We start from the raw sequence: 53,575 nt of genomic DNA, 5'->3' as shown, positions 1-53,575 counted from the left end.
TGTCCATTTGAACAAAGTTAACATCCTTGAACCATTTCAAGTTTCTTGCATTTTCCAGATCTCGCGTGACGGCTTGAACTTCATAGCCATTGCTTAGCATAATTGGGACTAAGTTCTGACCAATCGCACCAGATGCACCAGTTATGATTACTTTCTTTGGGGTGGGGGCTTTGGACATCGTCTTCCTGCCTTACGTAAGCTTTTATTTGGGCGTCTCAGTTGTAACTTTTATATCTCGATTGATCATGGGCCCGTTTCCTGTGAGGCTTTAGTTTCACGCGATTCCAGAAACTGATACGCGTCGAAAGGCTCGCAAGCCAAAAGCTGGTTTGTGACCTCTTTCAATGCCATGGTTTGGCCCAGGCGATTGGCGATACTCATTATCGCGATCCTTGCGGGATCTCGTTGATATTCTCACTTCCGGGAGGTTTTCTAGATAGATGATTTCGAAGTCTCTCGCCATTAGTCGGCGTTGATCTGATTGCATTTATGCGCTCTCTCAGCTGACGTGAATTAAATTCGATAATTGCCGTTTTAGCCTTAATTTTCCCGTGCGAATATTCAGCAAATTTGGCATTGGTTATTTTTCCGCCATCGCTTCTGGTCTCTAATGTGCTGCGGCATTCCTCGCCGGGCGCGGCCCGACATTACATCAATTCTATAGTCAACCATCAACTCTGCGCATTCCGAGTTGCATTGTCTCGCATCGAGTTTCGCATATTTATAATGCGCAAGTAACCCCCCCCTTGCGCTCAACACTAAGCTCGCAGCTTGCGCGGTTGCTGCGTCGGACGGACGATTAGGGGCAGGACTTGGGTAACGTGGCCGCCTCAGTCAAGCTGTTTTGCGCACGCGCAGGCGCCCGCGGAAACGGTTTTATCCTCTTGTTCTCGGTAACCGTTCTTTCCGGCCCCTCCGTCTGAGATCACCCCGGGTACATGCTTCGGTCCGTGGTCGGCGCGATGGCCGCCAACATGATGCTGGTTCGATGCAATTCCGATGTGGCCATCTCATTGGCGTGCTCGACGGCGTCGGCATCAGTCCGGACCACGGCATCACCGGAACCACGTCCTTGGTGGGAACCTCGACAGGCAGCAGATTGACGGGATCGAGGGCAAAGCGGGCGCGTTTCTCGGCCGACCAGCTGGCGGCGCCGTGGCCCCACGCATAGCGCAACGGCACGATGTGATCGATGTCGAGATCCCCGGCCTCGGCCACCACCTGGCCGGTATAGGGCGCGATCCAGCGGCCGTGACGCACCGAACAGCCCGAAGGCGCCAACGTCACCGGCACGGTGGAGAGATCCGCCAGCAGCTCGGCGCGGGTATCGAGGCAATCGCCATCTGAATCGGCCCAGCCCGTGCCAAAGGCCGCGCGGGTATAGGGCGCGGCCGGGCTCGCCAGCTCCGGGGCCTGCGCAACCGGGGCGCAGGCCAGGAGCGTCAGGCTCAGGATCAGCAGGGGCAGAAAACGGCGCATGGGGACGGACCTTTGACCGTGCGTCCCCAAGATCCGGTTAAACGCCGACCGGGCCGGGGGACCTCATACCAGCCCCGTCATGACCTCGCGGTTGGCGATGATCAACTCCCGCGCAGCGGTCGCGCCCCTCTTCGAGACCGAGTAATTCAGCCGCACCTCTTCGATCCGGAAGGCCCCGAAGAGCGCGCGGATCTCGGGCCGGTCGTTGATCGACAGCACGAAGGCGCCCTCGATCCTGCGCAGGCGCTCGGCCAGCTCGGCGAACTGGTCGCGGTCGAAGAGCCCCTTGCCGTAATCGTCCTCGCCGCCCCAATAGGGCGGATCGAGATAGAACAGGGTCTGCGGCCCGTCATAACGCGCCAGCACCTCCTGCCAGGGCAGGTTCTCGAAGATCACGCCATCGAGCCGATCATGGGCGGCATCGAGCAGCGGGCCGATCTTGGCCAGGCTGAACCGGGCGCTCTGGTCGGGCGCCACGCCGAAGACCCCGCCGAGCTGGCCGCCGAAGGCGAGCCGCTGCAGATAGAGGAACCGTGCCGCGCGTTCCAGGTCGGTCAGCGTGGCGGGATCGCAGGCGCGGAGCCGCTCGAATTCCCTGCGCGAGGTGATCTGGAAGCGCATGACCTCCATCAGCTGCGGATAATGGCGCTGCAACACGCGGAATAAATTGGTGATCTCGCCGTTCAGATCGTTCGCCACCTCGAGTCGCGGGCGCCAGCTGCGGCGCAGGAAGACCCCGCCCATGCCGAGGAAGGGCTCGACATAGGTCCGGTGCGGGATCGCCTCGATCTTTTCGATGATCCGCCGGTGCAGGGCCTTCTTGCCGCCGAGCCAGGGGGCGACGGGGGTGGCAGGGACGGTTTTTCGCATTTCGTTCATGTCAGGAACCTGTTCTAGGTCCGCCCGCTCTCGCGAGAGTCGGGCGGCAGATTCCCTCTGGGGTGTCGGCGCAGCACATGTTGACGCTTGGCTGCGTGGTGAGGCGGTGTTGACGCACCGCCTTGCCCCCGCCCGAAGGCGGGGGAAGCTCTCAGGCCCGGCGGCGCGTGACCGCCTGGCCGATCCGGCGCCCGATCTCGCCTGGCGAGGGGGCGATCCATCCGATCAGGGCGATCAGGACGATCCAGGCGGGGATTTCGTTGACGATCACCGTTTCCACCCGGTCGGCACGGAGGCGGTTTTCGGATTGTTCCTGTCGGATGTCGCGGGCGCGCGGCCGCACGATGCTGGGGGCATTCTCGACCTTCACCCCTTGCACGTTCTCGGCCCCCGCCTGGACATTGGCGGCGAGGTTGGGGCCAAGGGGCACCGGCAGGCCGCCGCAGCCTGCCAGCAGGAGCGCCGCGAGGATCAGTCGAGGCCGGAGCGGCATAGCGCGCGTTCCGCGGTGCGGCGGTTGACGAGGCCGGGCACGGTCTTCCCGCCCGCCTTGACCCACAACATGAGGGCATCGCAGGCGCCGGGCAGATCGCCCGCCAGCGCCCGGCGGGACATGCTCGACCGGCAGAAGGCGGCGGAGCCGATATTGTAGGCGGCCGAGACGAAGGCGGCCCGGGTCTCGACGGGCAGCGCGGCGGGCAGACAGGGGCGGATCTCGGCCTCGAACTCAGCGGTGCGGGCCGCGAGGCGGCTGCGGCAGGCCTCAGGCGTCGCGGTCTGGCCCGGACCGACGCCCAGGGTCTCGCCGTAGCAGATCGTCCAGACGCCGACGATATCCTTGTAGGACGCGGTGCGGAGGCCCTCCCAGGGGGCGATCAGCGCGACGGCGGCGGCAATCACCGCAGCGGCGGCCCCGCCCTTCGCGGCGGTTCGACGGCGGATCATCGGTCTGCCCCCTCTAGGCCGGTCTGGGCGATCAGGCGCGCGGCGAAAGCGGTCGCGGTGACGAGGGCCGAGATCCCGGCGAAGAGCCCGCGCGGCAGGCCCAGAAGATCGGGCGAGGCGAGCGACAGGCCCGCCTCGATGCCGGAAAGCAGGCCCGCGATCAGGATGAGACGGATCGACCAGGCGCGCCGGATCAGCACGCGCCAGTTGGGCACGAGTTTCATTTGCGATTTCCTGCGGTTGGGAACGGCCCCGGTCTCAGGGCCAGACGATCAGCGCGAGCCAGATGGCGGCGGTGAGGGTGAGGTAGAGGGGCAGGCTCATTTGCCGCCCCGCCAGAGGCGCAGCATTTCCGCCAGATGGGCCGGGTCGCGCTTCAGCCAGAGGAGGGCCGCGGCGGCGGTTTCCAGCGCCAGCGGGCCGAGGACGGTCACGCCGACGATGGTCAGGCGCTCGGGCGTGCCCAGCCAGAGCGCGATCTCGGGGCCCGCGACATAGCCGATGGCGCCCGAGGCCAGCACGATGCCCATGCGGGCGATCACCGCCATGCCATCGGTCCTGAGCCAGACCAGCACCAGCGCGCCGAGGATCGCCAGCAGGGTGCGGATCGCGTGGTCGGTTGCCTCGATCATGGCTCAGTCCGCGATATATTCGCGGCGGCGGTAGAGAGACGCCCGCCCGCCGCCGAAGGTGCCGTAATTGCTGCCGCCAGAGATCAGGACCAGCCGGACCCGCGATGTCCGGCGCGCGGCGCCCCCGAGCGCGATGGTCGCGCTGAGCCCCACCGACCCGGTCTGGTCGTAGATGTAATCGGTGCTGACAATGCCGATGGGCCGCGGGCGCAGCGGGTCGGGGATCCGGATCCGGCCGCCAAGCGGAACCCGGGCCTGGACAGCCGAGGTCAGGTCGAAGCCATTGGTCCAGACGCCGGGCTCGGGCACCCAGAACTGGCCGCGCAGGACGCCGGGGTTGATCGGCAGGAGGCCGTCGAGCCGGATCATGTAGTCATAGCCCGGCTCGAAGGTCGGGGCCTCCAGATATTGCGACGTGCCCTCGGTCGCAAAATCGTAGAAGACCCCGGTCGCGCTGTCGCCCGTTGCGACCATGTCGTAGGGGTGCCAGCCTGCGGGCGGAGAGAAGGCCGCGACGGCCGCCTTCAGCAGCGTGCCCGACAGCGCCCCGAAGGCGGTGCCGGTCGCGTCGGTGGCCTGGGCCTCGCTCAGCCGGGTCACGCCCGCGGGCACGAAGGCACCGGAGGCGAAGCTGCCGATCTCGACCCAGCCGCTGTTCGCGTCATTACGCATCCTGAGCGCCTTCGCGGCGGTATCGACCCAGAGCATGCCGGGCCAGGTCTCGGGGGGCGGGGTCGGCCCGGCATTGGTCGAGGCGGCGGCGGCCAGGGCGCCCTGGAAGAAGGCGAAGGCCTGGGCCTTGGTCTGGGTGACGTTCGGGATATAGGTGGCCTGGGTCATGGGTCCTCGGGGTCTTTTGGGGGGGATTGGGGGCTGGAATCGGCCTCAGGTCGCGCGGAAGGCCGCGACGGACAGGCGGGTGACGCGGAGCGCATAGGCTTCGCTTTCGACGGACAGCGCCGCGCGGATCTGGAAGAGGCGCCCGTCGAACTCGGCCGCGTCGAAGCTCTGCCAGGGGCCCCAGATCGCGGTCGCGTCGTCACGGACCCGGACCTGGGTGTCGAGATCGCCATAGGCATCGGCCCCGCCCTGCCAGAAGAGCCCGTCGGGCGGGGTCCAGAAGGCGCCCGTTTCGGGGCCGAAGATCCGGTCCTGCCGTTCCTCGATCAGGATCCCGACATCGCTGACCAGCCGCACCGGCCCGGCCGTGCCGAGGTTGATGAGCGCCGAGAAGACATAAAGCGCCTCGGTCGCGCCCTCGTCGGTCGACAGAACCCCGCCCGCGGCCGAGCAACCGGCCATGGTCCCGGCAAAGCCCGGGGCCTCGTCGAGCCGGGCGACCTCTGTCATCGGCACCAGCGAGGCGGCGCGCAGCGCGACCGCGCTGACCGGGCCGGGATTGCCCCTGGCGTCATAGGGCCGCGCGAGATAGCTGCCGGTCTTGAGCGGCAGCGAGGCGTCCGTCGCCCCGCCCGGCACCGCCTTGCCGATCACCACCGAGCTTTGCCAGGTCGCGCCGGTCAGCTCGGCCGAATGGCGGAACTCGATCCAGCCGCCCTGGCGCACGTCGAGCGAGGGGTGCCGGTCCCAGCGCAGCATCGCGACCGCACCCCCGGCCGACTGCCCGGCCAGGTTGGTGATGGCAACGGGCGGGGCGTTCTCGCCCTGCACCGCGGCCGCGCCCGCATAGACCCAGTCCGACCACATGCCGCGCGTGTTGCGCCCGCGCGCGCCGAACTCGTAGGTGCCGGGCGCCATGTCGTCGATCAGGTCCTCGGCAACGTCCGTGAGGCCGCGCACCGTCGCCTCGGTCTCGGTGATCGGCCGCCAGGAGAACTGCCAGGCGTCGATGAACGGGTTGTCGCTGCTGGCCGCCAGCCGGACCCGGGTCTTGACCCCGCCGCCGCCCCGGGTCTCGTAAAGCTCCTCGGTCATGGTCGGCGCCGAGACCCGGGGCCTGGCGGTCGGCGACGGAAGCGTGGGAATGCCGCCCGCGGGCTTCGGGGTCTCTTCCGAGGTCCGCCAGTCGAAGATGGCCGGGCCGGTTTCCAGGCAGGTCAGCCGCACCTGGACGCCTTCGGGGCCGACCGTGACCGCGCGGGCCGTGACCTCGAAGGCCTTGTCGGTCCAGCCCCGGCGGGGGATCGTGACACGTATAGTGTCGCCGAGCCGGACGCCCCAGGCCGCCAGCGAACAGGGCAGCACAACCTGTTTCTGCCGCCGCCCCTTCAGCAGCGCCAGCTTCATCAGCCGCTGGCCGCGGGCAAAACCGGTCTCGCCCGGCAGTTCGCCCATATCCATCACCAGCGTCTCGCCATTGTCGGCGGCGCGGTAGGTCTCGCTGTCGAGCACCGGCAGATCTGTGACGACATGTTCGTGCGCGGGATCGGCGAACTGCGCCTTGACGGTGTTGAACTGGTCCTCGAAGGGGCGCCGCGCCGTGACCCTGATCCCGCCCGTCAGCATGTCCTCGGTCACGGTGAAGGCCGGGTCTTCCCAGGCGGCCCCACCCACGGCGAGCTTGCCGCGGTCGTAGGACCACCAGCCGCCCCAGGCGCTGGAGAGATCGTCGAGGTTCTCGGCCGCGGTGGCGGCGGTGTCGAGCACGCCGTTGAAGGCGTAGCGGTCCTCGGTCCCGCCCGAGGCCAGCGGCACCTGCTCTTCGCTGATATTCGCCAGCGCGATCAGCGCCTCGTCGTCGAGATCCTCCTCGGTCCAGCCGGGCCCGCCCCGAAGCTGCGGGGTCAGCATGTAATCGCGCAGGCACAGCGCCGGGTTCGTCGAATAGCGCCGCCCCTTGAACCACAGAGCGACCGCGCCCGCCGCGATGTCGATCTGGACATAAATCGTGCCGCTGCGCCCGGCGAGTTCCGCAACCGGCAGGGTGGCCCGGGCCAGTTCCTCGCCCGCGACCTCGCCCGATCCGGCGCGAAAGACGAGATCGCCGCCGGTCACCCCCAGATAGGCGCCATAGCCCGAGCCGCCCTGTTCCCAGATCACGCCTTCGGGGGCGGCCGGGAAGGCGACATCGAAGGCCGCGAACAGATCCGCGTCGAGCGCCATCCTTGTGTAATCGAGCGTGTCGCCGTCCTGCGCGGTCAGATCCGGGCTGAGCCCGGCCTCGGGGGTGAGCCCGCCGGGATAGCGGCGCCCGAAGAAAAACCGCGCGGCGATGGGGCCGCCGGTCCAGGCGGCGTCGGATTCGCCCTGCGGATAGCTCGCCCCCGAGGTCCGGCCGATGGCCCCGCCGTCATAGCCAGCCCAGAGCGAAGTCGGGCGGACGGCCCTGGCCGAGGCGAGCGGGGTCGAGGTCCACTCGCGCGGGTCGTAAACGCGCTTGCCGCGGGCCCGGACGCGGATCTGCGGCGCGCCGGTCGGGAAGAGGTCGCGGTCGTAATTGGCCGAGAAGTAGACCCAGGCGATGCCGCGGCCGCGGTGATCGGCCGTCCACTCCGAGGCCGCAGCAACGTATTCCGCGTCCGCGACCTGATCGTCGGACCCATTGTAGACCTTGAGATAGAAGCGCCCTTTGTAGTCGCTGTCGATCTGGCCCCAATAGTAGGGGTTTCCCGTGCCTGCGGCTGCGTCTGCGGTGTATTGCGCCTCGGTCCAGACCTTCGTCTCGCCCAGCCAGACCTCGACCGCGCCGTCGATCTCGTGACAGGCAAGCGGCATGGCGCTGTGGTAACGGAAATGCGGCTTCCCGCCGTATGTCGTGGTCGAGCGCGCGATGATGGACCCGCCAAGGGTGCGCTCGCCGTAAAGGATCAGCCCGGTGGTGACCGGCTGGATCTTGTTCAGCGTGATCTCGTCGCGGGTGCTGACCTTGGGCTTTTTCTGCATCGCCATCTGGATGCCGGTCAGCGCGAAGGCCAGGGCGGCCTGACCCATGATCGCGGTCGCGGTCAGGCCCGCCATCCAGCCGCCGGCCGCCGCACCAAGCGCCGCCACGACGGGGGGCATGGCCTGCGCGGGTCCGGCCAGCGCGATCAGCGCGGTCGTGCAGAAGATCAGTCGACGCACCACGCGGCCTCCGCTGTCAGGACCGGACGGCGCACCAGCCCGGCGGCACCCAGGTGCAGGGCATGGCGCCCGGTCACCACGCCCATGGCGCCGGGCATCGCCCCTTCGGCCGCCGTCATCACCCAATCGCCCCGCCGGGCCCGGGCGACGGGCACGCGCGGCAGATGCGCGTCGACCAGATCCTCGAGGGATCGGTGGCCCAGCCCGACGAGCACCTTGGCGGCCGTGTATTCCGACCCGTAGGCTGGCAGATCCGGGATCGGATCGGCGCCCGTCATGGCGCGCGCGACGGCCCGGCAGAACCCGAGGCAATCGGCCGAACCCCATTCGAAGGCCCGGCCGTCCCAGTCCCGGATCTCGGCCGAGAGCCGCCGTTCCCAGCCCTCGCGGCGCATCATCGTCCCCCCGTTCATCTCCCCCATGTGTCCTCCCGGTTCTGGATGGCCTGGACGAGGTCGAAGAAACGGTCGCCGGGAAAGCGGCGCTGCTGATCCTCGGGCAGGTAATAGAAGGGGTACTTGCGCCCCAGCTCCATGCTGCGCGGCTCCATGCCCAGCGTCGTCGTCGCGGCGTCCGGGCTGTCGTCGCTTTCCATGGTGTCGGCGATGCCCTCCCAGAGCACGTCCGCCGTCTCGATCTGGCCCTCGCCGTCGAAGAGCCCGAGCAGGACCGTCACCCGGCGGCGCTGGAACTCTTCCAGCTCGGCCCGCGCGATCACCTCCGGGTCGAGCCCGGACAGCGTGATCGACAGGCCGGGAATGTCATCCTCGCTGGTCGCGCCCGCCTCGCCGATGGACAGCGCCTGCCCGGCCCCGACATAGGTCACACCGTCCCAGGTGACGCTGCCGTAGCCTGTGAACATGGCAACATCGCCGCTGTCGAACCGGCAGCGGACCAGCAGGCCGAGGGTCCGATCTCCGCCGACCTCCATCACAGGGCCTCGATCAACGAAAGCGTGCGGCTGCGGATGCGATCCTGGCTGCAGTCGAACGAGACCTCGGCCGAGGCCCGGCGCCACGTTCCGTAGGGCTCTTGCATCTCGACTGACATGCCAGACGAGACCGGCGCGCGGAGCCGCGGCCAGAGGCTCAGCGTCTGTGCCTGGGCGAGGTCCGGCGTCCCGGCCTCGATTACAAGATGCAGATGCCCGGCGATGGTAAGATAGTCGCCGGGACCGGCCGCGCTGCCGGACGGCACCGTGATCGCCAGCGTGCGTGCCCGCGCATTGGCCGACGCCGCGACGGTCGGGTTGGCGGACATGACGCCATAGGGCCCCTCATAGTCCGGCGGGGCCATCTCGAAGGTCCCGAAGGTGCCGCGCAGGCTGGCAAGCCAGGCTTCGATCCTGGCATTGCCGCGCATGTCGACATGGGTCAGCGTCAGATCGGCTGCCCACATCTCGCCCATGAAGTCATAGGCGGTCTGCGCGAGGCTGTAGGGGCTCTGCACCAGGGCGCCGCTGGTCTTCTGCCTGAGCGTGAAGGCGGCGATCAGGAGGGGGTCCGGGGGATGGGCCATCAGGCTTTCCCCCGGGCCCGGGCCACGCGCTGGCGCCGCGCGAAGACGGCATTGGCCTGGCGTTCGTTCTGCGCGCTGACCGCGGCGGCGATCTCGGCGGCGCTGGCATTGCTGCCCTGCACGCTCACATAGGTATCGCCCATGCGCACCGCGCCGAGCGGGCCGCTGTCGCGGGTATGGTCGATCACGCTTTCATTGGGGTGCAGCATCGCGAGGAACCCGCCCCGGCCGTCGAGCCCGCCCGCGCGCGGGCCGACCGGCGTGCGCCCGCCGCCTTCAAACGACCCGACCCCCATGCCCTGGGCGATCAGCCCGGCAATGGGCTTGGTCGTGCCGGTCCCGCCGCCACCGGTGAAGAGACCCGACAGGAGTCCGTCGAACATCGAGCCGAGCGCGTCCGAGAGCGGTGACATGGCGCGGTCGAGCAGATCGTCGAGCATCCGGTCGGCCAGCGCCGAGATCGCATCGCTCGCATCGCCCGACCCCTTGATCATGTCCTTGAAGAAGGTGTTGAAGCTGCCGCTTGCGCGCTCTCCCGCCGATTCCAGCCCCGCCACCTTCCGCGTCACGGTATCGACACCCGCCCCGCCGCCTTTGCTGTCGGTCCCGGACAGGGCCGCGTTCAGATCGTCGAGCGCGGTCTTGAGGCCCTGCGAGCTGGTGCCGGAATTGTCCATCTCGGCCCGCGCCTCCGCGAGCTTCGCGCGCAGCGCCTCCACCGTGGCGAGCGGCGCCGTGAGGCGGCCAAGCGCCTTGTCGATACTTTCTGCGTAATGCTGGGCGTTCGCTTCCGCCTTGGCCGATTCCGTTCCCAGATCCTGCGCCGCGTCGCCGGTCTCGCGAATGGCCTCCGCGACTTTGCGGAATTGCGGGCCGAAGCCGGGGATCATGCCCCCGATGGCCGCCATGTTGGACACGACACCACCCCATCGGGACTGGATGTCCTCCATCGCCGAGTAGAAATCGGCGCGAATGGACCAGCCCATCTGGCGCACGGCATAGACCACCAGATCGGTGCCATCGGCGATCCGCTCCCAGACCTCGATGGCGATAGCCTTGAGGGCATCGAAGGCCGCGCCGACGCCGCCTGTGGCATCGACCAGACCGCCGAACCGGTAGATCAGCTCGCCCACGCCCACGACCAGCGCCCCGATGCCGGTCCGCATCAGCGCGGCGCGGGTCAACAGCAGCTTGGCATTGAGGGCCACGACCGAGGCGGCGGCCATCGCCATGCCGGACACGAACCGTCCGGCCAGGAAGGTCGCGAAAGTCCCGGCATAGGACAGCGCCCGGCCGATGGAGGCCGAGACGGCCTGAAACGCGGCCTGCATCCCGGTGCCGAGGCCATCGAGCAGACCGCGCAGCGGAGTGCCCGTGCGCAGCAGATCGGTGAAGCCCGTGACCAGCGACGTGATCGCCGGGGCCATGCTGGCCGCAACCTGGTTGCCGACCCCGCGCATCACCACGCCCAGCGTCGACATCGCATCATTGGCCGCCTCGATATTGTCGGCCTGCACCTCCGACAGCGCGACCTTGAACTCGTCGACATCGCGCGCGGCCTGGCGGATGGTCTTCGGGTCGATCCGGCTCATCGCGATGGAGCCTTCCTCGCCGAAGATCTGTCCGGCCACGGCCGCACGTTCGGCCTCGGGCACGAAGTCCTGCATCGCCTGGTTGACGCGGGCGATCCGTTCGTCGAGCGGCAGCTTCAGCAGATCGCCCGCGGTGAGGCGCAGCCGGGTCAGGGCATCGACCGCCGGGCCGCCGCCCGCCGCCGCCTGCGACAGGCGCCGCGTCATGTCCTTCGTGGCCTGTTCGATCCCCGACATCGACACGCCAGCCAGATCGCCCGCCCGGGTCAGGACCTGCACCGAGCGGGTGGTGGTGTCGAGCGACTGCGCGAGCTTCGATTGCGCATCGACCACCTGGAAGCTCGATCTCGCGGCGGCGGCAACGGCCGCGCCGACCGCCGCGGGGGCCGCTGCCGCAGCAATGCGGCCCGCGAACTTGCCAATATCCAGCCGGGCTTTCGCCAGGCCGGATTGCAGCTCGCGGCTGTCCAGCCCGAGCCGGACCCGGAGACGTCCCACATCAATCATCTTTTCCGATCCCCTGCAGGGTTGCGTGCCAGATCCGCGCCATTGTCAGCATTTCCTGGGGAGACTGACGCCGACGTGCGGTCGGCCGGCCGACGAACTTCTCGAAATTCGGCAGCTTGCTTGCGCGCATCAGCGCGGCCAGGTGCCAGACCAGCCAGCGCTGCTGGCTGGCCTCGCGGGTCGCGGCGCGCGCGGCGCCGCGCATCCGCACTGCATATTCGCGCTCTGTCAGGCGCCAGAACCCGTCCGGGTCGAACCCGGCCGCCGTGTAGTCTTCGAGCAGATCCGCCCAGGCTACGCGGCGCCCGTCTCCGGGGGGCGCGGGTCGCGCGCCTCCGAAGCCGGGGCCGCATCCACCATCCGGCTGGCGGCAATGACGCGGGAGAGCAGATCGGGCAGGCGCGCGAGCCCGATCTCGGTGATGAAATCGCCCGCATCGGCCTCGGTCGCGCCGGGGCGCGAGGCCCGCATGAGCTCCAGCACCACCCGGCGCAGGTCGCGGGCGCGCACGCGGCGCTGACCCTTGGCGCTGTCGAGGCGCGCCAGCACGCTGTCGATATCCTCGTCGTAATGTTCCTCAAGCGCACAGATCGCGTTGAAATCCAGCACCAGGGCTATGTCCTCGCCCCGGAACTGCGCCCCGACCTCGCCCCGTTCGCGGTTTGCCATGGTCAGTCCCCCGCGCCAGAGATCGCCGTCGACCCGGCCACCTTGATCGTCACCGTGCCGGTCATCTTGTCGCCGAGCTGCGAGGACGGTTCGAAGCCCTTGATATAGCCGGTGAATGTCCAGGTGATGCCGTTGGGCCAGGTGATCCGCATCTGGCGGCGGGCGCCCGACACCTTGAGCGCCTGGATGGTGATGTCAGTCGGCCCGCCGGGGATCCAGTTGAGCGAGAGCGTCATCTCGCCGGGCTCGATCATTCCGGCGATGTATTCGCGGGTCTTGTTCGGGCTCTTCTGATGGGTGACGTCGATATCGTCGGCCTGCTGGTTCGGCGGCGTGACCTCGTTGACCTCGGCAAGCTCTTCGAACGTGCCGGGATCTTCGCCGTCATGGATCGCGAATCCGATATCATAGGCCATCAAGGCCTGGCTCTCGGGCATGGTCTGTCTCCTGGAACTGTGGGGATTGTCAGAGCGACGGGTCGGAGCGCGGCACCTCGACGCGAACCGACCAGGACAGGCGGCGGGCGCCGAAGATGGCGCTGCCGCGTTCGATATGGATCTCGGCATCAACGGGCCGGATCTCCATCACCAGCCCGCCGAGATTGGCGCTGGCCGCGATGGTGCGCTCGACAGCGAGTTGCATGTCGTCGAGCTGGTCTTCGGCGTCGGCGCCCCGGGCCTCGAGGATCAGGTCCATGGTGATGGTCCGCGCCGAGCGGGTCATGGTCGCCGGGCGGATCTCTTCGCGCCGGAGATACATGTAGATGCCGGGCAGGGCGTCGTCCTTCACCCAGCCCCCGGACGGGGGCGAGCGCAAGATCGTGACCGGCAGACGCCGCGCGGGCGTGTCGACGGCGATGTCCGCCGCCTCCAGCAGGTCGGCAATGGCGTGGCGGATGGCCTTGCTGGCAAACATCACGCCTCCTCCAGCTGGATCGTGACAATGCCGCCCGGATCGGGATTGCCGCCATCCATGGGCGCGAGCGCCACGAAGGCGCGCCCGTCGGCCAGGATCACGCGGCCCCCGGGGCAGAGCCCGGCCACGCGGTCGCGGGCGGCCTGCAGGGTCGGGACCGCGTTCAGCACCTCGACCCCGGCCTCGGTCAGGACCGCGCTGTCCGCGTCCCGGAAGAGCGCCCGGATCTGGCGCGGCGCCTCTCCGGGCGGGGCGACCGTGACGGGCGCGCCAAGCGCGCCGGTCAGCAGCGCGCCCATGCCGTCGAACACGCTGGCCATGGCGCTACCGGATCGTGCCGTCGAGAAGGACGGTCCCGGTCTCGGATGGGTTGGCGGCCGCCGCCGCGGCGGCGCCGATCAGCGTGTTGCCCGAGGCCACGGTGGTGCATTGCGCACCGTCCCAATAGACCTTGGCGCCCGGGGTCCAGGCCTGCGCCGCCGTCTTCGGCAGCGTGAAGAGGCCGCGGCGGACAAGAACCACCGGCGCGCCGCTGGCCGCATCGGCCTGGGCCACGCCGAAGATCGTGCCGACCAGCACGCCCGCACCGGAGACAAGATCGGCCGGGGCGGGAAGCGTGACGGCCTCGCCGTGGGAAAGAAAGTTCTTCATGGGGATCACCTCTGGGATCTGCCGCAAGGCGGCGGGAAGGGTCTGGCGGGCGGGACGATCCGCCCGCGCCGGGAAGGGGCGGTTACTGTCCGGCGTTCCGGTAGGCGCCGCGGTGTTCGGTGGCCGCCACGCCGAAGATGTGGCGGGCGTTCATGGTGACCTTGTCGGGGTTCATGCCCTCCAGGGTCTGGACCGTCGGGGACTCGTAGCCGTCGAGCCAGGCCACGCTCACGGGCGGCAGGTCGGAACTGATCAGATACCAGGCGGTATCCGAGCCCCCGGCCGCCGCCCCGAGGTTCGGGACCACGGCGGGCGTCAGCGTGCCCTTGTAGGGGTTGGTCTCGGCGTCCTTCACCGGGGTCGTGGCGGTCGTGAACTGTAGCGCGACGGTCTCCAGCGCAGGCGGCACGATCAGCCGGTCGGCCACCACCTGCAGGAAGTCCTCGGCATCCTTCGAGCCGAATGCGGTCTGTTCCCACATCGCCTTGCGCCCCGCGCCGATGGTCTCGACCGAGATCGGCCCCGCCGCCGCGGCGAGGTTCTTGTGGTCGGCATGGAAGAGTGCCTTGCCATCCGACTTGGTCTTCGCGTTGGTGCGGATCAGCCCCCAGACCATCGAGCTTTCCATGACCCGCGCGGCCATCGCGAACTCGCGCGGGATCCGCAGGAAAGCGCCCATGTCGTCGTTGATCACCGCCTCGAAGGACAGGGTGATGGTGCGGCCGCGGCGCTCGACCTTCAGCCCCTCGGCCTGGTCCTCGAGCCGCGCCTCCTGATATTCGCCATTCTCCTGGACGTTCTTGAGCTGGAAGTCGCCGCCGAAACGCACCGCGTGGATCTCGCGGAAGTCCGAGGCGGTCAGCGGCGGGCCGGTGACGATGTCCCAGCCCGCGCCGCGCCGGTCATATTCCGCGATCAGCGAGCGGTTCATCACCTCGGTGGTGATATAGGCAAAATCGCTGATCCCGTGGGCCCCGCCCATCATGCGGGTCGAGCGGAAGCCCTGGGCGACGGCGCGGGTGCGGTCGTAATGGGTGCCGGGTCCGGCCAGGTGCATCGCGAGCCCGCTCAGGCGCATGCCCCGGAACTGCTGGCCCGGGCCCGAATAGTCGCGCATCATCGCGGCGACCAGCCCTTCGATCTGGGTGTCGGTCTCGTCGCGGGTGATCCGCGCCGCCCCGGCGCCCCCGGCCGGGATCGGGGGTTCGGCCGCCGCCATCACCGCCATCAGGCGATTGCCAGCCGAGGCCAGCGACACACCCTCGTCGATCACCGCATCGATCTGGGCCTGGCTCAGCTGGCCCGCGCGCATGAAAGGTTCGGCCATGGTGCGGATGCCGCGCGCGCGGTCGCGTTCGGCCAGCACCGCGCGCGCGGCAATGGCCTCGGCATCGGCCTGCATCGTGGTCGGCGGCGTCTGCGTTTGCGCGGGGGGCTGGGCGGGGGCCGGGGATGCGGTCGGTTCGGCCGCGGGGTTGGGCGTGGTCATGGTCTGGATCTCCTCGGTTGCGGCCGGATCGGCCTGGGATAGAGCGGGGGTCGGGGCGGGATGGCCCTCGGCCGCAAAGCTGCGGGCGCACATCTGCAGGCGCGACAGCGCCCCGCGATGGGCGGACATGACGGCAGCAAGTTCGGGGGCGATCTCGGGCGCGGCGCCGCTGACGGCATCGGCAAAGCCTGCCGCGACGGCGTCCTCCGGCCCGAAATACGTCTCTTCGTCCATCATCCGCATGACGTCCTCGACCGCGCGGCCGGAGCGGGCGGCGTAGACCGAGGCATAGACGCGGGCGAGCTTGTCGAGCTCGTCGGCTTCCTTGCGAAGCTCGCTGGCGGTTCCGCAGAGGCAGCGGCTCGGGTTGTGGATCATCAGGAACGATCCGGCCGTCATCTCGATCCGGTCGGCCGACATGATCATCAGCGAGGCGGCCGAGGCCGCGACGCCACCGACGATCACCGTCACCTGCCCGGGATGGGCCTCGATGGCGGCGCGGATCGCCTCGCCCTCATAGGGGCTGCCACCGGCCGAGTTGACCCGGATCGCGACCGCGCCGTCGAACCGGGACAGGGCCTCGCGGACCATCCGGGCGGAAAAGCACCCGCCATCCATGTAGCTGCAGAACTCGTGCGGCAGAACATCCCCCTCCAGGATGATCTCGCCGTTCAGGATCAGGTCAGACCCCTCCATTGGCAGTGTCCTCTTCGTCTGTGGTGTCGGATGCGTCGGGAATGGCGGGCGCCTTCGGCCCGTTTGCAGGAGGCGGCGCAGGGCTGGGCGCCGGGTCGCGCGCGGCGTCCTCGGCGCGTTCGCGGGCGATCACGTCGGGGTCGAGCCCCATCTCGCGCTGCTTGCGCTGGCGGCTGTTGAGACCGGCCTCGATCTCCTTCACCGCCGCCTCGATCTCCTTGCCGGGGTCAATCATCGGGCGCCGGGGCGCGGTCCATTCCAGCGCGCGCGGCACCGGCGGCAGGCCATATGACGCGCGGGCCATCTGCCAGGCCTCCAGCGTCCAGCGCCCGACGCCCTGGCAGAACTGGCCGATCATGATCTGCTGCTGCCAGACCTGGATGAAGCGATCCATCTCGATCCGGCCCATGCGCCCCGAGCTGAAGTTCACCCCGGTCAGATCGCCGAAGGATTCGTAGGTCAGCCCGAGCCCGGTCGCGATGCTGCGCACGCCCTCGCGCATGAAATCCGCATAGCCGTCGACGGCGGGCGGTTCGGAAGGCGTGACCTTCTGGCCCTCCTTCAGCCCGATCACCGCGCCGGGTTCGAGCCGCTCGATCTCTGTACCCGCATAGACCTCGCCATCGGCCGAGGCCTCGACGAAGAAGGCCAGCAGCGAGGCGATCCGCTGCTTGAGGATCTGCGATTCCTGATAGTCCGACAGCTCGCCCACCGTCATCATCACCGGCGCAAGCCAGGGCACGCCGCGCATCTGCCCGGGCCGTTCGGTGCGGCGGATATGCAGGATCTGCCGGGCCAGCACCCGGGTACTCTGGAACCGCCCCGAGGTGATCCTGTGGGTCGCGCCGGGATGCTGGTCGAAGAGGTGATAGGCCTCGACCCGGCCGGTCGGCCCGTATTCGATACCCTCGATCACCTCGTTCCTGCCGTGGCTGGTGATCGAGAGATCGAGGTGGTCGGCCTCCATCACCTGGATCTGGAAGGGCAGGACCAGGTCGGGGTCGAGGTCCAGGTTGCGCGCCCGGCGGCGCACCAGCACCTCGCCGTCCGAGAAGACCGCGTTCATCACCTGCCATTGCAGGCCCGGTAGCGCGTGGATGCCGTAGGCATCGATGGCGGGGGTCAGCAGATGGGCCCGCAGGAGGTCCATCGCCGCCGTGCCGTCCGCGTCGCCCTCCATCCGGACCGAGGGCATGATCCCGGTGCCGACCACGTTGCCGGTGACCACGGCCTGGCCGCGCGCCGCGAGGGACCGGTTGCGGATCATGTCCCGGCTCAGCTGGCGCAGCTGGGCCCGGTTGGCGCCTGCCGCATCCGCCGCCGTCGCCGGGGCCTTCCAGCCATAGGTGCGCCGCCCCTTCGAGGCCGCGTCATAGTTCATCAGGACCTGCGCCCGGGCCTTGGCCTGGATGCGGGCCAGCCCCGCCTGCGGTGCCAGCGACAGGATCGCCCGGTCGAGCCAGCGCATCAGAGGCCTCGCAGGGTGCGGGGATAGCTGACGCTGATCCCGCCCGCGCCATGCCCGGCCAGATCCGCCTCGATGATCCGGATCCGCTTCAGGAGCGCGGTGGCGCTGTCATATTGCACTTCTTCGCCATTGAACCGGACACGGGTGACGCCCCGCGCGAAGGCTGCCTTCAGCGCGTCGAGCTCTTCTTGCGTGTGAGCCATGCTTACCTCTTGAGGAAGTTGATCCGGCGCGGGGCCGTCTGTCTGGGGCGCGGCACGGGCACCTCGGGAGGTGCCTCGGGAGACGGGGCCGCGCCCGGCGTCGGGTCGGTCCCGTCCGCCAGGGCTTGTGCCTTTGCCTGGGCCATCGGCACCGCATTGGGGTTTTCCAGGCCGCCGACCGCCCAATCGGGCAGCGCGCCCGGGGCGAGGCGCAGCAGCCCCTTGTGTTCGGCCAGCGCGCGGGCCTGCACCGACAGGTCCAGCGTCTCGTTGCGCACTTGCCCGGGCTTCTTCTCCCAGCCCTTGGCGAGCCGTTCCTCGGCCACCAGCTCGGCGATCTGTTCCCCGGTCATCCAGTTGCCCGCGAAGAGCGCGCCGGTGCCGGTCTCGACCCGGCCCAGCATGGCGAAAACCGTGTCCTTCAGCCGGTCGGTGGCCATGTTCAGAAGCTTGATGTTCCGCCCCTTGCCGCCGCCCGACTTGCGCTCGGGGCTCGCGTACCAGATCCGGCTGCCATGCTGGAAACCGCCATGGCCGCGGGTGATGAACCAGCGCCCGGCCTCGCCGGTCTTGCGCCGGGCGCGCCAGAAGGCCTCGGCATTGTCCGACACGCCCGGCCGCCCCTGATAGTCGATGGCCAGCGCCAGCGCGCGCAGTCCGTACTCCGCGCCCTCGACCGGCCAGACCCGGCGGCCGAGCGGCAGCAGCACCGACCAGTCGCCCGGAAGCTTCGCCGGGTCGAGCACCCGTTCGGCCCCGTCGGGAGGCGCGGAGAGCTCGAAGCGGTCGACGATCTGCGCGGTGCCGGTCTCGCTCCAAGCGGTTGCCTGCACCGCGAAATACGTGCCCTGCACATCGACCGACACGGTGATGAAGCGGGTCCAGGACGGCGCCACGCCGCGGGGCGTGTCCTGGGCATGGGCGCGCAGGAAATCGGCCCCGATCTCGTCTTCGGCGCCCGCCTTCCGCGGGCAATAGGGCAGCCCGATCTCGGTATAGAAGGTCGTGGCCAGGTCGGTCTCGTCGCCCAGCAGATCCGCCTGGCGCCGCGCGGTCTCGTATTGCATCACGAGGTTGCGCCAGCTGGCGAAGGTCGCCGCCGCCCCGTTCAGCGCATAGCTCGCGATGTCGGTCTTCTTCATCCCGGCATCGCCAAGCGCCAGCAGCTGGCCCTCGGGGCCCTCATGACGCCAGCCGCCGCGATCCTTCAGGATGGCCCGGTTCAGTTCCATCTTGTGGCGGTGCGCGATCAGCGTGCCGCAATGGGGGCATTCCATCTCGGCCCCGGCCCCGGCCGCGCCGGGCTCGAGGCTGTCGTCATAGCGCAGCCGGTCGAAGCGGGGCTCGAACTCCTCGCCGCAATCGGGGCATTCCCAATAGAGCCGCGCGCGCGTCCCGTCATTGTAGAGCCGGGCGATCCCGCCCTTGACCGGCGGCAGGAGATGGGGCGCGGCCGGATCGGGTTGCCAGCTCGGGTCGGTGACCGGGAAGGCGGGCGAGGATTCCGCCAGGACGCACCCCCGCGAGAGGTAGCTCTTGATCCGCTGCACCGCCATCCTGACCGGCGAGCCCTCGGGGTTGTCCTTGCCGCCCAGCACCAGCGGCATGTGATCGAGATCGGTCAGCAGCACGGTCTTGTAGGTGCCGCCCGACAGAACCTGCGGCGTCGGATAGCCGATCAGCAGGCGCATGCCGCGGAACCGTTTGCGGCTGAACGTGTCATCGTCGCGGCCCCGGCCGAGGCGTCCATAGACCTCGGGGCTGTTGTAGATCAGCTGGTTAAGCTTCTCCTCGACCCATTTGTCCCGCTCGGGCCGGGACATGTGAACGATCAGGGTGGGGTTCTGATCGCAGGTCACCGCGTGCAGCGACACGGTCTGCAGCATCATCGTCTTACCGCTTTGCGAGGGCCCCATGAAGGCCACCACCTTGAAGAGCCGCGACTGCGTCACGTCCGAGGGTTCGACCATGTAGGGCGTCACCGTGCGGTCGAAGCCCTGCCAGGCGCCCTGAACCTGGACGTTGATGTAGCGTTCGGCGGCCTCGGTCACCGTCAGGCGGCTTGGCGGGTCGAGCATCGGCAGCGCGTCGGCCAGGATCTCCTCGGGCGTGGTCAGCGGCGGCAGCGGCGCGAAGCGGCGCACCGTGCCCATCCGGCTGTCGGGGATCACCACCATCAGAGGCCCAGATCGTTCTGCTGGGCACCGCGCAGCGGAACGGTCTCTGCCGCCCCGCGTCCAATCGCGATTTCCAGATTGCTCCGCGCCCGCACCAGGGCGCCGTCGCAGCGGGTTTCCAGCTTGGCGGTCTCTTCGGGATCGAGCGAGAACTCCATCTCGCAATAGTCGACCAGGGTCGTGACCGTGCGCCGGAACTCGACCAGCATGTCCTCGAAAAGGTCGCGCACGCGCGCGGTGCGGGTCAGCTCGCCGCGCTGTTCGGCCGCCCGCTGATACTTGTAATCCGCCTCCGCCTCTTCGGCGATCTGCCGGGCCGTCAGCCCGGCCGCGGCATTGGCGTCGTCCTCGTCGAGGTTGCGGAACGCCATGGCAAGCTGGGCCGCCGCGGTGTCGGCCGCCGACTTCGCCGCCCGCGCCTCGGCATCGCGATGCATCCGCCAGGCATAGCAATCGGCCGGCGAAAAGGCGTATTCCCGCCCGTTCCCGCCTTCCTCCAGCACCGGCAGGCCCTGCGCGATCCACTTGGTGATCGTGTTGTCGCTGACATTGAGCGCGCGGGCGATCTGCGCGCGGTTCATCGGGGCGTCTTCCACCCCCTCGGGCAGGGGGTAGCGGCGCCGCAGATCTGCCGTGTCGACCTCTGGCATGACAACAACAACCCTCATCTGCAGTCCGAACGCGCCGGACGCATGCGAAAGGACCGGGGTGCGAATTACCCCCGTGCGATCCCCCTCCGGGAAGGACCCGCGCTCATCTGGCCGTGGACAGGGCCTTCTTCAGCGCGGCGCGCATCCGGCCCGGCAGCTCGCGCACCGCGACCGCCCGGCCATGGCCCTGCATGTCGAAGCGCGGGGCATAGCGGGGCGAGGCGTCGGTGAAGGACAGGAACTTGGAGATCCGGCTGCCCTGCCGTTTCCACACCCCGGGCGAGAGCTGCCCGGGCTTCGGCACGAAATACTGCGCCGCCCCCCGGCTGCGCTTGCGCGAGCGGTCGGTGCTGTTCTGGGCGCGGTCCTGCTGCGCCCCGATATTGGACAGCGCCCGCTGGATCTGACCGGCGGGCAGGTTGCCGAAGGCGTTGAGCTTCGCGCCCCGCGCCGGGACCACCGCCTCGATATGCTGTTCGGTGGCGACGTTGCCGATGATCAGCCGCTCGATCCCGGTCTTCGGGCGCGGCCCGCCCTGTTCCTCGACTTCCAGATAGTGCCGCCCGCGCGGCGCGTCCTTCCTCTCGACCGTCGCCTCAAGGCTCCGCTTGGTCGCGCGCCGCAGGAAGAACGCATTGAGCGTCCAGCGCGTCGGCCGGTCGAAGACCCGCTGCATCAGCGTCTTGTTCTCGTCCAGCACCGCCTCACCGGTGGCGTTCAGCGCCAGCATGGCGGCATAGGGCAGTTGCTTGCGCTCGACATCCCGGAGCGTGGCCGCCAGTTTGCGAAGGTCGGTCGGGACGATCCCGGTCGAACGGTTCATGCCGCCCCTCCCGGCCTGCGCCGCTCAGGCTGCCGTCTGCCGCCAGGCACATGCGGCTTTACGATGATCCGCCATGGGCCGCAGCGGCCACAGGCGCACTCCTCGCGCCATTGGCGGCTGAAAATATGGCGCCTCACCAGAACCATCGGGCCGCCGCATTCGCATGTGCTGGAAGTCATGCGTGAGTCCTGTCACTTGTTTCTATGGTGCAGGTCCGCGATGGCGGCCAAAAGATCGCGCTGCTGCGCGACACTCAAGGGCGGCGTGACGACTATGGTCGCGCGCAGGTCGCCCGCGAAACCGCCGCAGCCGCAGCCACCATTGGCCCATTCATGGTCCATTTCGGCGACGCGCTTGCGATGGGCGCGCGACATGGCCAGCCAAGAACAGACGATCAGCAAAGATATCCCACAGATGGCCGAGAAGATGGCGGCACCAATCATCGGTCGGTTCCATTTTCGATGTGTCAAGCGCGGGCAGGGCACGGCGCGTCGCCGAAAAGCGGCAGGCAATCTTCGCGGGCTGATCGAAGGAAGGATGTTTCAGCAAATGAAAAGCGCCCGGGCATCGTGCCTAGGCGCCATAGCTTCGCCGTTGCGCTCGCCGGGGGCCTATTGGCTGGCGGCGAGGCCATCTCCCACGCTTATCGACCCCTCCGGGCTACTCACGAGGATTAACCAACGCAGATAACACATGGTCCCGCCTCACGCAACCGCCTGCTTGACCAGCGCTTCCACCGGCGCGCTGGCCTCGCGCCCGCCCAAGAGCGGCAGCACGAAATGCGCGATCCCGCGATCCAGTCTCGCCACATCCACCGTCCAACCGGCGAGCGGGCCGGTCGCGATCTCCGCACGGTCGCCGGGACGGATGATCCTCTCCTGGCGGGCGCGCTCGCGAATTTCGGCGATGCGGGCGGGCACGCGCCGCATGCGCGCTAGCGCGGCCTCGGGAACCTCCAGCGGCTCGCCGTCCTGGCAGACCACGCCGCGGATGCGGCCCAGAGACCCGTCGCGGATGACGTGCCAGAGCGGCGCGCGGTCGACGGCGAGGAACACATAGCCCGGCGCGAGGCGGCGAAGATAGGACAGCTTGCGTCGCGGCCCGCGCACCCGGCGCCAGGCCTCCTCGGTCGGCAACCAGCATTCGACAGCGCCCGACCGGGTGAGCCAGGCCGACACGGCGAACTCCTGCTGGGGCGCGGTCACGAGGATATACCATGCCACCGTGCCGAGCGGGGCCGCCACGATCTGCCCGCCATTGTGCGGGACCGTCTGCCCGATCCGATAGTGCCTCATCTCTGTCGCCTCCTGCATTTTGTGTTCCGCGCCGAACATGGCGCAATATCCTGTTTCTTGGATTTCGAGGGCAGGGCCCGAAGGGCCTGACACCGCCCCATCAGGGCCCGAGACTACGGCGGCTCCTTCGCTGCCTTCCGTCTCATAACCCTCTGACTTCGATAGCCTATTTTCTTCTCTCAGGGCTTGAAGGGCCCGAGGGGCTTGAAAATCAAAGGTACGCGCAAGAATGGATTCTCTCATGTCGCTGCCCTCTATCTCGCGCGCACGCGCGAACCCCGCATTTTCCGGCCCCTCAGGCCCTTCAAGCCCCGATTTGCCGCGTAAGCCGTTGATAAGGCGCCATCCCCCGCACCCCTCATGGCGCCCAAACTCGGACCCTCCGCGCTGGTTTCCGGCCCTTCGGGCCCTGATTTGCGCGGGGCGCGCGGGGCCTGCCGACCCGAAGGCATGGACAAGGGGGTGCGGGGGTCAGCCATCGGCGCCGCCTCCGGCCAGTTCCCCGCCGCAGGCGGCATAGCCCGCCATGTCGATCCAGCTGTCGGCATGGCCCGGATTGGTCCAGGCGCGTGCCGTCTTCAGGTCGATCAGCAGGATCGCCACCTGATCGGGCGTGATCTCCACCCCCAGCCGCGCCGACCAGAGCCGTGCGATGGCGCCGAACGTGTCCGTGAGGCGGCCGTGGGTCGCGGCCCGATCCACGACGACGGCCTGGCGAGCGGCTTGCAGGAGGGCGGACCGGTCCATCAGAACGGCTCGTCGACGGGGGCGCCTGCGCCATTCGAGAGGCGTTCGGCCATCCGCGCCCTGAACTCGTCGGTGAGGCGAATGCCGCGATAGCCCGTTGCCCCGCGCTTGCCGGGGATGAAGCTCTTGCCGGTCTGGGGATGGCGCCAGCGGCTGGCCTTCTGCTTGAGCCGGTTCGAGACCGTCCGCCCGCCCCATCGGGTCTCGCCGCGATCCTCCAGCCAGAAGTTGAAGGCCTCGATCAGGTCGCGGGAATGGATGAAATCATCCTCGGCGCCGGTGACGATGGCGCAGTCGGTGAGGAAGGCGCCCACCGGGTCGCTTTCCTCGCGGTATTCGGCCGTGGCCTCCAGCACCCGGTCGGGCGGGCGGAGGCCGCCTTCGAGGAAATCGGTCAGCCCGCCGATCAGCCAGTTCAGGATGCCCGGCGCCTCCTCCCAGAGCTTGTTGGCCAGGTCCGGGTCGCGGCGGTCCTCGGGGATCTGCACGTCGAACGGCACCAGCAGCACCCGGCGCCAGATCCCGTCGTCGGTGCCGCGGATCTCGGGCTTGTGGTTGCCGCTCATGGTCAGCTTGAAATACGGCGAGAATTCCAGGAAATCGCTGTGCAGCGCCCGGATCATCAGGGGCTCGCCGCCGGTCAGTTCCTTGATCAGGCCTTCCTGCAGGCGCTGGCCCTCGTCGGGTTCCGAGGTGCGCACGAAGCGCGCGCCCATCAGCGGGATCAGGTCGGGCGTGGCATCGCCCCCGCCGCGCCGGTTGGTGCCGGTCAGCGACTCGATCCGGGCGGTGGCGGCATAGGGGCCCAGCACCCGGGCGATGGTGTCGACCAGCACCGATTTGCCGTTGGCGCCGCCGCCATAGAAGAAGGCGAGCCGCTGCATCTTGATCCCGGTCATCGAGAGGCCCATCCAGCGCTGGACGAACTCGCGCACGGTGGCGTCGGGCAGGATCTCCTCGAGGAAGGCGTCCCAGCGGGGGGCTTTCGCGGCGCGGTCATAGGCGACCGGCATGATCTTCGACAGCAGGTCCTCGCGCAGGTGGTCGGACTGGACGCGCATCTCGGCCACGGGCGACATGCCCTCGGCCCCGATGGCCGAGAAACGGAGCGTGCCCGAGAGGGTGTTGATGGTCAGCGGATCGGCGTCGAGATCCTCATAGGCGCGGGCGAGCGCGGGCTGGGCCTGGTCGATCATGTTGCCGATGGGGCCGCTGTTCCCGGCGTTCTTGGCATGGGTCAGGCGGCGGCCGATCAGCGATTTGCGGTCCTTCAGGATCGCCTCGATGGATTTCAGTCGGGCGCGGATGGTGCCGAGTTCGTCGTCGTGATCCTCGGCGCGCTCGGCCTCGGGGAGGTTCTCCAGGGCATTCGCGCGCTCGCGCAGGCGGCGCTCCTCGGCGATCACCTTCTTTTCGGCCTTGGTCGGTTCCAGGAACTCGACCTCCTGCTCGATCAGCGCCCAGATCCGCTGGGCCTTGCGCCGCACGGCCAGCTCGTCGGGGTCCTTTTCCCAATGGGTGCCGGTCCAGACGAACCAGCCGACCCGGGGCACGAAGGTCAGATCCTCGCCGAAATGGATGCAGAAGCGCTGGCCGTTGCCATAGTCGTTCAGCGGCTGTTCGGCCGCAGCCCGGACCGGCCCGAGAGGATCGTCGGGAGTGCCACCCTCAGGGGGGTGCGGGGGTTCCGCGCCGCCCCGGTCCTCGGTCTCGGGGGCCTCGGGGGCGTCCGGCTCGGGCATGTCGCCCATGTCGACATCGTCGGCCGCGGCGAAGGCGCCGCGGACCCGGTCGAGCGGATCGTCTGTCATGTGTCGTCCCCCATCAGCACGTCGTTCAGATCGCGGCCCTCGCCCGCATGGACGATGGAGATCCGCTGGACGGACGGCACCCGGGCGCGCGCCCGGCGCAGCCCCGAAAGGAGCTGCGCGCGGGTGCTGCGCGGGTCGGAATCGCCGTCCTGGATGAAGACCAGATGCTCGACGCCCGCGGGCGGCAGCCAGGCCTGAAGATCGTCGAGATCGGGCATGCCGGCATAGCGCATGCCCTTGCCGCGGGTGATCCGGCGGCCCGCCATGTTGCCAAGCGAGATCCCGGCCCAATAGGCGGCCCCCGGCAGCCCGCCCGCGACCAGCGCGGTCAGCGTGGTCTCGATCCCTTCGCCGACCACCATCGCCCGGGTACCTTGCGAGCGCGCCAGCCGGATCGCGCCGCCCTTGACCGAGCCCAGCGTCTTCTTGGCGGCGAGGGTCTCGCCGTCATGGGTGATCACCGCCTTGCCCTTGGGCTGGCCGAGATCGAGCCAGGTGCGGTGAATGCCGCTGCCCCGGCCGCCCGGCGCCTGCACCAGGGCGACCATGGCCGGGCCGCGATGGATCTCGCGCCAGCTGCCCCGGTTGCCCGCGGCGGGCACCATGTAGGGCAGATCGGGGTGGAACCGCAGACAGTCGGGCAGCGCGGGCAACAGCGCCTTGGTGATGCCGCGCCGGGCGAGATAGTCGCGCACCGGGCTGTCCTCGGCCGGGCGGCAGGCCTGCCAGATGGCGCGGGCCTGGGCGATGGCGTTCCGGCGGGCGGCCTCGGCCTGCTTGCTCCGCTCGCGGGCGTCTTTCTCTCGGGCGGCCTTGCGCCGGGCCAGCTCGGCCGGGTCGATCTCGACCTCGCGCGCGCCCATCAGCCAGTCGAGCGCGGCGCGGAAATCGCAGCCCTTGACCAGCTCGACCAGCGCGATGGCATCGCCGCCGCCGCAATGGCGGCAGTTATAGACGTTGCGGGCGGTGTTGATCCCGAAGCGGTCGCGGCCGCCGCAAACGGGGCAGGGGCCGACGCGCTCGATAGCCTGCGGCGGCTTCAACCCGGCGATGCCGAGCCGCTCGGCCACTTCGCCGATGGGCAGCGCGCGCGCCTCGGCCAGTCGGGGGTCTTCGCGCGGGGTCATTCCGCTAGCCTCGGCCGGTCTCGTGGCGCCAGCGCTCATGGGCATGCGCCGCGCGGGTCTCGAAGAAGCGGGCCACGGCCATGCGCAGTCGCCAATGGCTGTCGGAAAAGGCCGAGCCATCCTCGGTCCGGCGGGCGCGGTCCATCGCCTCGATCTCGAAGGCGAGGCCGTAGGTCGGGCCGTTGAGGTCGATATGCGGGATCACGTCGAGCGCCATCGCCATCCGCCGCGCGGTCACATCGCTGTCCATCACCGGCGGCACGGCCAGCGCCGCGGCGGCGGCGATCAGCACCTGATCGGCCCGGGTCAGAGGTGCCTCAGCCATCGAGATCGGCCCGTTCCTGCCAGGCATGGCGCACCGGCACGTCGGCGCAGCGCCCGTGGATCACCGCCAGCAAGGTTTCCCCTGCTTCGGTCGGGTTCCGGTCGTGGGCGTCGAGAAACCGACTGACCGCCGCGCGCAAATCTGCGTCGGGGGTCTTGAGGGCGGCCCGCGCAAGGGTCAGCTGGGCGCGCAGGCCAAGCGCCCCCTGCCGTGCCGACATCGCCGCCGCCGTGATGGCCAGCCCCATCTGCACGAATTCGGATCTGGGCGCGGTCATGTCGTGCCCCCGGCCAAGAGCAAGTCACCGGAAAATCGCGCGCGCAGCGCGGAGACGTAGTCGTTGCGACCTTCAATGAGAATCGCCCTTCGGCCAAGACGGGCGGCGACGGCCCCCGTTGTGCCCGATCCTGCAAATGGATCGAGCACGACCCCGCCAGGCGGGCACGCATTCAGGATGAGAGGCTCGACGATGGCCTCGGGCTTCTGCGTCGGGTGGATCGTGCGGCCATGCTGAGACCGCGCATAGATCACGCTGCGCATGATCCTCGGGCCGCCGTCCTCACTGGTGTATGTCGCACCTTCGATGATACCCATGTGGGCCGGACGGCCCTTCTTTCGCGTGACCGTCCGGCGCTCGGCATCCATCGTGACGACCTTGCCCTTCCAGACAGAGCCCCACTCGCCTCGGTAAAACTGCGCCGCCTGCTCATGCACGCGCCGGAAACGGTCTGAGTGAAAGCTCGAGCCGTTGTGCTTTTCCCACACGATGTCTTGCGCGAACTTCCAGCCGGAGAACTCGTCTCGACGGTCCATGAACATCCGCAGGGTGCCGAAGACCCAAATTGACCCCGTTGGTTTCAGGACACGGGCCATGACCTCTGGCCAGCCATCAACCCATCGGTCCCATTCGAGGCTCGTCTGCCCGTAGGGCGGGTCGGTGATGATCGCGTCAACACTTTCTGGCGGCACGTCATCTAGCAGCGCCAGGCAATTACCATGGTGGATCGCGATGCTCATGCCGCCACCTTCCCGAAAAGGGCCGGGCAGCCCGAGGGGGAGGAGAGGTCGCCCGGCCAGTCGTCAGGGAGGTGCCCGGCGTCCGGCCGGGCTGCGGAGACGGGGCGAAGGCCCCGAATGCTTTGGGCGGGGGTCATGCGGTCCCCCGTTGCTTGCGGATGATGGCGATCACTTCATCAACGGCATTGCGTGCCTCTTCGCACTCCTTCTCGGCCGTCTCGTAGTTCTTGGCGCTCGCACTTTCGGCAGCCCGGATTAGCGCGGCCTGCGCCTCGCCACACTCCTTCGCGACGATGCCGCAATGGGAAAGCAGGCTGGTGATCTTCGGGTCGGTATGGATCAGCTGGAATACGCCTCCAGCCAGCGCCGCGAAGTGGCGCGCGAAGACGGCCGCCGCCTCGGGTCGAGCGTCCGAAAGCGCATGGGCATAGTTTATCCCGAGGCCGCCCGAGCGCTTCCCACTGCCGGGCGGCTCGCTGAACGAGGACAATGTGGACATGGCAAGGTTGAGGATGCCCGAAGTCGCTTTCAGGCCGCCTGCCGCCTCGTAGGCGCGGTAGACCGCATCCTGGATACTGTCGTGGGGATTGTTGCGAGCCATACCGAAAAACCTCGGGTCTATTTCGATTGCTGTTCGCCTGCCCCGCGCTCACCTTGGGCGCATGGAAAAAGGCCATTTTGATCGTGCATTTGAAGGGGAAGGGGAGACCGGGGGCGCGGCATCAGGCGGCGTCCCCGGTCGGCGTGGGGGCGGGATGGGAGCCACAGAACAGCGCGGCCAGGTCGGGCCGCAGTTCTTCGACGGTCACCCCGAGGACCGCAGCGAGCTTCTGCGCTCGCTCAGGGCTGACTTGCCGCTTGCCGGACTCGATCAGGCTCAGCATAGAGCGCGAAACGCCGGAGCGTTCGCAGACCTGCTTGCGGGAGAGCCCGGACTTTTCGATCAGTGCTGTGATGTTCATGCGAAACTTTTACACTATGTGAAAGACGGATGGAAGCCAATTTTCACATAGTGTCACTGGCCTCTACGGTGCCGCAGTGCAATCTGCTCGGGATGAGGTTCAGGCTGAAAGAACTGCGGCATGCCCGCGGGCTCACTCAAGAGCAGATGGCTGAGATGATGGGCATCTCGGTCTCGCTCTATAACGGGCTCGAAAAGGGCAAGCGGAGGATGAACGCGGACTACATTGAAAGCGCCGCGAACATCTTTCGCGTCCTGCCGAGCCAGCTTTTCGAAGAAGACGCGACCACCATCGCCATAGCTGGCAAGGTCGGCGCGGGTGCGCGGGTGCCGGTCTTCGACGCCTACGCGAAGGGCGGCGGTCCGCAGGTCGAATGCCCGCCGGGTCTGTCGCCGCACAACATTGTTGCCGTCGAGATCGAAGGCGACAGCATGGAGCCGGTCTATTCCGCCGGGGATCTGCTTTTCTACACCCGCTGGTCAGATGGAAGCGTGCCCAGCGAGGCCGTTGGTAGGCGGTGCGTATGCGAGTGCGAAGAGGGCTTGGGCTGGGTGAAGGTCGTCCGCCAGGGCCGCGAGCCCGGGCTGTTCGACCTGCACAGCTTCAACGACCAGACGCCGGTGATGTATGGGGTCCGACTGAAATGGGCGGCACCGATCAAGCTGCATTGGCCTGCAGAGCTGGCGCGGCGGATTTGACCTCGACGCCAACAGGATAAGGCCGTTACAGGCCAGCCACCTTCCGCAACGCTTCATCAATCCGGCTCTGCCAGCCAGGGCCGTCCGCCTTGAAGTACTCGATGACCTCAGGGCTCAGGCGGATCGTGGTGCTGACCTTTGTCTTTTCGGCCTTTGGGCGGCCCCGCTGAACCTTGGCGGCCGCAAATTTCTCCTGCCATTCCGGGGCGGACAGATCGGGGGCGTCGTCACTCAAATCGGGGGCCGTATGCTTTTTGCTCTCGGTCATTGGCTTTCCTTATGCTGATGATGCGGCGTGCGTCGCCGCGTTCGGTCCAGACCAGAACGACCATTCTCCTTGACATAAACCCAATAGTGATGAGCCGGGTTTCGCCATAGTCGGCGCGGTCATCTTCGACTGTCATGTGCGGGCCCTCGAACACCTCCGCCGCCGCAGCTATGTCCAATCCTCTGGCCTCAAGGGTGCTATTGCGCTTTGACAGGTCGAACTCGATACGCATGAATTATCGTTACTACAGTAAAATATGAGGCGCAATGGTGTAGTAACAAAAATCCTCGCCTCGCGTGGTGGCATGCATGCCGCCAGCCTGACGCTGATGGGGTGAGGACAGTGCTCGGCGCCATATTTTCACGCTATGTAAATTTCCGCGTTGACGATAAAATTTACAATATGTAAATTCTCCTTGCCGACTACAGCAAGGGACAAATCCATGAAGACCATCCTGACCACCGCCACCGCGCTTGCCCTGCTGGCCGCGCCCGCGCTCGCCGCCATCAACGCCACCGAGGATCTGTCGGCGATCCGCCAGCCCTCGGCCGACGGCGCGGGCTGCTTTGCCGCCATCGCGGGCACCAACGCCTTCCAGCGCACCCACGCGCCGGGCTGCATCTACTACCGCGCCCCCAACCGGCACCGACCCGAAGGAGGTCGAGGCCGCCGATCCCGAGCCCGCCGATCCGGGCGAGGCCGAGGGCGACGACAGCGAGAACGCCGGTCTCTGAGCATCGGTGCGGGCCGCGCGTCGGCCCTCATCCCATGCCCAGACCCGGAGGACCTCATGCCCCGCATGCCCAAAATCCCCGACCTTCCCGCAACATACGGCTTCGGCACCTGGCGCGACGCGCTGCTGGGCGCCCTGATCGGCGCGCTCTTCGTTGGCTCGGCCTGGGGCGGCGTCACGCTGGCTCGGATCGCGGAGGCCAGCCTCTGATGGCCGCGATCCTCGCCATTGCCCCGCAGATCGCCGACCGCCTCGCGACCGAAGCCGCCCAGGCCCAGACTGAGGCCAACACCGCCCGCGTCGCCGCCAAATCGAGCGCGCGCGACGGCAAGCCGCTGCTCGCCCGCGCCGCCTTCGCCCGGGCCGAGCGGTTGCAGGGCCGCGCCAGCACGCTCAGCGCCTTGGCCGAACAGGCCCGGGCAGGCGGTGCCGCATGAGCCTCATCGACGCCATCGCTCCGCCACCCGACGCGCTGTCCGCCTTCGTCGCCGAATGGCAGGGCGCCGCTCCCGAGGTCCGCCTCGCCGCCATCCGCGGCGCGCTTCGCCGCCACGGGCTCGAAATCCCAGCGCTGCCCGGGCGGGCGGCCTTCTACGAGATCCAGCTCTTCGGGCTGACTGCCACCGGCCGCGACGAGGCCGCCCGCAACTGGATGGAGGCGGCCATCCGCCTCTGTCCCTTCGAATGACATACAAGGACCCCCAGCCGATGCCCGATGGCGCCCTCTTTCCGGTCGAGCCCGCGACCCGGACCCCCTTCGACCCGACCCCGATGATCGTCGACAGCTTCGCGGGCGGGGGCGGGGCCTCGACCGGGATCGAGATGGCGCTCGGCCGCAGCCCCGATGTCGCGATCAACCACGATGCCGCGGCGCTCGCCCTGCATGAGGCCAACCACCCGGCCACGCGGCACCTCAATTCCAATGTCTGGCATGTCGATCCGGCCGAGATCTGCCGCGGCCGCCGTGTCGGGCTCGCCTGGTTCAGCCCCGACTGCAAGCACCACAGCAAGGCCAAGGGCGGCAAGCCCGTCGCCCGCAACATCCGCGACCTCGCCTGGGTCGTCGTGCTCTGGGCGCGGCGGGTCCGGCCCGAGGTGATCGCGCTGGAAAATGTCGAGGAGTTCCGCGATTGGGGCCCGCTGACCGAGGCCAACCGCCCCTGTCCCGAGCGCCGCGGCCAGACCTTCCGCCATTGGGTCGGCGAGCTGCGCCGCCTCGGCTATCGCGTCGAGTGGCGCGAGCTGCGCGCCTGCGACTATGGCGCGCCCACGATCCGCAAGCGGCTTTTCCTGATCGCCCGCCGCGACGGCCGCCCCATCGCCTGGCCCGCGCCGACCCACGGCGCCCCGGACAGTCCCGAGGTGCTGGCGGGCCGCCGCGCGCCCTGGCGCAGTGCCGCCGATATCGTCGACTGGTCGCTGCCATGCCCGTCGATCTTCGACAGCTCGGCCGAGATCACGGCCCGGCACGGGCTGCGCGCGGTGCGCCCCTTGAAAGAGCCGACCCTGCGCCGCATCGCCCGCGGCGTGATGCGCTACGTGATCGAGGCGCAGGAGCCGTTCCTCGTGACCTATGCCCAGCAGGGCGGCGCGGTGCGCTCGGGCTTCGATCCGCTGCACACCGTCACCGCCAGCGCGAAGGACCAGAACGCCCTGATCCTGCCGACCCTGATCCAGACCGGCTATGGCGAGCGGCCGGGCCAGGCGCCCCGCGTGCCCGGGCTCGACCGCCCGCTCGGCACCGTGGTCGCGGGCGGCGCCAAGCATGCCCTCGTCGCGGCCTTCCTCGCCCAGCACAATGCCGGGGCGCGGATGCAGCGCCATGCCGGCCGCCCGGCCGGGGCGCCGCTCTCCACCCTCACCACCCGCGGCACGCAGCAGCAGATCGTGGCCGCGCATCTGATGAGCCTGCACGGCACCACGCGGCGGGATCAGCCCCTCGATGCGCCCGTGCCGACGCTCTGCGCCGGGGGCGGCCATGGCGCGCTGGTCGCGGCCTTCCTGCAGAAATACTACGGCGCGGGCACCGGCCAGGCCGCGGGCACGCCGCTGCACACGCTCTCGACCCGCGATACCTTCGGGCTGGTGACGGTCGAGATCGACGGCGCGACCTATGCCATTGCCGATATCGGCATGCGCATGCTGACCCCGCGCGAGATGTTCCGCGCCCAGGGCTTCCCCGAGAGCTACCGGATCGACACCGCCCCGGACGGCCGCGCCTTCACCAAGACCGAACAGACCCGCATGTGCGGCAACTCGGTCTGCCCACCCGTCGCCGCCGCGATCATCGCCGCCAATTGCCCCCACCTGGCCGCGTCCCCGTGCCCCGAGGCACAGCGCCATGCCGGATGACCCGGTGCGATCCCCAGACCATGAAGGAGCCCCTCTGATGCCCCCGACCACCCTCGACCGGATCGAGGAGATCGAGAGCCTCGCCCGGCACAATTGCGACGAACTGGCGGGCCTGACCGCCGAGATTGCCGAGCTGCAGGCCCGCGTAGAAGCGCTGGAAGGCGGGGCCACAACTGAGATCACCGAAGAGGCGTTCGTCGAACGCTTTGTCGGCCACTGCTTGGCGCAATGCGGTTTCACCCACTTCGATGATGGCGAGCCGGTCGAAGCCTACGCCCGGAAGGTCGCGCCGTCCTATTGGGCCGATGCTCATTACCGCGCCGATGGGCCGGAAGCATGCGCCGAGGGCGACATGGACTATTGGGGAGAGGATTGATGGCGGAGAACAGCAAGATCGAGTGGTGCAAGCACACGTTCAACCCGTGGATCGGCTGCACCAAGATCAGCCCGGCTTGCGACAATTGCTATGCCGCCGCATGGGATGCACGCTGGGGCAATTCGTGGGGACCGCATGTGCGGCGCCGCACCAGCTCTGCGAACTGGCGGAAGCCGCTGGCATGGGACAAGGCCGCAGCCAAGTCGGGCGTTCGGCATCAGGTGTTCTGCGCCTCTCTGGCCGATGTGTTCGACAATGATCGCTCCATCACCAGCGGGTGGCGCGGTGATCTATGGCACCTGATCCACCGCACGCCGAACTTGGACTGGCTTCTGTTGACCAAGCGCCCGCAGAACATTGCGCGGTATCTGCACCCCGAGGAATACGGTGACCTTCCCGAATGGGGCGATGGCTGGCCCAACGTCTGGCTCGGCACCAGCATCGAGGACCAGGCCACCGCCGACGCGCGAATCCCGCACCTGCTCGCGACACCAGCCGCTGCCCGGTTCGTCTCGGCCGAGCCGCTGCTGGGGCCGGTGGATCTGAAGCCTCACCTCCACCAGAAGCGGTGGGGTTGCGATTTCGGCGCAGCGCGCGGCGGCGGATCTGCCAGCGGCACAATTCCCGCGCTCGATTGGGTGATCGTCGGCGGCGAGAGCGGCCCGCGCGCGCGCCCGATGCACCCGGATTGGGTGCGCGGCCTGCGCGACCAGTGCCAGGCGGCGGGCGTGGCCTTCTTCTTCAAGCAGTGGGGGGAATGGTCGCCCTGCGTTCTTTTGGGCGACGATGATGGCGAGCCGTTGGCAGCTTACCCTATGGACGGGTGCTTCGACGGCGGCTCGCATCGTGGCGATCAGGAGGCGCGCTTCTGGCAGGACGGCGAATGGGTGTTCTGGCCTTACGTGCAGAAACTCCCCGCTGTCGGCGTTCGCCGCGTCGGCAAGCGTGCCGCTGGTCGCCTGATCGACGGCAGGACATGGGATGGGATGGCGGTGGCCATGGGCATGGCGCCGGAGAAAGACTGGATGGAGGAGGGCAGGGACGCGCCATGAGCAAGCAACTCCGTACCGATGATCGCGTGCGGCGCCTCATCTCCGCCGTTGAGGCGTGCGGAAAAACGGTGCAGCGTGTCATTGTCAGAGGCCGGGAGGTCGAACTGATCCTTTTTCGAGACCAGGATGAGATCGACGAATTCGAAGCAATGGATCTGAGGCGATGAAGCGCGACCTGCCGAAGCATGTCTATCGCAAGGGAACTGCGATCTACTGGCAGCGCCGGGGCGAGCCGACCGTCCGGATGGAGAACCAGGAACTGACCCCGGCGTTCTGGGCGGAATATGCGCTTCGGCTAAAGGGGCCTGTCCGCGCACCGTCCAAGCGTACCTTCAACGGGCTGATCGACAGTTACCGCCGATCCGAGCGCTTCACCTCTCTGGCGCCCCGAACCCGCAAGGATTACGAGCGCGTGCTCTCCGTGATCGAGGCGAAATGGGGTGCTCTCGATCCGGTCAAGGCGCAGCGCAAGCATTTCATTGCCTTGCGCGATGCCAACGCTGACGCGGCCCGTTTCGCAAACTACGTGGTTCAGGTGTCCCGTATCCTGATGGAGCATGCCATCGACATTGGCATGGTGTCCGAGAACCCGGCCAAGGGCATCAAGCAGGTGAAAGGCGAGACGATAGATCGTCGACCGTGGCCCGCCGATCTGGTCAAGGCGTATCGAGACGCTGCGGAAGGGCGCGCGCTACTTGTCTTCGAGCTCTGCCTCGGAACCGGGCAGCGGATCGGAGATGTCCTGAAAATGCGCTGGGGTGACCTTGAGAACGGCGGAATAGACGTCCGGCAGAACAAGACAGGCAAAACCCTGTGGGTGCCGCTTACAAAGACGCTGCGGGTCACTCTTGAAGCGGCCGACCGCCGCAGCGTCTTCATTCTGACCAACGAGCGGGCAACTGGCCCGTGGTCGTACAGAGGCGCCGCACAGGCGGTCAGGAAGGTCAGGGAGAAGATCGGCGCGGAAGCCTACGACATTCATGCCCTGCGCTACACTGCGGCCTCGGAACTCTGCTCCTTGGGGCTGACAGATGAGGAAATCGCATCTGTCACCGGCCAGTCCATGGCGATGGTTGCGCACTACACCGCCCATGTGAGGCAGAAGGTCCGGGCGCTCAAAGCGCAAGAACGCAGGCTCTAGAACGGAACGGGACCAGAACGTGAATGTTGAGAGAGCTGTTGAGAGATCGCGGAGCGAAACCGCTAAGTAGTGGAGGCGAGTAGGAGAATCGAACTCCTGTACACGGATTTGCAATCCGCTGCGTAACCACTCCGCCAACTCGCCACGTCAAGCGACTAGCCCTCTAGCATCCGAAATCCCGCAGCACAAGCCTCAACATTGCGGCCTTGGGGGGAGTTCCATCAGGACGCGGAGAGACGGCCGCGCTTGCCTTGGTCGAGTCCGATGCCGGCCTGGGCTTAAGCCTTCGGCAGGCGGCCGTCAGTCCGCCAGATGAGCGGGCTTCTTGCCGGCGATGATCATCGCGAGAATGTCGTCGGTCGTGACCTCGTCGACCCGGACGATGCCGACAAGCTGGCCGTTCTTCATCACCGCCGCCCGGTCGCACAGCGCCTTGACCTGATGGACGTCGTGGTCGATCAGGAAGATCCCGAGCCCCTGCCGTTTCAACTCGCCGATCAGCTCGGCCACCATCTGCGTCTCTTGCGGACCGAGGGCGGCGGTGGGCTCGTCCATGATCAGGATGCGGGCGTTGAAATAGACCGCCCGGGCGATGGCGACCGACTGCCGTTGCCCGCCCGACAGCGCCGAGACCGGGGCCGCGAACTTGCGGAAATTGGGGTTGAGGCGGGCCATGATCCGGCGGGTTTCGGCCTCCATCGCAGCCTCGTCCATCAGCCCCAGCGACGTCACCAGCTCGCGCCCGAGAAAGAGGTTCGAGGCGGCGTCTAGATTGTCGGCCAGGGCGAGCGTCTGGTAGATGGTCTCGATGTTGTAGCGCCGGGCGTCGCGCGGGTTCGAGATGGCGGCGGGGCGGCCGTCGATCAGGATCTCGCCCGCGTCGCGCTGATAGGCGCCCGAGAGGCACTTGATCAGCGTCGACTTGCCCGCGCCGTTATGGCCCAGAAGCCCCACGACCTCGCCGGGATAGAGATCGACCGAGACATGATCGACCGCCTTGATGCCGCCGAAGGAAATCGAGATGTCCTTCATCTCGACCAGGGGGGTGCCGGTCTGGCCAGCCATCACCGTTCTCCCGTCCGTTTGCGGTAGAGGATGTCGACCAGCACCGCCAGCACCAGAACCGCGCCCACGACGATGTTCTGGAACGGCGCATCGACCCCCACCATGGCCATGCCCGATTGCAGCGACTGCATGATCAGCGCGCCGAGGATCGCGCCATAGATCGTGCCCGACCCGCCCGCGAGCGCCGTGCCGCCGATCACCGCGGCCGCGATCACGCGCAGCTCGTCCAGCGTGCCGATATCGTTCGAATGGAAGGTCAGCCGGGCGGAGGCCACCACCGCCGACAGCGCACACAGCACACCCATCAGCGCGAAGACCTTGACCGTCAGCCAGCGCGTGTTGATCCCCGACAGGGCAGCGGCATCGGGGTTGCCGCCCGTCGCGAACACATAGCGCCCGAACCGGGTGCGCCGGGCGATCACCGTCATTCCGGCCGCGATCAGGATCAGCAGGATCACCGAGAAGGGCAACCCGTAGCCCGCGGAAAAGCCCTCGGGCATGACCTCGCCGCGGGACTCGAAGATCCGCGCCAGACGCCGGGCGGGAACGTCATAGGCGTTCAGAACCGCGACGAAGCCGAGGATGGCGCCCGCGACCACGAGGCCCAGAAGCGCCTCGGCCCAGCGCGGCTTGACCGGGAAATCATGCGCCCGGCGGTTGCGGCGGCTGGTGGCCATGTAGACCAGCGCGAAGACGGTCGCCGCCAGCCCGAAGCCCCAGGAGAGGCTTTCGCCGAGCGTGCCGTTGATGCCGCCCAGAAGCTGATAGGTCGGGTCCAGCGGGCCGATGGTCTGCCCGTTGGTCAGGTACCAGGCGACGTTGCGCCAGACCAGAAGCCCGCCCAGCGTGACGATGAAGGCAGGGATGCCCAGAAACCCCACCAGCCAGCCCTGAAACCCGCCGATCACCGCGCCTGTCGCGAGCCCCGCGGCGATGGCCAGCGGTGCGATCGCCCAATGGCCGAGCCCAAGCCCCAGCCAGTCGGGCAAAACGACGGTCTGCACCATCGCCATCACCGCCGAGCAGGTCGCCAGCAACGCGCCGACCGACAGGTCGATATTGCGGGTGACGATCACGAAGACCATGCCGGTGGCCATGATCGCCACGCTGACGGTCTGGATCGTCAGGTTGAAGATGTTCCGGGGCGTCAGGAACCGCCCGTCGGTCACCAGATTGAACACCAGGCACAGCACCACGAAGGCGCCGATCATGCCAAGCAGACGCGTGTCCAGCTCCAGCGAGTCGAAGATCGACTTGCGAGCGGGCGCATCGCTGCGGGTCTGGACGTGTTGCATTCCCTGCCTCTCCGAAGACCTTGGAGCCGCGCTGCGGCACCGAGGGCGGCAGGTGCCGCCCGTCGGGCCGGAGGCGGCTCAGTTGCAGGGGGCGGGGCCGTTCTCGACCCCCTGACACAGCGCGTCGACGCTGATCCAGCCGGCATCGGTGACCGTGCTCAGGTTGTCCCGCGTGACCGGGATCGGTTCGAGGAACTTGGCCCAGAGCGTGGTGCCGCTGGGCGAGGTCCATTGCTGGGCGCCGTCGATGTCGCTCATCTTGGTGCCGCCCGCCAGCTCGACCGCAATTTCGCCCGCGGCCTTGCCAAGCTCGCGCGCATCCTTCCAGACCGACACGGTCTGGGTGCCCTTGGCGACCCGGTTCAGCGCGGCATGGTCGCCGTCCTGCCCCGATACGGGAATGCCGCCCATGCCTTGTGCCATCAGCGCCGCCACCGCGCCGCCCGCGGTGCCGTCATTCGAGGCTACGACCGCATCGACCTCGTTGTCATTGGCGGTCAGGATCTGTTCCATGTTGCGCTGGGCATTGGCGGGCAGCCAGCCGTCGGTATAGGCCTCGCCCACGATCTTGATCTTGCCCGCGTCGATCGCGGGTTGCAGCACCTGCTGCTGGCCGCCCCGCAGGAAATCGGCGTTCGGATCGGTGGGCGAGCCCTTGATCATCACGTAATTGCCCTCTGGCGCCTTCTCCAGCACGGCGCGGGCCTGCATCCGGCCGACCTCGACATTGTCGAAGGTCAGGTAAAACGCGCGGCTGTCCTCGATCAGCCGGTCATAGGCGATCACCGGGATGCCCTCGTCCGAGGCCGACTGCACCGCCGGAATGATCGCCGAGGTATCCTGCGCCAGGATCAGCAGCGCATCGACGCCCTGCGCGATCAGGCTTTCCACATCCGACAACTGCTTGGCCGACGAAGATTGCGCGTCGGTCGAGACGTATTTCGCCCCCGCCGCGTCCAGCGCGGACTTGATCGCGGCCTCGTCGGTCTTCCAGCGTTCTTCCTGAAAGTTCGACCAGCTTACCCCCACCGTCAGATCCTGCGCGAGCAGCGGCCCGCCAAGACAGGTCGCGGCCAGAAGGCCCGCGATCAGCGTTCTTCCTTGCATCTGATACCTCCCAAGCATCACCGGGCCGCGGCCGTCGCCTGGCGGACGCCGCGGCGCCTTGGCCGCAAGCATGACACCGATTTTTCACCTGTCAAAATAAAAATGTTCTGCGATACTTGAGCTGCCCGGATATGGGGAGGAAATGCCGGGGTCCAGCTGTCGCGGCGTGCGGATCGGCATGCGGTGCGGCGTAATTTCCCCATTTTTCGCGCAGATTTAGTTCGGTGAATGAAAAATGATGACGCCGGTCTCGACGCTGCATCTGGGGCCCGGAAACCCCGATCAGCCGCGCGGATGCGGTCCTCTGGCGCCGCCGCGCAGCCCGGCGCCGCGCCCGCTGCGCCAGCAGATCTTCGAGCAGGTCCGGGCGATGGGTGAGGTCTCGCGGGGGCAGCTTGCGCGCGAGCTCGGGGTCAGCCCGGCGTCGGTGACGACCCAGACCTCCGAACTGATCGAGCAGGGCTATCTGACCGAGGTACCCCTGGTGCCCGGGGCCGAACCGCTGAGGGGGCGCCCGCCGGTCGCCCTGAGGGTCGCGGCCGGGGCGCATGCGGTGGCGGGGGTCAAGTTCTCGATGCGCAAGCATGTGGCGGTGGCGCTCGATTTCGCGGGCAACCAGATCGCCGAGGCCTGCGAACCCGCCCGCGACCGCGCCCCGCCCGGCGACCAGATCGAGGTGCTGGCGCGGCTGATCGGGTCGGTCTGCGCCGAGGCCGGGATCGGGCCGGGCGATCTGGCGCAGGTCGGCATCGGGGTGCCGGGCTTCGTCGATCATGCCTCGGGTCGGGTGCACTGGTCGCCGGTCTTCGGCGCGCGCGATGTCGATCTGGCGCAGGCGGCCTCGGCCCGGCTCGGCCTGCCGGTGATCGTCGACAACGACGCCAATCTGGCGGCGCTGGCCGAACTGTGGTTCGGCAGCGGCCGGACCCTGTCGGATTTCGCCGTCGTCACGCTCGAGCACGGGCTGGGCATGGGGCTGGTGCTGAACCACCGGGTGTTTCGCGGCGCGCTGGGGCTCGGGGTCGAACTGGGCCATACCAAGGTGGAACTCGACGGCGCGCTCTGCCGCTGCGGCCAGCGCGGTTGTCTCGAGGCCTATGTCGCCGATTACGCGTTGGCGCGCGAGGCCCATGTCGCGCTCGATCTCGCGGGTGGCAGTGTGGGCGGCGCCGATCTGGTCGAGAGGCTCTATGCCGAGGCCAAGGCGGGCAATGCGGTGGCGCAGTCGATCTTTCGCCGCGCCGGGCGTTATCTGGCGCTGGGGCTGGCCAATGTCATCAACGTCTTCGACCCCGAACTGCTGATCCTCAGCGGCGAGCGGATGCGCTATGACTATCTTCATGCGCAGGAGACCATCGCCGAGGTCGGCGGCTCGGTGCTGCCCGCCCGCGCGACCCCGCCCCGGATCGAGGTCCATGCCTGGGGCGATCTGCTGGGGGCGCATGGCGCCGGTGCGCTGGCGCTGGGCGCGGTGACCGACCGCCGGATCGGCGGCCCGTTCGAGGGGGCGGCGGCATGAAGGGGCTGACGCTCGCACTGTTGGCTCTCGGCACGCCCGCTTGCGCCGGTCCGGTCTTTATCGACCGCAGCGCCGCGCTGCCGGAGGCCCATGTCTATTCCGGCGGGTGGGAGCATTTTGTGGGCGGGGGCGTCGCGATCCTCGATTGCAACGGCGACGGGCGGCCCGATTTCGCCGCCGCCGGAGGGGCGGGGCCTAAGCATCTTTTCGTCAACCGCACCCCCGGGCCGGGCGCGGCGCTGGCCTTCGAGGCGGACGAACTGCCGGTACCGACGGGCGTCACCGGGCTCTGGCCGCTCGATATCGACGGCGACGGGACCCTCGATCTGGCGGTGCTGCGGGCCGGGCCGAACCTGCTGCTGCGGGGCGACGGGCAGTGCGGTTTTGCCAAGGCCGATTGGGGCTTCGCGGGCGGCGACGGCTGGAGCACGGCCTTTTCCGCGACATGGGAGCCCGGGCGCAGCCTGCCGACGCTGGCCATCGGCAACTATGTCGACCGCGCCGATCCGAACGGCCCCTTCGGCACCTGCGACGGCAACGAGCTGCACCGGGCCGAGGCCGGACGTTACGGCGCGCCGTTGCCGCTCAGGCCCGGCTTCTGTGCCCTCTCGATGCTCATTTCCGACTGGCAGCGGACCGGTCGCCCCGAGCTTCGGATCTCGAACGACCGGCATTACTATGTCAGCGGCGGCTACGAGCAGATGTGGCGGCTGGACCCGCTGGCCGAGCGCGGGCCGGACGAGGGCTGGCGCCGGGTCTCGCTGTGGGGAATGGGGATCGCCAGCGCCGATCTCGACGGCAACGGCTTTCCCGAGGTGATGCTGACCTCGATGGGCGACCAGCTTTTGCAGTTCAACGAGGCGGGCGTGCTGCGCGACGCGCCCTATGCGCAGGGCAGCTATGCCCAGCGGCCCTATCTGGGCGATGACGGGCGGCCCTCGACCGGCTGGCATGCCGAATTCGGCGACATCGACAATGACGGGCGGCTCGATCTCTTTATTGCCAAGGGCAATGTCGACCAGATGCCCTCGAATGCGATGAGGGACCCCAACAACCTGCTGATGCAGCCGCCCGACGGCACGTTTCATGAGGCGGGGGATGCGGCCGGGATCGCCTCGGGCGCGCGGTCGAGGGGGGCGGGGCTGGCCGATTTCGACGGCGACGGGCGGCTCGATCTGGTGGTGGTGAACCGCCGCGCGGCCCTGGAGCTGTGGCAGAACGCGACGCCCGGCGCAGGTCACTGGCTTGGGGTCGAGCTGCGCCGGGACCCGCCCAATACCCGTGCGGTGGGGGCCTGGATCGAGCTGCGCGCGGGCGGCCTGTCGCAGACCCGCGAGATCACGGTCGGCGGCGGCCATGGCGGCGGGCAGGCGGGGCCTTTGCATTTCGGGCTGGGCGCGGCCGAGACGGCCCTGCTGCGCGTGCTCTGGCCCGGCGCGGGCTGGAGCGACTGGCAGGAGGTCGCGGCCGACGGCGTGGTGACGCTGCGCCCCTAGCGGTCGACCGGCCGGCCGCTGGGCACGGCGTCGGGGATGCCCAGCCGCCCGGCCAGCGCGGTTTCGTCGGTCAGCGCCTCGAGAAAGGCCATCAATGCCTCGATCTCGTCCGGGGCAAGACCGGGGCCGGGTTTGGCCGCAGCCTCGATGGCGGCGCGGGCCTCGGGGTCGTCGAGCACGGCCCAGACCGGCTGGGGGCTGTCGAAATGCGGCAGCACGGCCTCGCGCGGGTGGCGGTCCAGAACCTTTCGGGGTGCAGCGTGCCGGGCGAGGAAGGCGCGCAAGTCGGTATCGCCCCCGGCATGGCCCCAGGGACCGGTGCGGGTCACGTTTCTGAGCATCGGCGTGCGGAAGGCGAAGGCGTCGGCGGCATGGCCGGTGACGCGGAACCGGCCCGGATCGGCCTGGCCCGTCTCGAACCGCTCGACCTTGCCGGGGCCAAGCTGCGGCGCGCCCATCGCGTGAAAGCCCATGTCGGAGAGAAGCGGCCCGGAATGGCAGCCGTCGCAACCCGCGGCCCCGTAGAACAGCGCCTGGCCTTCGGCTGCCGGTCCGGTCAGCGGCGGTCCGCCCCGGAGCGCGTGGTCGAAGGCGCTGTCATCGGCGCGCCACTCGGCTGCGACGAAGGCGGCGATGGCATTCGAGATGTCGGTGAAGGCGATGGGACGTCCGGCGGCGATCTCGGGATAGACCGCCTCGAACCGGGTCCGGTAGGCCGGAAGCGCCGCGACCCGGTCCGCGATCCGGTCCCAGGCGCCTCCCGGCCCGGTGATGAAACCCTGCCGGACGGCGCGGGCCACGTCGTTTTCCTGATAATGCCCGGCCATCTCGTCGGGCGAAAGCACCGGGAACATGGTCTGCGCCGACAGCAGATTGGCGAACCCCGCCACCATCTCGTCCTCCATCGGGGTGCGAAACCCGGTCGGGCGGCTGGCATCGGTCTCGATCCGGCCGTCGGCAAACAGCACCGTCACCCCGGCCGCGCCCATGTTGAAGAGCGGTGGCGCATTGCGCGGGATGAGCCGCTCGGGCCGGTTCGCCGGATCGGCGTGGCGGTCGGGCCCCAACCCGATGCCGCCCTCGCCCAGCCCCAGCGACAGCCCGTCGCCGGTCGCGAAGCGCGGATGGTGGCAGGTCGCGCAAGAGATGGTGCGGTTGCCCGACAGGATCGGGTCGTAGAACAAGAGCTGTCCAAGACGGATCTCGGCCTCGAGCGAAGCCGCGAAATCGGCATCGGATAGCGGCGCGGGCAGGCTGCCCGCCAGACCCGGCGGGGCCGCCAGCGCCGCCATGAGGGCAGCGGCAAGGCGTGTCATCGTGTCCTCCCGCCGCCAGCAAAGCGCGGGCGGCAGGCGCGCGTCAAGCCCTTCAGACGAAGCGGTTCACCAGCCCTTCGAGGTATTCCTGCCGGCCCGAGCGCGGCTCGGGGTCGCGTTCGGCGGCCAGAACCCGGTCGGCGATCTGATCGAGGCTGCGTTCGCCCTTCAGCATCGCCTGCGCCTCGGGCGCTTGCCAGCCTGCGTAGCGGTCGGCCAGTGCGGCGTCGAGGCTGCCCTCCTCGATCATCGCGGCGGCGGCCTTCAGGCCCCGCGCGCAGGTGTCCATGCCAAGGATATGGCCATGGAACAGATCGGCCGGGTCGATCGACTGGCGCCGGATCTTGGCGTCGAAATTGGTGCCGCCGGTGGTGAAGCCGCCCGCCTTCAGGATTTCGCGATAGGCCAGCGCCACCGATTGCGGGTCGTTCGGGAAATGGTCGGTATCCCAGCCGCATTGCGGATCGTTCCGGTTCATGTCGATCGAGCCCAGCACGCCCAGCGCCGCGGCCAGGGCCAGTTCATGTTCGAAGCTGTGGCCCGCGAGGAAGGCATGGCCGACCTCGATGTTCAGCTTGACCTCGTTTTCCAGCCCGTAGCGCTTGAGGAAGCCGTAGCAGGTGGCGACGTCGTAGTCGTATTGGTGCTTGGTCGGCTCCTGCGGCTTCGGCTCGACCAGGATCGTGCCCTTGAAGCCGATCTTGTGCTTGTACTCGACCACCATCGACAGCATCCGGCCCATCTGGTCCAGCTCCTGGCCGAGATCGGTGTTCAGCAGTGTCTCGTAGCCTTCGCGCCCGCCCCAGAGCACGTAGTTCTCGCCGCCCAGCCGGTGGGTCACGTCCATCATCGCCTTGATCGAGGCGGCGGCATAGGCAAAGACCTCGGGGTCCGGGTTGGTGGCCGCGCCCGCCATGTAGCGGCGGTGGGAAAAGAGGTTCGCCGTGCCCCAGAGCAGGCGGATGCCGGTCGCTTCCATCTTCTGGGCAAAGACCTCGGCGACGCGGTTCAGGTTGGTGACCGTGTCGACCAGCGTCTTGCCTTCGGGGCGCACATCGGCGTCGTGAAAGCAGAAATAGGGCAGGCCGAGCTTCGAGAACAGCTCGAAGGCGACATCGGCCTTGACGAAGGCCCGGTCCATCCCGTCGCCATACCAGGGGCGCTGGAAGGTGCGGCCGCCGAACGGGTCGAGCCCCTCATAGGCGAGGCTGTGCCAATAGGCACCGGCAAAGCGCAGATGGTCCTCCATCCGCTTGCCAAGCACCAGCGCGTTCGGGTCGTAATGGCGGAAGGCCAGCGGGTTGGTGCTGTCGGGGCCTTCATAGGCGATCTTGCCGATACCGTGGAAGAAGTCGGTCATGTGCGGTCCTCCTGTCCGGGGCGGCGCCGCGTCCGCATGCGCCCCCCGCCTGTTTGGTAGCCCCGATCCGGGCATGGAACAATCGCGATGCCAGGATCGGGGGGCTCCTGTCCGGTCGGCGCGTCCGGTCGGCACGCGCGCGGCGGAGCGGAAGAGCGAAAGGGTGGCGGATCAGTCCGCCCCGGCGGTCTCGGTGCAGATGGCCCCGGCCGACGCCCGCGCGCCGTCGCGCAGAAGCTGCGCATAGGCTTCGGCCAGATGGCCCTTCAGGGTCCGGGCCAGCGCCTCGGGGAAGATCTCGCGGACCGAGAGCAGCGCCGCGACCTTGGCCTCGGGCGTCTCGGCCCCGTCGCTCAGCGCGCGCAGCCGCTCGGCCAGCGGGTCGCGCACGTCGATGGGTCGGCCCGCCTCGTCGATGCCGCCGACATAGCGCATCCAGGCCGCGACGGTCAGGATCAGCCCGGGGCTCGCTCGGCCCTCGACAAGGTTGTCGGACAGGGTCGCGAGGATGCGCTGGGGCAGTTTCTGGCTGCCGTCCATGGCGATCTGCCAGGTGCGGTGCCGGATCGCGGGATTGGCGAAGCGCGCGCCAAGCGCCTCAGCATAGGCGGCCAGCGACACGCCGGGCGGCGGGGTCAGCGCCGGGGCGATCTCGTCGGCCCAAAGGTGGCGCACAAAGGCCCCCAGCGCCGGATCGGCCACGGTTTCGGAAATCGTCTCGTGCCCGGCCAGATAGCCCAGATAGGCCAGCGCCGAATGGGCGCCGTTCAGCATGCGCAGCTTCATGTGCTCGTAGGGCGTGACCTCGGTGACCAGTTCGGCGCCGACCGCGCCCCAGTCGGGCCGCGCGTCATCGACGAAATCGTCCTCGATCGCCCATTGCCGGAAGGGCTCGTGCATCACCGGGGCGGCGTCGTGGCAGCCGGTCAGCGCCTCGACGCGGGCGATGTCCTCGGGGCTGGTGGCGGGCACGATCCGGTCGACCATGGTGGACGGAAAGCGGCCCTCGGTGCCGATCCAGTCGGCGAGGCCCGGGTCGATCCGGCTGGCCAGCGCCAGCACCACGCCGCGCACGACGCGGCCATTGTCGGGAAGGTTGTCGCAGGTCAGCACGGTGAAGGGCCGGAGCCCCCGGTCGTGGCGCAGTTGCAGCGCCCGCACCAGATAGCCCGGCGCCGAGACCGGATGGGCCGAGCCCAGATCGTGCAGGATGTCTGGATGATCGAGATTGAGCGCGCCGGTCGCGGGGTCATGGCAATAGCCCTTCTCGGTGATGGTCAGGGTCACGATGCGGATCGCCGGATCCGCCATCGCCTCAAGCACGGCCTGCGGGTCTTCGGGCGCGACCAGCACGTCGCGCAGGATCTCGACCGGATGCGCGACGGCGCCCTCGGGGCCAAGCTCGAGCGCGGTATAGGTGCAGCCCTGCGGCGCCAGCGCGTCGCGGGTGCCGGGCGATTTCAGCGAGACGCCAATGATGCCCCAGGCGCCGCCCGAGCGGGCCACGGCCTCTTCGGTATAGACGGCGCCATGGGCGCGGAAGAAGGCGCCAAGGCCAAGGTGGACGATGCCGGCCTCGGGGGCCTTGGCGGTGCGGGTCATTCGGTCAGCGGGCAAGCCAGCCTCCATCTACGTTCAGGACCGCGCCGTGAATGTAGCGGGCGGCCGGGGAGCAAAGGAACGCGGCGGTTCCGGCGATGTCCTCGGGGGCGCCCCAGCGCCCGGCCGGAATCCGGTCGAGGATCGCCTGGCTGCGCAGGGGGTCCTCGCGCAGCGCCGCGGTGTTGTTCGTGGCGATATAGCCCGGGGCGATGGCATTGACATTGATGCCGCGCCCCGCCCATTCGTTGGCGAGGATTTTCGTCAGTCCGGCCACCCCATGTTTCGCCGCCGTATAGGCCGGGACGCGTATACCGCCCTGAAAGCTGAGAAGCGAGGCGATGTTGACGATGGCCGCGGGCAGGGTGCCCGTCTCCAGACAGGCCCGGGCAAAGCCCTGGGACGTGAAGAAAAGCGCCTTCAGATCGACATCCATCACCGCGTCCCAGTCGGCCTCGGAATAGTCCAGGCTGTCGGCCCGGCGGATGATCCCGGCATTGTTGACGAGGATGCTGTAGCCCTCCCCGGCAAAGAGATCGCGCCCGGCCAACGGGTCGGCCAGATCGAGGATCAGGCTTTGCGCCGCGCCGCCCGCGGCCTCGATCAGGCTCACGGTCTCGTCCGAGGGGCGGCGCCCGGCGCAGGTGACGGCCGCGCCCTGGGCCGCCAGCGCCCGGGCGATGGCCTGGCCGATGCCGGTGTTGGCGCCGGTGACGAAGGCGCGGCGGCCGTCCAGCGAGAACAGGGTCATCGCAGGTCTCCGGGCGCGACCATGTCCATGTCGGTGAAGTCGATATTGTCGCCCGCCATCGCCCAGACGAAGCCATAGCGCCCGGTTCCGGCCCCGGCATGGATCGACCAGGGCGGCGAGAGCGCGGCCTCTTCGTTGGCGACGAAGAGATGCCGGGTCTCGTCGGGCGGACCCATCAGGTGCAGCACCCGGTCCCCGGGCGCCATGTCCCAGTAAAGATAAGCCTCCATCCGCCGGTCATGGGTATGGGGCGGCATGGTGTTCCAGACCGAGCCCGGCTCGAGCACCGTATAGCCCAGCACCAGCTGGCAGCTTTCCATCACCAGCGGGTGGATGAACTGCATGATCGCCCGCCGGTTGGCGGCTTCGGCGCTGCCCAGCTCGACCCGGTTGGCCTCGGCGGGACGGATCAGGCGGGTCCGGCAGGTCCGGTGCGCCGGCGCCGAGGCAAGGTAGAACCGCCCCTCGCCTGCGAAGCCGACCGGCCCCGCCCCCATCCCCAGATACAGCACGTCGCCCCGCGTCATCGCCCAGCTGTCGCCCATCGCGGTGACGGTCCCGGGTCCGCCCAGATTGACGATCCCAAGTTCGCGCCGGTCGAGAAAGCCGGGCGTGCCAGTCTCGGCCACGTGATCGAGCGTCAGGTGCCCGCCCGCGGGCACCGCGCCGCCCAGAACGAAGCGGTCGTAATGGGTGTAGACCAGCCGCAGGCGGCCGTCCTGAAAAAGCCCCTCTGCCAGGAAATGGCGGCGCAGCGCGGCGGTATCCATGGTCCGGGCCTGGTCGGGATGCACCGCATGGCGGGTCTCGACATGAAGCATGCTGTCTCCTTTCACAGAAAATCGTCGCGGCGGGGGGCGAAGCTGTCGATCAGCTCGCCCGCCTCGAGGCAAAGGCAGCCATGTTCGGCCCCCGAGGGGATGACGAAGCTGTCGCCCGGCCCCACCTCGAAGCTCTCGCCCGCGACCGAAAAGCGGCACCGGCCCGACCGCACATGGGTCGCCTGCACATGGGGGTGGCTGTGCAAAGGTCCCTCGGCCCCTTGGGCAAAGCGGAACGAGACCAGCATCAGCTCGGGGTTTTCGGCCAGCACGCGGCGGCGGATGCCGGGGTCGGGTTCGGTCTCGGGATAGGGCATCGGGTTGTCCTTAGTGGAAAAGCCCGGGCAGCCAGAGCGACAGCGCGGGGATGTAGGTGACGGCGATCAGCGTGGCGAGTGCGGCCAGATAGAAGGGCCAGATCGTGCGCATCACCTGCCAGATCGGCACCCGCCCGACGGCGCAGCCGACGAACAGCACGGCGCCCACGGGCGGGGTGCAAAGCCCGATCCCGAGATTGAGGATCAGGATCACCCCGAAATGCACCGGATCGACCCCGAAGGCCTGCGCCACCGGCAGGAAGATCGGCGTGGTGATGACGATCAGCGGCGACATGTCCATGAAGGTGCCGAGGATCAGCAGCACGACGTTGATCAGAAGCAGGATCACCAGCGGGTTGTCGGACAGGTCCGCCAGCAGCGCGACCAGCTGCGCGGGCACCCGCAGGAAGGCCAGAAGCCAGCCAAAGGCGGCGGCGCAGCCGATCACCATCAGCACCATGGCGGTGGTGCGCACCGCCGCCTTGGTCGCCTCGACGAAATCGGCGAAGCCGAGCGAGCGGTAGACCAGAAGCGTCACCCCCAGTGCATAGACCACCGCGATGTTCGAGCTTTCCGAGGCGGTGAAGACGCCCGAGCGCACGCCGCCGAAGATGATCGCGATCAGGATCAGCCCCGGAATGGCGTTCAGCAGCAGCCCGCCCAGCGCGGCGAGGCCCGGGAACGGCTCGGTCGGATAGCCGCGCCGCAGTGCGACGAGGCGCGCCGCCACCATCAGCGACAGCGCCAGCAAGAGCCCCGGCACGATGCCCGCGGTGAAAAGATCGGCGATCGAGATCTTTCCGCCGGCCGAGATCGAATAGATGATCATGTTGTGCGAGGGCGGGATCATCAGCGCGATGATCGACGAGACCACGGTGATGTTGACCGCATAGTCGGTGCCATAGCCGCGCGCCTTCATCTGCGGCACCATCAGCCCGCCCACCGCCGAGGCATCGGCCGCGGCCGAGCCCGAGACGCCGCCGAACAGCACCGAGGCCGCGATGTTGACCTGCCCGAGCCCGCCCTTGAAATGGCCGACCAGCGCGCCTGCCAGCGCCACCAGCCGCCGGGCGATGTCGCCCCGCACCATCAGATCGCCCGCATAGATGAAGAACGGGATCGCCATCAGCGCATAGACCGAGACCCCTGAATTCAGCCGCTGGAACACCACGACGGGCGGCAGCCCCAGATACAGCACCGTCGCGAAGGAGGCCGCGCCCAGGCAGAAGGCCACCGGCGTACCGATCAGCAGAAGCGTGACGAAGGTGCCGAAAAGAACCCAGAGCTCCATCGCTCAGCGCGCCTCCGTCCCGGGTGCGGCGGACAGCCCGGCATCCGAGCTGGGCTCGATCTCGTGATCGTCGCCGAAGCGGGGCGTCGGCAGCCCGGCCGCGCGGCGGGCCAGCCGTTCCAGCGCGAACAGAACCAGTAACGCGCCGCCGCCGACCAGCGGCAGGAAGTCGAAGGCGCCCGAAATGCCCAGCGCGGGCAGCTTGTTGCCCGCGGTCCGATCGGCCAGTTCGGCGCCAAAGATCACCATGCCCGCGCCGAACCCCGCGACGACAAGGTCCGACACCGAATGGAGCCAGGGCCGCACCCGGTCCGGCAAAACGTAAAGCACCACGTCAAACGACAGGTGATAGCCCTCGCGAAGGCCCACCGCCGCGCCGAGGAAGATGAACCAGCCCATGATCATCACCGCCGCGGGCTCGGTCCATTGCAGCGAGTCGTTCAGCACGTAACGCCAGAACACCTGGGCGGCGATGAAGACGGTCATCAACACAAGCCCCGCCCCCGCCGTCCAGAGCCCGGCCGTGGCAAGCGCGCCGGTGACCCGCGCGACCCATAGCATCGTCCGCTGCACTCTTTCCTCCCCGGTTGCCCCCGCGGAACGGCGCACAACCCGGGCCGCACGCCGCCTGCATCGCTCAGTCGGTGGCCTGAACCCGGGTCACCATGTCCTTCAGCTTGTCCGAGGTGACGTATTTCTCGTAGACCGGCACCATCGCTTCGATGAACGGGGTCTTGTCAATCTCGGTCACGATCTCGACGCCCGCCTCGCGCATCTTCGCCTCCGACTCCGCTTCGCGCGCCGCCCAAAGCTCGCGCATATGCGGCACCGAGTCCTTCGCCGCCGCCCGCACCGCCTCCTGGTCTTCGGCCGACAGCCCGTCCCAGGTCTTTTTCGAGATCACCAGAACCTCGGGCACGATCAGGTGCTGGTCGAGCGTGTAATGCCGGGCGACCTCGAAATGGCCCGAACTGTCATAGGAGGGCCAGTTGTTCTCGGCGCCGTCGATCACGCCTGTCTGGATCGAGGAATAGACCTCGCCATAGGGCATCGGCGTCGCATTGGCGCCGAGCGCGCCGCCGGTCCTCTCCTCCAGCAGCTTGCCCATGTATTGCACGGCCGCGACCGTCGGATAGCCCTCGGGATGGGTGTCCGAGGACCGCAGGGTCCGGTCGCAGGCCAGGGCCGCCGGGGCCAGGGCCACGGTCGCGAGGGCTGCCGAGGCCAGCAGCGCCGCGAGGCGTTTCAGTTGGGTCATGGTCTCCTCCCTGTGGTGGCTGTCACAGCCGGTAGGCCTTCCGGGCAAGCCGGTGGGCGAGGTCGTGGATGACCTCATGGGCCTCGTTCCCGGTCAGCCGTCCGCTGCGGACGAGCGTCGCGAGGAACGCGGCATCGACCCGGCGCGCGACGTCATGGCGGGCCGGGATCGAACAGAAGGCGCGGGTGTCGTCGTTGAAGCCGACGGTATTGTAAAAACCCGCGGTTTCCGTCGCGCTCTGGCGAAAGCGGGTCATGCCTTCGAAACTGTCATGGAACCACCAGGGCGGGCCGAGCCGCAGGCAGGGATAGACCCCCGCCAGCGGCGCCAGCTCGCGCGCATAGGCGGTCTCGTCGAGGGTGAAGAGGATCACCGTCAGCCCCGGTTCCTCGCCGACCGCGTCGAGAAGCGGTTTCAGCGCCCGGACGTAGTCGGTGCGCGTCGGGATGTCATAGCCCTTGTCGCGCCCGTGGCGGGCGAGAACCGGGGCCGAATGGTTTCGGAACGCGCCGGGATGGATCTGCATCACCAGCCCGTCCTCCAGCGACAGCCGCGCCATTTCGGTCAGCATCTGGGCGCGGAAGGCTTCGCGCTCGGCGGCATCGGCCCGGCCGGACCGGACCTTCCCGTAAAGCGCCTCGGCCTCGGCGCTGGGCAGGTCCGCGGTGGCGGCACTCGGATGGCCGTGATCGGTGGCGGTGGCGCCGAAGCCCCGGAAAAAGGCGCGCCGGGCGCGATGGGCGTCGAGATAGCCGTCATAGCGGGCGGGGTCTTCACCCGCGAGGGCGCAGAAGGCCTCGATATTCTGAGTGAAGCCCTCGAAATCGGGGTCGGTCACGGCATCGGGACGGTAGGTGGTGATGACCCGGCCGGACCAGCCGCTGTCGCGGATCCGGGCATGCCAGCGCAGATCGTCAAGCGGGCCTTCGGTGGTGGCCAGCACCTCGATCCCGAACCGTTCGAACAGGGCGCGGGGCCGGTAGTCCGGCCGGGCGAGGCAATCGGCGATCCGGTCGTAGATCGCGTCGGCGGTGGCGGGGCCAAGCGGCTGATCTATGCCGAAGACCTCCTGGAAAGCATGATCGAGCCAAAGCCGCGAGGGCGTGCCTCGGAACAGGTGGTAATGGTCGGCAAAGAGCCGCCAGATCGCGCGGCCGTCGGTTTCGGTCGGGCCGCCATCGGCGCGCGGCACGCCCAGCCGGTCGAGCGGCACGCCCTGGCTGTGCAGCATCCGGAAAAGGTAGTGATCGGGGGTGACGAACAGCCGGGCCGGGTCGGGGAAGGGGGCGTTCTCGGCGAACCAGCGCGGGTCGGTATGGCCATGGGGCGAGACGATGGGCGCTGTTGCCACCGCGCCATGCAGCTCTCTGGCCAGCGTCCGGGCGCCGGGGTCGAGCGGAAACAGCCGGTCTGCGTCGAGCAGCGCCATGGAGCACCCCCCTGAAACCGTCCGGGCCTTCTTTGCGCTGTCCGCCCCGTCGCTGCGTCCGCGGTGGACTCGGGCCTTTGCTGTGACTAATATTCTAGTATATCACTTTTGGCTGCCGCTCAATCCCGATGACCAAACCGATCCTCGCGCCACGTTTCGAGCTGCCCCTGCGGGCCTCGATCGCCGATAGTGTCTTCGCGGAACTGCAACGCCAGCTGTTGTCGCTGGAGCTCGAACCCGGCTCGAAACTGTCCGAGGCCGAGATCGCCCGCGCGATGGGGGTCAGCCGCCAGCCGGTGCGCGACGCCTTCTACCGGCTGGCCAAGCTGGGCTTCCTGCAGATCCTGCCGCAGCGCGCGACCACGGTGACGCTGATCTCGACCGGCGCGGTGATGCGGGCTCGGGCGATCCGCACCGCTCTTGAGGCCGAAACGGTGCGGGTTGCGGCCAGCGCGCTGACGCCTGCCGATTTCGACGTGCTCGACGCGCTGCTGGCCGATCAGGACGCGGCCATCGCCGCTGCCGACCGGCCGCGCTTTCACCGGCTGGACGACCTCTTTCACCGCGAGATCTGCGAGCGTGCGGGGCTTGGCCATTTCTGGGACCTGATCGCCGAGAACAAGGGCCATATGGACCGGGTGCGGATGCTGTCGCTGGCCTTCGCCTCGCGGAATGCCTGGGACGACCATGTGCGCATCGTCGCGGCGCTGAAGGCGCACGACCCCGAGGCCGCCTGCACCGCGCTGCGGGCGCATCTGAGCCGGATCCTGGGCCAGATCGAACGCATCCGCGCCGACAACCTGGCCTGGTTCGCCGACGAGCCCGCGCCGCCCGGCCCCTGACGACGATCTGCCGCGCCCCCTTCGGCCCGCCACAATGATCCGGCGCAAGGCGGCGTCGCGGCCGGGCTGATTCACTTGGGCCATCCGTGGGCGCGCGGCACCGGAGCCAGAACCATGCCAGATCGCAGTCCGAACCCGTCTTCACGCCGCCGGGGCCTGCCGCCCCGCGCCCTTGCCGCCCTTTATCTGGCGGCGATCCTGCTGCCGCTGGCCCTGGCCTGGACCGGCGGGCTCGACCATCGGCGGCTGTCGATGATGCTGGCCGCGGGCGCCGGGATCGCCTCGGCCGCGATGATCCTGATGCAGATGGTCACCAGCGGCCGGTTCGAGGCGGTCTCGGGCCGGATCGGCATCGACGTGACCATGGCCTTCCACAAATGGGCCGCGCCGACGGCGCTGGTGCTGGCGCTGGGTCATGCACTGCTGCTGGTCGGGCCGCCCGATGCCGACCATCCGCACCGGCTGGCGCGGCGGCTTTTCCGGATGGCGACCGAGGACGGGCTGGTCGACGGGCGGCTGGCGCTGGGCCTGCTGGCGCTGATCGTGGCGTTGGCCCTGCTGCGCGAGCGGCTGCCGCTGCGCTATGAAATCTGGCGGGCAAGCCACGCGCTGGGCGCGGTCGCGCTGGTCGGCACGCTGCTGTGGCATATCGCCAGCGACGCGCGCCCGGCGGGCCTGACCCTGCCCTGGTGGGGCCTCTTTGCGCTGGCCGCGCTGGTCCCGGCCGCGGGCGTCTACCTGCGCCGCCTGACCCGGCCCGCCGCAGATGACTGGCGCATCGCCTCGCTGCGCCCGGTGGCCGAGCGGCTTTGGGAACTGCGGCTCGATCCGCCCGCGGGGCGCGGGCTTGCCTTCCGGGCCGGGCAGTTCGCCTGGCTGTCCTTCGGCG

64 protein-coding genes and 1 tRNA gene (2 of these 65 only partly in view) are annotated in these 53,575 nt (G+C 68.6%); 13 read left to right on the top strand and 52 right to left on the bottom strand.

What is annotated here, in order from left to right; translation table 11 throughout:
• From C8N38_RS16000 to C8N38_RS15830, 36 genes are all read right to left on the bottom strand, one after another.
• Window positions 1–178: the start of an NAD-dependent epimerase/dehydratase family protein gene (locus C8N38_RS16000; protein WP_108028158.1), read on the bottom strand. It extends 692 nt beyond the left edge of the window; only the first 178 of its 870 coding nucleotides appear in the window; its start codon is at window positions 176–178; its stop codon lies off the left edge, out of view.
• Window positions 179–243: 65 nt separating this feature from the next.
• Window positions 244–381 carry a hypothetical protein gene (locus tag C8N38_RS21430; protein WP_158272369.1) on the bottom strand — a complete coding sequence of 46 codons (138 nt, stop codon included), beginning with the start codon at window positions 379–381 and terminating at the stop codon, window positions 244–246.
• Between the two features lie 495 nt (window positions 382–876).
• Window positions 877–1,479: a GmrSD restriction endonuclease domain-containing protein gene (locus tag C8N38_RS15995; RefSeq protein WP_108028157.1), complete on the bottom strand. Its 603-nt coding sequence runs from the start codon at window positions 1,477–1,479 to the stop codon at window positions 877–879.
• Window positions 1,480–1,542: 63 nt separating this feature from the next.
• Window positions 1,543–2,349, bottom strand: a complete 807-nt coding sequence (locus C8N38_RS15990; RefSeq protein ID WP_108028170.1) for a DNA adenine methylase — start codon at window positions 2,347–2,349, stop codon at window positions 1,543–1,545.
• A gap of 160 nt (window positions 2,350–2,509) precedes the next feature.
• A complete protein-coding gene (locus C8N38_RS15985; protein ID WP_108028156.1) occupies window positions 2,510–2,851 on the bottom strand; it encodes a bacteriophage spanin2 family protein in 342 nt (113 codons plus the stop codon).
• On the bottom strand, window positions 2,830–3,303 hold the full coding sequence (locus tag C8N38_RS15980) for a lysozyme (RefSeq protein WP_108028155.1): 474 nt from the start codon (window positions 3,301–3,303) through the stop codon (window positions 2,830–2,832). The genes C8N38_RS15985 and C8N38_RS15980 overlap by 22 nt, the downstream gene beginning before the upstream one ends.
• Window positions 3,300–3,527 (bottom strand): DUF7940 domain-containing protein, encoded by a 228-nt coding sequence (locus C8N38_RS15975; RefSeq protein WP_108028154.1) that lies wholly within the window; start codon window positions 3,525–3,527, stop codon window positions 3,300–3,302. Before C8N38_RS15975 ends, C8N38_RS15980 begins: the two co-directional genes overlap by 4 nt.
• 96 nt (window positions 3,528–3,623) lie before the next feature.
• Complete coding sequence (locus tag C8N38_RS15970; protein WP_108028153.1) at window positions 3,624–3,935, bottom strand: hypothetical protein; 312 nt, start codon at window positions 3,933–3,935, stop codon at window positions 3,624–3,626.
• Window positions 3,936–3,938: 3 nt separating this feature from the next.
• Entirely contained in the window at window positions 3,939–4,775 is an 837-nt protein-coding gene (locus C8N38_RS15965) for a hypothetical protein (protein ID WP_108028152.1), read from the bottom strand.
• Between the two features lie 45 nt (window positions 4,776–4,820).
• Window positions 4,821–7,958, bottom strand: coding sequence for a phage tail protein (locus tag C8N38_RS15960; RefSeq protein WP_146176298.1), 3,138 nt, complete (start codon window positions 7,956–7,958; stop codon window positions 4,821–4,823).
• Window positions 7,946–8,380: a DUF6950 family protein gene (locus tag C8N38_RS15955; RefSeq protein WP_146176297.1), complete on the bottom strand. Its 435-nt coding sequence runs from the start codon at window positions 8,378–8,380 to the stop codon at window positions 7,946–7,948. The genes C8N38_RS15960 and C8N38_RS15955 overlap by 13 nt, the downstream gene beginning before the upstream one ends.
• Window positions 8,368–8,889, bottom strand: coding sequence for a hypothetical protein (locus C8N38_RS15950; protein ID WP_108028149.1), 522 nt, complete (start codon window positions 8,887–8,889; stop codon window positions 8,368–8,370). The genes C8N38_RS15955 and C8N38_RS15950 overlap by 13 nt, the downstream gene beginning before the upstream one ends.
• Window positions 8,889–9,476 carry a hypothetical protein gene (locus tag C8N38_RS15945; RefSeq protein WP_108028148.1) on the bottom strand — a complete coding sequence of 196 codons (588 nt, stop codon included), beginning with the start codon at window positions 9,474–9,476 and terminating at the stop codon, window positions 8,889–8,891. Before C8N38_RS15945 ends, C8N38_RS15950 begins: the two co-directional genes overlap by 1 nt.
• Window positions 9,476–11,566, bottom strand: a complete 2,091-nt coding sequence (locus tag C8N38_RS15940; RefSeq protein WP_108028147.1) for a phage tail tape measure protein — start codon at window positions 11,564–11,566, stop codon at window positions 9,476–9,478. Before C8N38_RS15940 ends, C8N38_RS15945 begins: the two co-directional genes overlap by 1 nt.
• Window position 11,567: 1 nt before the next feature.
• Complete coding sequence (locus C8N38_RS15935; RefSeq protein ID WP_108028146.1) at window positions 11,568–11,780, bottom strand: hypothetical protein; 213 nt, start codon at window positions 11,778–11,780, stop codon at window positions 11,568–11,570.
• Window positions 11,781–11,869: 89 nt separating this feature from the next.
• Window positions 11,870–12,244, bottom strand: a complete 375-nt coding sequence (locus C8N38_RS15930; RefSeq protein ID WP_108028145.1) for a GTA-gp10 family protein — start codon at window positions 12,242–12,244, stop codon at window positions 11,870–11,872.
• A gap of 2 nt (window positions 12,245–12,246) precedes the next feature.
• Window positions 12,247–12,681, bottom strand: a complete 435-nt coding sequence (locus C8N38_RS15925) for a phage tail tube protein (protein ID WP_158272368.1) — start codon at window positions 12,679–12,681, stop codon at window positions 12,247–12,249.
• Window positions 12,682–12,709: 28 nt separating this feature from the next.
• The gene (locus C8N38_RS15920) at window positions 12,710–13,159 is read right to left on the bottom strand and encodes a hypothetical protein (RefSeq protein ID WP_108028143.1); all 450 of its coding nucleotides are present in this window, start codon (window positions 13,157–13,159) and stop codon (window positions 12,710–12,712) included.
• Window positions 13,159–13,479 carry a head-tail joining protein gene (locus C8N38_RS15915; RefSeq protein ID WP_108028142.1) on the bottom strand — a complete coding sequence of 107 codons (321 nt, stop codon included), beginning with the start codon at window positions 13,477–13,479 and terminating at the stop codon, window positions 13,159–13,161. The genes C8N38_RS15920 and C8N38_RS15915 overlap by 1 nt, the downstream gene beginning before the upstream one ends.
• Window positions 13,480–13,483: 4 nt before the next feature.
• Window positions 13,484–13,810, bottom strand: a complete 327-nt coding sequence (locus tag C8N38_RS15910; protein WP_108028141.1) for a DUF2190 family protein — start codon at window positions 13,808–13,810, stop codon at window positions 13,484–13,486.
• An 82-nt stretch (window positions 13,811–13,892) separates the two neighbouring features.
• On the bottom strand, window positions 13,893–15,995 hold the full coding sequence (locus C8N38_RS15905) for a head maturation protease, ClpP-related (protein WP_108028140.1): 2,103 nt from the start codon (window positions 15,993–15,995) through the stop codon (window positions 13,893–13,895).
• Window positions 15,982–17,463 (bottom strand): phage portal protein, encoded by a 1,482-nt coding sequence (locus tag C8N38_RS15900; protein ID WP_108028139.1) that lies wholly within the window; start codon window positions 17,461–17,463, stop codon window positions 15,982–15,984. The genes C8N38_RS15905 and C8N38_RS15900 overlap by 14 nt, the downstream gene beginning before the upstream one ends.
• A complete protein-coding gene (locus C8N38_RS15895; protein ID WP_108028138.1) occupies window positions 17,463–17,666 on the bottom strand; it encodes a phage head-tail joining protein in 204 nt (67 codons plus the stop codon). The genes C8N38_RS15900 and C8N38_RS15895 overlap by 1 nt, the downstream gene beginning before the upstream one ends.
• 2 nt (window positions 17,667–17,668) lie before the next feature.
• Entirely contained in the window at window positions 17,669–19,843 is a 2,175-nt protein-coding gene (locus C8N38_RS15890) for a terminase gpA endonuclease subunit (RefSeq protein WP_108028137.1), read from the bottom strand.
• On the bottom strand, window positions 19,843–20,511 hold the full coding sequence (locus C8N38_RS15885; protein ID WP_245895775.1) for a terminase small subunit: 669 nt from the start codon (window positions 20,509–20,511) through the stop codon (window positions 19,843–19,845). The genes C8N38_RS15890 and C8N38_RS15885 overlap by 1 nt, the downstream gene beginning before the upstream one ends.
• Before the next feature lie 85 nt (window positions 20,512–20,596).
• Window positions 20,597–21,316, bottom strand: a complete 720-nt coding sequence (locus C8N38_RS15880; RefSeq protein ID WP_108028135.1) for a hypothetical protein — start codon at window positions 21,314–21,316, stop codon at window positions 20,597–20,599.
• Between the two features lie 191 nt (window positions 21,317–21,507).
• Entirely contained in the window at window positions 21,508–21,759 is a 252-nt protein-coding gene (locus C8N38_RS15875) for a hypothetical protein (protein ID WP_108028134.1), read from the bottom strand.
• Window positions 21,760–22,020: 261 nt separating this feature from the next.
• Entirely contained in the window at window positions 22,021–22,611 is a 591-nt protein-coding gene (nusG, locus tag C8N38_RS15870) for a transcription termination/antitermination protein NusG (RefSeq protein WP_158272367.1), read from the bottom strand.
• 471 nt (window positions 22,612–23,082) lie between these two features.
• Entirely contained in the window at window positions 23,083–23,358 is a 276-nt protein-coding gene (locus C8N38_RS15865; RefSeq protein WP_108028132.1) for a DUF6378 domain-containing protein, read from the bottom strand.
• Window positions 23,358–25,169 carry a DNA primase family protein gene (locus tag C8N38_RS15860; protein ID WP_108028131.1) on the bottom strand — a complete coding sequence of 604 codons (1,812 nt, stop codon included), beginning with the start codon at window positions 25,167–25,169 and terminating at the stop codon, window positions 23,358–23,360. Before C8N38_RS15860 ends, C8N38_RS15865 begins: the two co-directional genes overlap by 1 nt.
• Window positions 25,166–26,296 carry a DUF7146 domain-containing protein gene (locus C8N38_RS15855; RefSeq protein ID WP_108028130.1) on the bottom strand — a complete coding sequence of 377 codons (1,131 nt, stop codon included), beginning with the start codon at window positions 26,294–26,296 and terminating at the stop codon, window positions 25,166–25,168. Before C8N38_RS15855 ends, C8N38_RS15860 begins: the two co-directional genes overlap by 4 nt.
• Window positions 26,297–26,300: 4 nt before the next feature.
• A complete protein-coding gene (locus C8N38_RS15850; protein WP_108028129.1) occupies window positions 26,301–26,621 on the bottom strand; it encodes a hypothetical protein in 321 nt (106 codons plus the stop codon).
• Complete coding sequence (locus C8N38_RS15845; RefSeq protein WP_108028128.1) at window positions 26,614–26,898, bottom strand: hypothetical protein; 285 nt, start codon at window positions 26,896–26,898, stop codon at window positions 26,614–26,616. Before C8N38_RS15845 ends, C8N38_RS15850 begins: the two co-directional genes overlap by 8 nt.
• Window positions 26,895–27,638 (bottom strand): DNA-methyltransferase, encoded by a 744-nt coding sequence (locus tag C8N38_RS15840; protein ID WP_108028127.1) that lies wholly within the window; start codon window positions 27,636–27,638, stop codon window positions 26,895–26,897. The genes C8N38_RS15845 and C8N38_RS15840 overlap by 4 nt, the downstream gene beginning before the upstream one ends.
• Before the next feature lie 133 nt (window positions 27,639–27,771).
• Window positions 27,772–28,239, bottom strand: a complete 468-nt coding sequence (locus tag C8N38_RS15835) for a hypothetical protein (RefSeq protein WP_108028126.1) — start codon at window positions 28,237–28,239, stop codon at window positions 27,772–27,774.
• A 121-nt stretch (window positions 28,240–28,360) separates the two neighbouring features.
• On the bottom strand, window positions 28,361–28,600 hold the full coding sequence (locus tag C8N38_RS15830) for a helix-turn-helix domain-containing protein (RefSeq protein WP_108028125.1): 240 nt from the start codon (window positions 28,598–28,600) through the stop codon (window positions 28,361–28,363).
• A 29-nt stretch (window positions 28,601–28,629) separates the two neighbouring features.
• On the opposite strand from C8N38_RS15830, the gene C8N38_RS15825 reads away from it, so the two are divergent.
• The gene (locus C8N38_RS15825) at window positions 28,630–29,298 is read left to right on the top strand and encodes an XRE family transcriptional regulator (protein ID WP_108028124.1); all 669 of its coding nucleotides are present in this window, start codon (window positions 28,630–28,632) and stop codon (window positions 29,296–29,298) included.
• Window positions 29,299–29,323: 25 nt separating this feature from the next.
• Here C8N38_RS15825 and C8N38_RS15820 read toward each other — a convergent pair whose 3' ends face one another.
• The gene (locus tag C8N38_RS15820; RefSeq protein WP_108028123.1) at window positions 29,324–29,566 is read right to left on the bottom strand and encodes a BrnA antitoxin family protein; all 243 of its coding nucleotides are present in this window, start codon (window positions 29,564–29,566) and stop codon (window positions 29,324–29,326) included.
• Entirely contained in the window at window positions 29,526–29,798 is a 273-nt protein-coding gene (locus C8N38_RS15815; protein ID WP_108028122.1) for a BrnT family toxin, read from the bottom strand. Before C8N38_RS15815 ends, C8N38_RS15820 begins: the two co-directional genes overlap by 41 nt.
• A 210-nt stretch (window positions 29,799–30,008) precedes the next feature.
• On the opposite strand from C8N38_RS15815, the gene C8N38_RS21190 reads away from it, so the two are divergent.
• The 8 genes from C8N38_RS21190 to C8N38_RS15780 are packed head-to-tail and all read left to right on the top strand — an operon-like array spanning window position 30,009 to window position 35,220.
• On the top strand, window positions 30,009–30,509 hold the full coding sequence (locus tag C8N38_RS21190; protein ID WP_146176296.1) for a hypothetical protein: 501 nt from the start codon (window positions 30,009–30,011) through the stop codon (window positions 30,507–30,509).
• A complete protein-coding gene (locus C8N38_RS15805) occupies window positions 30,509–30,736 on the top strand; it encodes a hypothetical protein (RefSeq protein ID WP_108028120.1) in 228 nt (75 codons plus the stop codon). The genes C8N38_RS21190 and C8N38_RS15805 overlap by 1 nt, the downstream gene beginning before the upstream one ends.
• The gene (locus C8N38_RS15800; protein WP_108028119.1) at window positions 30,733–30,987 is read left to right on the top strand and encodes a hypothetical protein; all 255 of its coding nucleotides are present in this window, start codon (window positions 30,733–30,735) and stop codon (window positions 30,985–30,987) included. The genes C8N38_RS15805 and C8N38_RS15800 overlap by 4 nt, the downstream gene beginning before the upstream one ends.
• Before the next feature lie 20 nt (window positions 30,988–31,007).
• The gene (locus C8N38_RS15795) at window positions 31,008–32,651 is read left to right on the top strand and encodes a DNA cytosine methyltransferase (protein WP_108028118.1); all 1,644 of its coding nucleotides are present in this window, start codon (window positions 31,008–31,010) and stop codon (window positions 32,649–32,651) included.
• 37 nt (window positions 32,652–32,688) lie between these two features.
• Window positions 32,689–33,027, top strand: a complete 339-nt coding sequence (locus tag C8N38_RS22015; RefSeq protein WP_245895774.1) for a hypothetical protein — start codon at window positions 32,689–32,691, stop codon at window positions 33,025–33,027.
• Window positions 33,027–34,079 (top strand): DUF5131 family protein, encoded by a 1,053-nt coding sequence (locus C8N38_RS15785; RefSeq protein WP_108028117.1) that lies wholly within the window; start codon window positions 33,027–33,029, stop codon window positions 34,077–34,079. The genes C8N38_RS22015 and C8N38_RS15785 overlap by 1 nt, the downstream gene beginning before the upstream one ends.
• On the top strand, window positions 34,076–34,246 hold the full coding sequence (locus tag C8N38_RS21425) for a hypothetical protein (RefSeq protein WP_158272366.1): 171 nt from the start codon (window positions 34,076–34,078) through the stop codon (window positions 34,244–34,246). Before C8N38_RS15785 ends, C8N38_RS21425 begins: the two co-directional genes overlap by 4 nt.
• Complete coding sequence (locus C8N38_RS15780) at window positions 34,243–35,220, top strand: tyrosine-type recombinase/integrase (RefSeq protein ID WP_108028116.1); 978 nt, start codon at window positions 34,243–34,245, stop codon at window positions 35,218–35,220. Before C8N38_RS21425 ends, C8N38_RS15780 begins: the two co-directional genes overlap by 4 nt.
• 70 nt (window positions 35,221–35,290) lie before the next feature.
• Here the strand turns inward: C8N38_RS15780 and C8N38_RS15775 are convergent.
• From C8N38_RS15775 to xylF, 4 genes are all read right to left on the bottom strand, one after another.
• Window positions 35,291–35,364 (bottom strand) — tRNA-Cys (locus C8N38_RS15775).
• A gap of 156 nt (window positions 35,365–35,520) precedes the next feature.
• Window positions 35,521–36,285, bottom strand: a complete 765-nt coding sequence (locus tag C8N38_RS15770) for an ATP-binding cassette domain-containing protein (protein WP_108028115.1) — start codon at window positions 36,283–36,285, stop codon at window positions 35,521–35,523.
• The gene (locus C8N38_RS15765) at window positions 36,285–37,580 is read right to left on the bottom strand and encodes a sugar ABC transporter permease (protein WP_108028114.1); all 1,296 of its coding nucleotides are present in this window, start codon (window positions 37,578–37,580) and stop codon (window positions 36,285–36,287) included. The genes C8N38_RS15770 and C8N38_RS15765 overlap by 1 nt, the downstream gene beginning before the upstream one ends.
• 78 nt (window positions 37,581–37,658) lie before the next feature.
• Window positions 37,659–38,687 carry a D-xylose ABC transporter substrate-binding protein gene (gene xylF / locus C8N38_RS15760; RefSeq protein ID WP_108028168.1) on the bottom strand — a complete coding sequence of 343 codons (1,029 nt, stop codon included), beginning with the start codon at window positions 38,685–38,687 and terminating at the stop codon, window positions 37,659–37,661.
• A 238-nt stretch (window positions 38,688–38,925) separates the two neighbouring features.
• Here xylF and C8N38_RS15755 point away from each other — a divergent pair, with 238 nt between their 5' ends.
• Both C8N38_RS15755 and C8N38_RS15750 read left to right on the top strand, forming a co-directional pair.
• Complete coding sequence (locus C8N38_RS15755) at window positions 38,926–40,206, top strand: ROK family transcriptional regulator (RefSeq protein ID WP_108028167.1); 1,281 nt, start codon at window positions 38,926–38,928, stop codon at window positions 40,204–40,206.
• Entirely contained in the window at window positions 40,203–41,702 is a 1,500-nt protein-coding gene (locus C8N38_RS15750) for a CRTAC1 family protein (protein ID WP_108028113.1), read from the top strand. The genes C8N38_RS15755 and C8N38_RS15750 overlap by 4 nt, the downstream gene beginning before the upstream one ends.
• Here the strand turns inward: C8N38_RS15750 and C8N38_RS15745 are convergent.
• From C8N38_RS15745 to uxaC, 10 genes are all read right to left on the bottom strand, one after another.
• On the bottom strand, window positions 41,699–43,018 hold the full coding sequence (locus C8N38_RS15745; protein ID WP_108028112.1) for a cytochrome-c peroxidase: 1,320 nt from the start codon (window positions 43,016–43,018) through the stop codon (window positions 41,699–41,701). The genes C8N38_RS15750 and C8N38_RS15745 overlap by 4 nt on opposite strands.
• Window positions 43,019–43,070: 52 nt before the next feature.
• Window positions 43,071–44,378 (bottom strand): xylose isomerase, encoded by a 1,308-nt coding sequence (xylA, locus tag C8N38_RS15740; RefSeq protein ID WP_108028111.1) that lies wholly within the window; start codon window positions 44,376–44,378, stop codon window positions 43,071–43,073.
• 171 nt (window positions 44,379–44,549) lie between these two features.
• Window positions 44,550–45,995 (bottom strand): mannitol dehydrogenase family protein, encoded by a 1,446-nt coding sequence (locus C8N38_RS15735; protein WP_425440050.1) that lies wholly within the window; start codon window positions 45,993–45,995, stop codon window positions 44,550–44,552.
• Complete coding sequence (gene kduD / locus C8N38_RS15730; protein ID WP_108028109.1) at window positions 45,985–46,728, bottom strand: 2-dehydro-3-deoxy-D-gluconate 5-dehydrogenase KduD; 744 nt, start codon at window positions 46,726–46,728, stop codon at window positions 45,985–45,987. Before kduD ends, C8N38_RS15735 begins: the two co-directional genes overlap by 11 nt.
• Complete coding sequence (kduI, locus tag C8N38_RS15725) at window positions 46,725–47,549, bottom strand: 5-dehydro-4-deoxy-D-glucuronate isomerase (protein ID WP_108028108.1); 825 nt, start codon at window positions 47,547–47,549, stop codon at window positions 46,725–46,727. The genes kduD and kduI overlap by 4 nt, the downstream gene beginning before the upstream one ends.
• An 11-nt stretch (window positions 47,550–47,560) precedes the next feature.
• Window positions 47,561–47,866 (bottom strand): cupin domain-containing protein, encoded by a 306-nt coding sequence (locus tag C8N38_RS15720; RefSeq protein WP_108028107.1) that lies wholly within the window; start codon window positions 47,864–47,866, stop codon window positions 47,561–47,563.
• 10 nt (window positions 47,867–47,876) lie between these two features.
• Window positions 47,877–49,157: a TRAP transporter large permease gene (locus C8N38_RS15715; RefSeq protein ID WP_108028106.1), complete on the bottom strand. Its 1,281-nt coding sequence runs from the start codon at window positions 49,155–49,157 to the stop codon at window positions 47,877–47,879.
• 3 nt (window positions 49,158–49,160) lie between these two features.
• Window positions 49,161–49,730, bottom strand: a complete 570-nt coding sequence (locus C8N38_RS15710; RefSeq protein ID WP_245895773.1) for a TRAP transporter small permease — start codon at window positions 49,728–49,730, stop codon at window positions 49,161–49,163.
• A gap of 64 nt (window positions 49,731–49,794) precedes the next feature.
• Entirely contained in the window at window positions 49,795–50,415 is a 621-nt protein-coding gene (dctP, locus tag C8N38_RS15705; RefSeq protein ID WP_108028104.1) for a TRAP transporter substrate-binding protein DctP, read from the bottom strand.
• Between the two features lie 22 nt (window positions 50,416–50,437).
• Window positions 50,438–51,844, bottom strand: coding sequence for a glucuronate isomerase (gene uxaC / locus C8N38_RS15700; protein ID WP_108028103.1), 1,407 nt, complete (start codon window positions 51,842–51,844; stop codon window positions 50,438–50,440).
• Between the two features lie 128 nt (window positions 51,845–51,972).
• Between uxaC and C8N38_RS15695 the strand changes: the two genes are divergently transcribed.
• On the top strand, window positions 51,973–52,686 hold the full coding sequence (locus C8N38_RS15695; RefSeq protein WP_108028102.1) for a GntR family transcriptional regulator: 714 nt from the start codon (window positions 51,973–51,975) through the stop codon (window positions 52,684–52,686).
• Between the two features lie 114 nt (window positions 52,687–52,800).
• On the top strand, window positions 52,801–53,575 hold the 5' portion of the coding sequence (locus C8N38_RS15690; RefSeq protein ID WP_108028101.1) for a ferredoxin reductase family protein. 668 nt of this gene lie beyond the right edge of the window; 775 of the gene's 1,443 nt are visible here — the first part of the coding sequence; the start codon lies at window positions 52,801–52,803; its stop codon lies beyond the right edge, outside the window.

The organism is Rhodovulum kholense, assembly GCF_003053725.1.
GTDB classification, from domain to species: domain Bacteria; phylum Pseudomonadota; class Alphaproteobacteria; order Rhodobacterales; family Rhodobacteraceae; genus Rhodovulum; species Rhodovulum kholense.
Note: the sequence above shows the minus strand (reverse complement) of the source record. Positions and strands in the feature narration are given on the sequence as shown.

Coding starts and splice junctions, on each gene's coding strand:
- C8N38_RS15855 (WP_108028130.1), bottom strand. CDS start 26,296: ATGACCCCGCGCGAAGACCCCCGACTGGCCGAGGCGCGCGCGCTGCCC.
- C8N38_RS15850 (WP_108028129.1), bottom strand. CDS start 26,621: ATGGCTGAGGCACCTCTGACCCGGGCCGATCAGGTGCTGATCGCCGCC.
- C8N38_RS15800 (WP_108028119.1), top strand. CDS start 30,733: ATGAGCCTCATCGACGCCATCGCTCCGCCACCCGACGCGCTGTCCGCC.
- dctP (WP_108028104.1), bottom strand. CDS start 50,415: ATGACCCAACTGAAACGCCTCGCGGCGCTGCTGGCCTCGGCAGCCCTC.
- xylF (WP_108028168.1), bottom strand. CDS start 38,687: ATGCAAGGAAGAACGCTGATCGCGGGCCTTCTGGCCGCGACCTGTCTT.
- C8N38_RS22015 (WP_245895774.1), top strand. CDS start 32,689: ATGCCCCCGACCACCCTCGACCGGATCGAGGAGATCGAGAGCCTCGCC.
- C8N38_RS15950 (WP_108028149.1), bottom strand. CDS start 8,889: ATGGAGGTCGGCGGAGATCGGACCCTCGGCCTGCTGGTCCGCTGCCGG.
- C8N38_RS15865 (WP_108028132.1), bottom strand. CDS start 23,358: ATGGACCGGTCCGCCCTCCTGCAAGCCGCTCGCCAGGCCGTCGTCGTG.
- C8N38_RS21425 (WP_158272366.1), top strand. CDS start 34,076: ATGAGCAAGCAACTCCGTACCGATGATCGCGTGCGGCGCCTCATCTCC.
- C8N38_RS15985 (WP_108028156.1), bottom strand. CDS start 2,851: ATGCCGCTCCGGCCTCGACTGATCCTCGCGGCGCTCCTGCTGGCAGGC.
- C8N38_RS15755 (WP_108028167.1), top strand. CDS start 38,926: ATGACGCCGGTCTCGACGCTGCATCTGGGGCCCGGAAACCCCGATCAG.
- C8N38_RS15695 (WP_108028102.1), top strand. CDS start 51,973: ATGACCAAACCGATCCTCGCGCCACGTTTCGAGCTGCCCCTGCGGGCC.
- C8N38_RS15945 (WP_108028148.1), bottom strand. CDS start 9,476: ATGGCCCATCCCCCGGACCCCCTCCTGATCGCCGCCTTCACGCTCAGG.
- xylA (WP_108028111.1), bottom strand. CDS start 44,378: ATGACCGACTTCTTCCACGGTATCGGCAAGATCGCCTATGAAGGCCCC.
- C8N38_RS15860 (WP_108028131.1), bottom strand. CDS start 25,169: ATGACAGACGATCCGCTCGACCGGGTCCGCGGCGCCTTCGCCGCGGCC.
- C8N38_RS15805 (WP_108028120.1), top strand. CDS start 30,509: ATGGCCGCGATCCTCGCCATTGCCCCGCAGATCGCCGACCGCCTCGCG.
- C8N38_RS21430 (WP_158272369.1), bottom strand. CDS start 381: ATGAGTATCGCCAATCGCCTGGGCCAAACCATGGCATTGAAAGAGGTC.
- kduD (WP_108028109.1), bottom strand. CDS start 46,728: ATGACCCTGTTCTCGCTGGACGGCCGCCGCGCCTTCGTCACCGGCGCC.
- C8N38_RS15825 (WP_108028124.1), top strand. CDS start 28,630: ATGGAAGCCAATTTTCACATAGTGTCACTGGCCTCTACGGTGCCGCAG.
- C8N38_RS15745 (WP_108028112.1), bottom strand. CDS start 43,018: ATGACACGCCTTGCCGCTGCCCTCATGGCGGCGCTGGCGGCCCCGCCG.
- C8N38_RS15840 (WP_108028127.1), bottom strand. CDS start 27,638: ATGAGCATCGCGATCCACCATGGTAATTGCCTGGCGCTGCTAGATGAC.
- C8N38_RS15820 (WP_108028123.1), bottom strand. CDS start 29,566: ATGACCGAGAGCAAAAAGCATACGGCCCCCGATTTGAGTGACGACGCC.
- C8N38_RS15890 (WP_108028137.1), bottom strand. CDS start 19,843: ATGGTGGTGATCCCCGACAGCCGGATGGGCACGGTGCGCCGCTTCGCG.
- C8N38_RS15785 (WP_108028117.1), top strand. CDS start 33,027: ATGGCGGAGAACAGCAAGATCGAGTGGTGCAAGCACACGTTCAACCCG.
- C8N38_RS21190 (WP_146176296.1), top strand. CDS start 30,009: ATGAAGACCATCCTGACCACCGCCACCGCGCTTGCCCTGCTGGCCGCG.
- C8N38_RS15980 (WP_108028155.1), bottom strand. CDS start 3,303: ATGATCCGCCGTCGAACCGCCGCGAAGGGCGGGGCCGCCGCTGCGGTG.
- C8N38_RS15795 (WP_108028118.1), top strand. CDS start 31,008: ATGCCCGATGGCGCCCTCTTTCCGGTCGAGCCCGCGACCCGGACCCCC.
- C8N38_RS15915 (WP_108028142.1), bottom strand. CDS start 13,479: ATGGCCAGCGTGTTCGACGGCATGGGCGCGCTGCTGACCGGCGCGCTT.
- kduI (WP_108028108.1), bottom strand. CDS start 47,549: ATGCTTCATGTCGAGACCCGCCATGCGGTGCATCCCGACCAGGCCCGG.
- C8N38_RS15885 (WP_245895775.1), bottom strand. CDS start 20,511: ATGAGGGTTGTTGTTGTCATGCCAGAGGTCGACACGGCAGATCTGCGG.
- C8N38_RS15895 (WP_108028138.1), bottom strand. CDS start 17,666: ATGGCTCACACGCAAGAAGAGCTCGACGCGCTGAAGGCAGCCTTCGCG.
- C8N38_RS15970 (WP_108028153.1), bottom strand. CDS start 3,935: ATGATCGAGGCAACCGACCACGCGATCCGCACCCTGCTGGCGATCCTC.
- C8N38_RS15715 (WP_108028106.1), bottom strand. CDS start 49,157: ATGGAGCTCTGGGTTCTTTTCGGCACCTTCGTCACGCTTCTGCTGATC.
- C8N38_RS15925 (WP_158272368.1), bottom strand. CDS start 12,681: ATGCCCGAGAGCCAGGCCTTGATGGCCTATGATATCGGATTCGCGATC.
- C8N38_RS15900 (WP_108028139.1), bottom strand. CDS start 17,463: ATGCGCTGGCTCGACCGGGCGATCCTGTCGCTGGCACCGCAGGCGGGG.
- C8N38_RS15765 (WP_108028114.1), bottom strand. CDS start 37,580: ATGCAACACGTCCAGACCCGCAGCGATGCGCCCGCTCGCAAGTCGATC.
- C8N38_RS15975 (WP_108028154.1), bottom strand. CDS start 3,527: ATGAAACTCGTGCCCAACTGGCGCGTGCTGATCCGGCGCGCCTGGTCG.
- C8N38_RS15880 (WP_108028135.1), bottom strand. CDS start 21,316: ATGAACCGTTCGACCGGGATCGTCCCGACCGACCTTCGCAAACTGGCG.
- C8N38_RS15905 (WP_108028140.1), bottom strand. CDS start 15,995: ATGGAGGGGTCTGACCTGATCCTGAACGGCGAGATCATCCTGGAGGGG.
- C8N38_RS15770 (WP_108028115.1), bottom strand. CDS start 36,285: ATGGCTGGCCAGACCGGCACCCCCCTGGTCGAGATGAAGGACATCTCG.
- nusG (WP_158272367.1), bottom strand. CDS start 22,611: ATGAGGCACTATCGGATCGGGCAGACGGTCCCGCACAATGGCGGGCAG.
- C8N38_RS15720 (WP_108028107.1), bottom strand. CDS start 47,866: ATGCCCTATCCCGAGACCGAACCCGACCCCGGCATCCGCCGCCGCGTG.
- C8N38_RS15835 (WP_108028126.1), bottom strand. CDS start 28,239: ATGGCTCGCAACAATCCCCACGACAGTATCCAGGATGCGGTCTACCGC.
- C8N38_RS15955 (WP_146176297.1), bottom strand. CDS start 8,380: ATGGGGGAGATGAACGGGGGGACGATGATGCGCCGCGAGGGCTGGGAA.
- C8N38_RS15780 (WP_108028116.1), top strand. CDS start 34,243: ATGAAGCGCGACCTGCCGAAGCATGTCTATCGCAAGGGAACTGCGATC.
- C8N38_RS15935 (WP_108028146.1), bottom strand. CDS start 11,780: ATGCGCGGCGCCGCGCGCGCCGCGACCCGCGAGGCCAGCCAGCAGCGC.
- C8N38_RS15990 (WP_108028170.1), bottom strand. CDS start 2,349: ATGCGAAAAACCGTCCCTGCCACCCCCGTCGCCCCCTGGCTCGGCGGC.
- C8N38_RS15910 (WP_108028141.1), bottom strand. CDS start 13,810: ATGAAGAACTTTCTTTCCCACGGCGAGGCCGTCACGCTTCCCGCCCCG.
- C8N38_RS15875 (WP_108028134.1), bottom strand. CDS start 21,759: ATGATTGGTGCCGCCATCTTCTCGGCCATCTGTGGGATATCTTTGCTG.
- C8N38_RS15965 (WP_108028152.1), bottom strand. CDS start 4,775: ATGACCCAGGCCACCTATATCCCGAACGTCACCCAGACCAAGGCCCAG.
- C8N38_RS15930 (WP_108028145.1), bottom strand. CDS start 12,244: ATGGCAAACCGCGAACGGGGCGAGGTCGGGGCGCAGTTCCGGGGCGAG.
- C8N38_RS15920 (WP_108028143.1), bottom strand. CDS start 13,159: ATGTTTGCCAGCAAGGCCATCCGCCACGCCATTGCCGACCTGCTGGAG.
- C8N38_RS15750 (WP_108028113.1), top strand. CDS start 40,203: ATGAAGGGGCTGACGCTCGCACTGTTGGCTCTCGGCACGCCCGCTTGC.
- C8N38_RS15830 (WP_108028125.1), bottom strand. CDS start 28,600: ATGAACATCACAGCACTGATCGAAAAGTCCGGGCTCTCCCGCAAGCAG.
- C8N38_RS15845 (WP_108028128.1), bottom strand. CDS start 26,898: ATGACCGCGCCCAGATCCGAATTCGTGCAGATGGGGCTGGCCATCACG.
- uxaC (WP_108028103.1), bottom strand. CDS start 51,844: ATGGCGCTGCTCGACGCAGACCGGCTGTTTCCGCTCGACCCCGGCGCC.
- C8N38_RS15815 (WP_108028122.1), bottom strand. CDS start 29,798: ATGCGTATCGAGTTCGACCTGTCAAAGCGCAATAGCACCCTTGAGGCC.
- C8N38_RS15995 (WP_108028157.1), bottom strand. CDS start 1,479: ATGCGCCGTTTTCTGCCCCTGCTGATCCTGAGCCTGACGCTCCTGGCC.